The sequence below is a fragment of the Campylobacter sp. RM6914 genome, from assembly GCF_004803835.1.
GTDB lineage: Bacteria > Campylobacterota > Campylobacteria > Campylobacterales > Campylobacteraceae > Campylobacter_A > Campylobacter_A californiensis.
In genome coordinates, this window is record NZ_CP012545.1 from 1,721,402 (window position 1) to 1,779,072 (window position 57,671).

The window sequence follows — 57,671 nt, forward strand, 5'->3', positions numbered from 1 at the left end:
AGTTTTTTGCAAGATATTATCACTTATAAGTTTCACATCGCCGTAAATCGGGTCTGAGTACCCACAAATATCCTCAAACACATAAAGTGTGCCTTGAGTGCCAAAATTTCTGTTTATCCGTCCTGCGGTTTGCACGATAGAGCTTATCGGCGAGATCTCTCTAAACCCAACATCAAAGTCAAGATCAACACCAGCTTCTATCGACTGCGTAGAGATCAAAAGCACGGGTTTTTCGCCCGCGGTTTTATTTAAATTTATAGCCTCTTTGACGCTTTTTATCGTATCTTGTTTGTGCTTATCGTACATATATCCGTTGAGGCAAAAACAGCAAAAACCGTCTCTAAACCTTAAAAACAGCTCCTGAGCTTTACGTATAGTATTTACAACTACGAGCGTGTTTTTCTCACTTGCGCTTTGGCTGATTTGCTCTATCAAATTCTCTTCATTTTGCTCTATATCAAGCCACTTTAACACATATCTATTTTGGTTTTTAAAATACTTTAAATTTGAAATTTCTCTAAAATTTTCACTATGCATGATAGGCATAGTCGCCGACATAAATATAAAAACGGTGTCAAATTTCTTAGATATTATCTCGCAAAGCTTGATAAAATCAGCTCTAAATTTATAAGGTATCGCTTGAGCCTCATCTATGATAACGACGCTATTTTTTAGCTGGTTAAATTTGACATTATCCCTGTTTTTATTACCAAAAATGGCAAAAATCAGCTGGTAAAGTGTCGTTACATTGATATTTGCGCTAAAACTTTCCATTAGAAATTTTATCTTGGAGTATCTATCTTCAGGCGTGTTTTCATCTATGACAGTTTTATGGTGTGCTTTATAGATCAAAACATCGTCGTTATCTTTATAAATTTCGCTTATCACATCGTGAGTTTGGTCGATTATGGAGGTAAATGGCAAGGCGTATATAATGCGCTCTTTGTTAAATTTAAGAGCGAAATTTAACGCTGTCAAAGTCTTGCCGTAACCGGTTGGCGCGGTAAGCGTAAAAAGCTTGTGGTTTATATCAAAATTTGACATCACAAACTCTCTAAATTCGCTTCTTTTTTTGTTTGGCTTTGCACTTTCTAGCTGCGACATATATAGATCAAATTCTTGCGTCTTTATAGGAGCTAAACCGCTCTGTTTTTCACTAAAAATGGCTTCAAATTTATCAGCATAGATAAGAGATGAATAAAGTCTTTTAAACTCTATAAAGTTGTTATAGTCAAATTTGTTTTTCAACCTAAGCGTATGCATATATAGCTCTTTGGCTCGCTCTAAAAGCTTAGTTTTATCGGTTTTTATCTCGGAGTAAATCTCTAAATTTTTAGCATTTTTAGCAACTTCATCCCAAAATTTCAGCTCATTTGATAGCTCAAAATATCTGCCAAAGTTTTTGTTTGAGCTTATTAGCTCGTTAAAATTTTCGACGTCGCCGTGGTGAGATACGATGGATAAAAAGCCAAAAGCTGTCTCTAGCTCGCTTGCAACTGAGTTTAAGAGAAAAAAATACGCCGAGAGCAAGGAGTGATTTTTATAAAGTCCGTTTTCGCTCTCACCTCTGATATACTTTTGAAAGTCGTTTTTTAGCTTTGCAATATCGTGAAATAGCTTTATTTGCTTGCATATTTCATCGCTCTCGCAGCTTATCATATTTGCGATATGAGTTGTAAAAAGCTTATCAGGATGCGATAAAAACTCGCTAAACAAAATAGACTCGCTCCCCATTTATCTCATAGATATTGCCCCTATTTTTCGCTCGAACCCGACTTTCACCGCCGACTTTAATAACAAAGTTGTTAAAGTCCTTAAAAATTCTCCCCTCTTCACACGCGCAAGCCATCCTTGCGGTGGTGAGCTTGATGTTTTGATTTTGCGTGTCAAATATGAAGTCATCAAGCAAAACAATGGTATCTACATCGCTTTTGTCTTCTTGTGCCAGCGAGCAACTTTTTATATCTATCCAGCTAAAATCAGCTATGCAAAAATTTATCCCTAAATACGGCGTAAACACGCTTTTATGTTCTTTTAAATTTTTAATAATCGCGCTTTGATAACACTCTTCTAAATGCTCTAAATTTAAAAATATCGTATATGCGGGACTAATGATAAGCTCTCTATAAAACTGCTTTTTCTCACTTGCATCTTGATAGCCCTCTTTTATGTGCATACTTGATGAAAGAGCGAATTTTATACCGTTAAAAACAAAGCTTTTCTTAGAAATTTGCCTATCAATCTTGACGCTATACTTTATATCGTTTAGCTTGTAATACTCTCTTTCGCCGATGATCGCACCCAAAAGCCCCATTATGGAAGTTTTGGGTGGCACAGGATAGGTAAGGCTCGAGTATATCGTGGCTGGGTGTGAAAAGTGAGCGTAATCGCCCGTTAGCTTAAAGGCAACGATATTCATTTATAGCCCTATTTTTTGCCAGCTTTCGCCAAATCCTGCTTTATTGTTTTTCTCAAAGTCAAAGTCGCTTACATATTCGATTTTCTCGATATTTTGAGCGTATCTTTGAAGCTTTGCATTTAAATTTGAAAAGTCGATAGTGTAGTCGTTTATGTTTCTTATAGCCTCGTCACTCTTAGCGCTTTTTAACGATATGCTATTGTTTAGATCCCCGGCAAATGTATCGTCTTTATATGTTATTATCAGCATAAATCTAGGCGTTTGACCCATTTTTGAGCGTGTTATTAGATTTTTCGTTCCGTTCCAAAGTGCGGATAAAATTTCCCTTGCATCATCTTCGCTGAAATTTGTATTTTTAGCGTTATTGTTATCAAAAATTCCGTAAGTCGCAAACATCGCGTAGCTTAAAAAGTCCTCTTCTCTAAAAGTTTTTGCGCCCTTGTCGTTACCACTAGCAAAGGCTCCCGTGCCTTTGATGTGTTGTGTTTGCACCCTGTGAAGCGACCTGCTCATCCTAAACTGAACCGCACCGGTAAATTGCACTCCGGCAGTTTTTATATCCTTATCTTTTTTCATCTCATCTTTATCAGAGATTGGTAAAACTCCGCCAAATGCGCGAATATCAATAAATTTAGACAGTATATCCCTTTCTATTTGCGCCTTTTCTTGCTTTATGTTTATGACCTCTCTTACGGCGGATTTACAGTCTAGGATGTTTTCGCCGCTCCTATACTCTTTGACAAAGATAATGCTCTCGTCCTTTTTCATAATCTCATCGCGAATAGTCCGCTTTATACGCACGTCCGTAACCTCAGCGATATTTGTCTCGTCATCTATCCTAGGAGCATTTTCTCTTAACATATCGCCGTTTGGGTTAAAATTCTCTCCATCCCACAAAAACAGTATCTCTTTCTTTTTCATCTATTCTCCTTTTTTCTCATCTTTTATAAATTTATTATAGTCATTTCCGCCCATAGCAAATGCAAGCGTAATGTGCGAGCTTTTAACCACATCTTTTGATAAAAACACACCTGGCAATATCTCCTCGGCTAGCTCCATAGTCTGATTTATGCTTAAATTTGGATGCTTTGATATATTTTCTAGCTTGCCCTTTGTTGCATAGCATTTCGTCCAAATTCTCTCAAGCGAATCCTTTGTTATAGCGCCATTATTGTTTAACCATCTAGCAAAAGATGCACTTTCGCTAACGGCGTATTGCCACTTCATAAGAGCAGACGACAGCATACCTAGCAAATATGCCCCTTGCAAAACGCTATCGTTGTTTATAAATTCGCTACCTTGTATAAGTGAGCGGATAAGCTCCTTTTTGTCCTTTAAATTTTGCAAATCACACTCCTTTTGCAATGTAAGTTTTTTATTTAAAATATCTATCTCGTTAAATAGCTCTTGGTATTTAGAGATACTTTCTATGCTTCTTTGCGGATAGTAACCGTTAAAATACTTCCCCCAATCAATAGCAAAACGATACTTCTTATTGATATTTCCATAGTATATCAGCTCAGCATACCTTTGTATCATAGTGTCTAAATCAACCTTGTTTTGAGACAGCAAAAATTTCATAATTTCAAGACTATTTTCAAAAAGATTTTGCAGATATATAGCCTCGTCGTTATCCTTTATATCTTTGCGTTTAAAAGCCTTTATGTTACGACTTCCCATAGCGTTTGAAATTTTAGAGATATAAGACGGCAAGACATCATCTATCTGGAGCAAAACATCAATCGCCGCATTATTTTTAGCATAGAATAAAATCGTGTTTAAAACAGGCAGATCTTTCTCTCTTTTTGCCACATATTCTAGCGCGACATCTATGGCTATCTCCTCAGCTTGTGCGAGCTCCTCGACATCATTTTTCTTAGCCTCTTTTAATATCTGTATGATCTCTTTAAATAGGCTTTGATCATTTGAGAGCAGTGTCGGCAATATCGCCATTTTAACACCATAAAAATTATGCGAAAGCTCCTTGTCAGTGGCTAAAAATCCGATCCTAATTCTATTTGCACTTGACTCATTTAGCGGTAGAAACTTTGATTTTACGCTCTTTAAATTTTCAGGCAGTTCATTTACGGAGCAAAAGGCTAAATTTGCGTCCGCTCCTACGCCTTTTTTGTTGGTTAAGATGTCATATCCGTAAATTTTACTAACCTCTTTTTTATCTATATGCTTATCAAAAATCTCTTTAAAATACGATGATATTGGCTTTTCGTTATAGGACAAACAAAAGAATGTGGCTACTTTTTTATCCTTTGCCTTATGCTCGTCAAGTGCTTTAATATTGGTTATTATATCGTCAAAAAAGCCCTCGTTAAGCTCGCTTGATCTCTTTAAAATTTCATTGTTTTCTATATCGCTTGGAGAAAAATAAGACATTAAGTTTTTAACAGACTTTAAAACACCTTTTATAAATTTTGCTTCGTCTTTACTAACATCTTTTGAGATAAATTGATAGTTGGGGAAAAGATTGCCAGAGTTTGCCCCTATGCCAAATCTAGTGATGATTAACTCATCTTTGGGGATATTAGTGCTTGGAATTATATTTTTTGTATCTATATCACACAGGTAGCACTTTATTTCGTCATATTCATAGGCTCTATTTTTAATACGCTTCTCATCTTCCTCATAAACTGACCCGATATCAGAAAATATTTTGATAATGTCACCCAAGATACAATCCTTGACTTATGTGTTTTGAAATTATACCAAATATTTATGGATAAAATAATATAAAAATATTGCAGATGCAACAAAACCAAATGTTATACTAAACCTTGCAACACTCCGTTTGCTAATGCTGTCTTTATCAAGAACCTGCTTTTGATAAACCAACTCGACTTTAGCCATAAATTTATAGATATTTTTCATAATAATCCTTTTTTATGGCGTATTATATATTTTATCTGACATTTTGTCAAGTTACATTATCTTAGTATTAAAATATATTAAGTCATGCAATTACTTTGTTTTAATTTTTTTTTACTATAATACATTTAAAGAACAAGGCTATCCCTATGGGATTTTAAACCATTATCTTAGCATTTAATATGCCTTGTTCTAATCATCTTTTGCAACCTCTAAAAATCCGACACCAAAGCTCATACATCCGCTTCCCACGCCCGTATCAAGCATCAAATTTATCATCTCACTACTAGCTCTTACCTCCCAAACCGCCGGCCAAGCACGCACAGGCATCTTGTTATTACCATAATAAAAATAAAGCGGACTTTCTAAATTTTGCCACTTTAAATTTAACTCAAATTCTCCCTCGTATTCTCGTCCACAAAGCGTCTCAAACCGCTCTAGCGCATTTTTCTTCATCATCTCAAGGTGTCTGGAATCTTGCGGTTCAAGATAGACTTTATGCCCCAAAAGCCCCTTTAAAGCGCACACCACGTTTCCTTTTAGCAAAACCGTAGCTAAATCCGCCCCATCAACTCTGTGTCGCTGCAAGGACACTGTGCTACCAGTTAGATGAATTTCACCCAAATTTAGCCCGTTTTTTAATACAGCCATAGCGATAAGCTCTTCAAATTTTGGCTCAAAAGCAGTAAATCGCACGCGCAAATCTGCCCCTTTTAGTCTATAGTCAAAATTTGTTTTCTTAAAAATTTTCCCGGTTTTTTCATGCTTATATCCGACGTGCTGTGAAGCCGGCAAATGATGATATATAAAGCCTTGTATGAGTTCGGGCAAGATTTTGGATATTTTTAAATTTGTCGTAGGAAGCTTAGAGCCTATCACTACCATCATCGTCCTTTTTACTTAAATTTTCAAGTTTTGCGCTCTCTACTTCGATCTCTAGTTCGCCAACTTCTGGCATATTTTGCGTAGCTTTTTGAGAAAGCTGCCTAAAGCGCTGTGTTTTACCATAAAGTCCTTGTCTTCCGGCAAGTGATGTGACTACTTGGTTATACTGCCTAGTTGCGGTTGTAAGCGTTGCCCCAAGCTTGTTTAGATCCTGGGCTACGACGCAAATTTTATTATAAATTTCACCTGCACTAGCGGCTATTTGTATGGCTTCTTTGTTACCCTTTTCTATACGCCACAAATTTGCCACAGTGCGTAGTATCGGCATTAAAGTCGTATGAGATACAAGCACAACCTTTCGTTCGTAACCATATCCAAAAAGCTCTCTTTCGTATTTTAAAGCCTCGATATAAGCTGCCTCTATAGGCATAAACATCATGACAAAATCAGGACTCTCAAGCCCTTCTATCATGCTATAGTTTTTTTTACTAAGCTCGTCGATGTGTGACTTGACTGACTTTACATGCTCGCTAAGCGCGGTCTTCATCTCATTTTCATTTACCGCGCTCATAGCTACCTCGTAAGCCACAAGAGAGACCTTGCTATCAATGATGATATGTTTATTATCAGGTAGATACACAACAAAATCAGGCACCATCCTGGCCCCGCTTTCGCTTTTAAAGCTCTCTTGCGCGCGGTATTGTTCGTTTTTTACTAAACCGGCGGCTTGCAAGGTCGCTTCAAGCTGCATTTCGCCCCAGTTTCCCGCGATCTTATTGTTGCCCTTTAGTGCATTTGTAAGGTTACTAGCCTCACGGCTCATACCAAGTCCTATGTCAAGCACCTTTTTGAGTTCGTTTTCTAAATTTAGGCTATTTTGTTGAGTTTTATCGTGAATTTCATTTGTTCGTTTTTGAAAATTTTGTATCTGTTCTTTTAGGGGATTTAGAAGGAGTTCAAGTGATGTTTGGCTGTTTTTATTAAAATTTGCGCTCTTTTCTTCAAAAATTTTATTAGCTAGATTTTCAAATTCGGTGCTTAAATTTTTCTTTACTTGAACGAAATTCTCCTCTTTAGCGAGCTGAATTTTCTCACGCTCCTCAAGAGTGGTTTTTAGACTTGAAATTTGTGTTTTTAAATTTAAAATTTCATCTTCAAGCGCATCATTTTCTATGCTTTTTCGCTCTAACTTTTGGCTTAAATTCGCATTTATCTCTTTGCTTTCTTGCGCTCTTAAGGCTTCGTTTTCAAGCCTTACTTTTTGCTCGATACTTAAATTCTCAAACTCGTTTTTGCTAAATTTTAAACTCTCGATCGTCTTTTTATCGTTTAAAACTACACCGAGTAAAACAGCGCATATCACGCACAAAAAGAAGCTAACCGCATAAAAAATATAAATTTCGTTCATAAAATGCCTTTATTTAAATAAAAGCGATTTTATCAAAAGTATTGTAAATTTATCTCTGTGATGTCATCATGTATCCAAGCTCGGAAAGGTTTTTTATCTTTATGCCAAGCTCTTTTTTGATACGTAAAACGATATTTTGTATAGCGCTTTTGCTTACGTTTTCATCCTCGTAAACATACTCCGTGATCTTGTCGTAGGTTACGAGCGAATTTAGGTTATAAGCAAGTAACCAAAACAGCTTGTTTTGCAAAAATGTCAGATAAACTTCGTTGCCGCCTTTATAAATTTTCTCGCGTTCTAGATTTATGCTGATATCGTGACTTAGTTTGATCAGTTTATCTTGCGACTTTACGCTAAGACTCATTAACATCGAGCGTAAAATTTCAATATCTATGGGCTTTTTAAGAAACAGTGCGGCTCCCGCCTTTACGCTTTTAAGTAGGTTATTATCAGTGTCATACGAAGTAAAGATAATAAATTTTTGATGCGGTTTTGTCTTTAGTATCTCGTTCATCATCTCAAATCCATTCATCATAGGCATGTGAATGTCCGTTAAGATGACATCTGGGTTGTTTTTATTAAAAGACTCGAGCCCTTCATATCCGTCATTTGCGGTATAAACACTCATACAATACGGCTTTAAAGCGCTTTTTAAAAGCGTAAGCGCAACATTATCATCCTCAACGATTAGGATGGATATTTTTGATAGCGAGTCTAAAATTTCCTCTTTCATTTTTCACCTTTTAAATTTATATCAAAACTTAACTCAAACACGGTTGGATTTGCATCACTAACAAGTTTTAAGTCGCCGCCTATCTTTTCGTTTGCTAGCTTTTTACCAAAATAAAGCCCTATACCGTTACCGCTTTTTTTGGTTGTTTTTGGCATGGAAAATATCTTATCTCTCATCGCCTCACTAACACCCCAACCATGCTCGCTAACAGTTATAAAGCACTTAGTCTCATTACTTTTGATGTCTATTTCTATCTCTCTTTTGTTGATATTTTCAAATTTTTCAACCACGGCGTCTTTTGCGTTGTGAATGAGGATGAGTAAAATTTGCTGTATGATATTGTCTTTTTGTGTCACGATAACATCGCTTGAATTTACCAAAATCACCTTGACATTTACACGGCTAAGCTCCGTATGCATAAGCATGAGTAGGTTTTTCACGCTTTTGGCGACGCTAAATTTATTGATATTTTCGCTTGTTTTGTAAAAATTTCTAAAAATTTCGATCGTATCACTTAGAAGGCAGACTGAACTCTCGCCACCTTTTAGTATCTCATTAAGAGTTTGTTTGTCTAGATTTCTGTCTCTTTCAAGCATTTGAAGTGTCGTTATCATAAGCTTTAATGAATTTACAGGCTGGATGAATTGATGATTTATACCGCTTATAAGCTCCCCTGCTTCGCTCATTTTAGCCTTATGAGCAAGTAAAATTTCATACTCATCGTTTTTATCTTTTATCTTTTTATACATAAGGCTATGAAGTAAATTTGCTAAAAGTATAAGCACTAAAAATGAGATGAAAAACAACGCGGCGCTGTTTTGAAATATCGACAAAAGCTCGCTGACTTGGCGCTCATCGTAAGCACCCGCCCCTACAAACCAGTTTAGCGACGGAATTTCGGCAAGAGAGATGAAATTTGAGTTTATATTTATACCGGATAGATCCTCACCCGCTAAAAACATCTCTTTAAATCTACTTTGTATCTGCTCTTTTAAATTTATATCGCTCATTTGGGTTAAGACCTCGCCGCTGTGAGTTACGATAAAGTAGTAAGAATTTGGCGAAAGTTTTAAATTTCTTATGTTTTTAAAGATATTGCTTATCTTGACAACTCCACATAAAACGCCCACAAATTCGCCATTTTTATGGCTTGGTACACAGATATTTAAAACCTCGGTATTTAAAACAGTGTGGTTGGCGATGAAATTTATCGTGGGAGAATTTGTCTGCTTTGTTTCTACAAACCAAACCAGACTTGTTCTTTGTTTAAATTCAGTGTCATCGCCCGTGTATTTCTTACCGTTTACGAAAATATCGCCGTTATCTTTTAAAAACTGAACAGCGTCGAAGTTGTTGGAATTTTTATAGAAAGAATTTAGGATATTTGACAAGCGCTCGTTATCATCGGCAAGCTCTAAATTTTGCATAATAAGCGAGATAGTACTAAGGGCTTGTATCCTTTCGTGAAGCCATGTGTCAAAGCTTTTTACTATGTTTTGTGTAGTTGCGATCTTGTTTTTATCAGATAGGGATATCATCTGATCTTTTGTAGCTTGATATAAATTTACCCCCATAAACAAAACGGTAACGCTGGCAAATATGATAACAAGATAAATTTTAAAATCCGCACTCTTGCCAAATTTAAGAAACACGTTCATATTCGTCCTTTAGCAAGAGTATAGCAGATAAATTTAAAATTCTTTTTTAGCCTTAACGCGTGTTACGATAAAGCCTATGGCCATTAAAGCCAAAATGATCGCACAAAGTCCAAATCCCAAAAGCGTGCAGTCAGCCATACTTAGGAATTTTTTAGAAGGTATAAGATACCAACCATCGCTATAAAGCTCTACAAGATAGTTTTGTAGCGAACTTAAAATCACACCGTCAGGAACCATAGGGTTATCATAACCGCAATCACCAGTCGGTAAAAACCAGTCAGGCGCCCACTTCTCAAGTGGTAAGCCAAATAGATGGTTTGGCTCAGTCGAGCAACCTTGCACCCCAAAAGGATCGTCACTATGAACGGCGGCATGGATTTTTGCAAGCTTTACACTACATATAATGCCGTAAATAGAGCCTAAAAACGCAAACACATAGCCTAAAATTTTTAGGATCAAATTTTTAGGATCAATGGCGGCTAACACTCCGCCTATCGCCATACACAAAAACGCAACTCGTATATAAACGCACTGCTCGCAAGGGGGCATGTGTATATACTTTTGAAACAACGAGTGCGCCAACACAACCAAAAACACGCTCACAAACGCCATAAGAAGCCACGGAAAGCGACTATCTTGCCATTTGCCTATCTTTTCTATCAAATTCATTTTTTAGCCTTATTTAGCCATTAGCTCTTTTATAAGACCGGCCATGCCGTCTATAGATGTGATTTTGGCTGTGTAGATTAGGTATTTACCATCAACTACAAATGCAGGAACGCCTTGAATTTTAGCCACGTCATAACTCTCATCCCATTTACCAAGAAGCTCTACTACCTTTGGATCGTTTAAGCCGGCTTCAAATTCTGCCTGTGTTATGCCTGCCGCTTCAAGTCCCGTCTTTAAAAACGCTGCTTCATCTTTACCGTTACCCCATCTCTCTTTTTTATCATGATAAGCTTTGTAGTATGCCATCTTAGCCTTTTTAAACAAAGACTTCTCATCAAAGAAATCAACACTGTTTGTCATATCTTTTACAGCCAAAACCGCCAAAAGCTTGCTTGCAACTTCGCCGTATTCACCTTTAGTCTTTAGATGATAAGGAACGAATTTAAGCCCTTCGACCTTTTTTATAACAGCAGGTGTTACACTCTTGTCGTATTTGTAACAAAACGGGCAAGCATAGCTAAAAACCTTTGTAAGCGTGCCTTTTTCAACAGAAAGAGGCTTTTCAAGCTTGACATAATCAACACCCTCGGTAAAGGCATTTGCACTTAATGCACCCAGTATCGCAACCGCAGATAGAAGTTTTAGAAATTTCATTGTAATCTCCTTGATTTAAATTTAAAGCAATTATACAAGATGTTTTCGACAGAAAAATCACGCTAAGATTAAAATAAAATAAATTTTTTGATAATTTAAATATCCCATATAGGGAAATTTTAGATGCCAAGCGACATCTAAAATGTAAATTTACTTACTTTGAAGCTCCCTTATAAGCTTTTCAAGATCTTTTATAGAGGTTACGGCGGCAGCGTTTATAACGTATTTGCCATTTACTACAAACGCAGGAACGCCAAAAATTTTAGCAGCGTTATACCCCTCGTTCCAAAGTAAAAGCAAGGCCTGAGTTCTTGGCATGTTTAAGATCGCCTCATATTCGCTTAGGCTAACACCCGCGGCATCAAGTCCTGTTTTTATAAATGCAGCCTTGTCACGCCTACCGTCTTTACTCATCCACTGCTCGCCTTTTTCATGCACGGCTTTGTAGTATGCCATCTTAGCCTTTTTAAATGAAGAATTATCACTAAATATATCAACTCCATTCATTTGATCTTTGGTTAAAAGTGCAGCCAAAACACTACTTGCAGTCTCACCATAGCTACCTTTTGTGCCTAAATGAAACGGCATAAATTTCATATCTTCAAGCTCTTTAACTATCTTTGGCGTAACACTCTTATCAAATTTATAGCAATACTGACACGCATAACTAAAAACCTTTACTAGGGTATTTTCTCCAACATTTAACGGCTTTTCAAGCACGGCATAGTCTTTGCCTTCAGAAAATGCAGCTGCGTTTAATGCACCAAAAATCGCAACCACAGATAAAAGCTTGATAGCTTTAGATAATATTTTCATATTTTTACTCCTTAAATTTTCGCAAGATTATAGCAGGTAAATATAAACGGCTTGAGGGATTGATGCCATTCGTAAATCGGCGCAGGCGTATAAAGTCCTAAGACCAAACAACCTGCACCTATTAAAGTATGTTGTGTTTAAGCTAGCGCTTCTTACGCTTCCAAAATCGCTCCGCTACTTGCATTGGCTACTAGCTTTTGGTATTGTCTTAGCCATCTGCCACTTAGCTCTTTTTGATGTGGTTTAAACTCCGCCTTTCGCTTAGCGATTTCAGCCTCGTCAAGACGCACGTTTATCTCGTATTTATCGACATCTATTTCTATTATATCACCATCTTTTAAAAGACCTATCATACCGCCCTCGGCAGCTTCGGGACTCACGTGTCCGATACTAAGACCCCTTGTAGCACCGCTAAAGCGTCCGTCGGTGATAAGTGCCACGTCCGCACCAAGCCCGCGTCCCATTATAAGCGAAGTTGGGCTTAGCATCTCTTGCATACCAGGACCTCCGCGCGGACCTTCGTAGCGGATCACGACTACATCGCCTTTATCCACTTTGCCGCTTGAAATTCCCGCTATCGCCTCATCTTGACTGTTAAAGCAAACCGCCTTACCTCTAAATTTACGCTCGCCAACGATCCCAGCCGTCTTTATCACACAGCCTTGCTCGGCTAAATTTCCAAATAATACCGCAAGTCCACCAACCTGTGAATATGCGTTTTCAACCTTATGGATAACCGACTCGTCCTTTATCTCGCTTGCTCCGACACGCTCGCCTAGAGTCTCGCCGCTAACGGTCAAATTTTCTAAATGCAACATTCCGTTATCACGGCGTGAAATTTCTTTTATCACCGCGTTCATTCCGCCGGCTCGTCCGACGTCTTCCATATGCACACTTGGCAAGCTTGGGCTGATCTTTGCTATGTGAGCGATATTTCGGCTGATCTCGTTAAGCTCTGAAATTTGCAGATCAACTCCCGCTTCACGGGCGATAGCTAGCATATGAAGCACGGTGTTTGAGCTTCCTCCCATCGCCATATCGACAACAAGCGCGTTGCGAACCGCCTTTTTGTTTAAAATATTTCTGATCTTATAGCGTTCGTCAAGAGCGATCTCGCAGATCCTTCGTCCCGCACGGCGCACCAGCTCCTCACGCTCTGGAGTTAGGGCTAGTATCGTGCCGTTACCACTTAGCGCGATACCCATCGCCTCACACAGTGTATTCATCGAATTTGCCGTAAACATTCCAGAGCATGAGCCACCACTCGGACACGCGTTACACTCGATATCTTTTAGCTCGACTTCGTCTATCTCTTTTGTCTCAAATTTACCCACCGCCTCAAACGCGGTCGCAAGGTCGATCGGTCTTCCGTCCTTTGTGTGACCCTTTTTCATCGGTCCGCCGCTAACAAACACGGTCGGCACATTTACCCTAAGCGCGCCCATTACCATTCCTGGCACGATCTTGTCGCAGTTTGGCATACAAACAAGTGCGTCAAGTGCGTGAGCGTTCATCACGGTTTCAACCGAATTTGCGATGATCTCGCGGCTTGGGAGGCTATAAAGCATACCGCCGTGCCCCATCGCTATACCGTCATCTACGCCGATGCAGTTAAATTCAAACGGCACACAGCCACATTTGCGAATCTCATCTTTTAAAATTTCAGCATATTTATTTAGGAAAAAATGCCCCGGGATAATCTCTATAAAGCTATTTGCAATGCCGATAAACGGTTTAGCAAAATCCTCATCCTTTAGCCCCGTAGCACGCAAAAGTGAGCGGTGCGGTGCTCTTGTGTAGCCCTTTTTTATAATGTCGCTTTTCATAAATTTCCTTTATGTTAAATTTGACTTATTTTAGCTAACTTTTTTAAAATAGCGTGAAAAATTTGCCCAAAAATTTAACTTTAACGCTTTTTTTAGGTCATTTTAACCCAAATTTTTATATTCAAATGTATAATTAAACGAAAATACAACAAAAAGGACACAAATGCTTACTAATCCCGTGGTTCTTAGTATCGCAGTCATGACGATACTTTGTCTGCTTAGATTTAATATATTGCTTTCCATTTTAGTTTCGGCGCTTGTTGCAGGTATCATGTATCAAGACGGCTCATTTCTTGATGCGCTTACGGCTACAACTTCGACGTTAATCACCGGCATGAAAGGGAATTTAGAGACCTCTCTTAGTTATATATTGCTTGGAGCGCTTGCTGCAGCTATCGCTAATACAAATTTAACCGCGATACTAATAAATTCTATAAGTAAAATTTTAAGCGACACCAGGACGTATTTTGCATTAATTATCGCAGGCGTTGCGTGTTTTTCACAAAATTTAATCCCCGTGCATATCGCGTTTATACCTATCTTGATCCCGCCTCTTTTACCGCTCATGAACAAGCTAAAGATAGATCGTCGTGCGGTAGCTGCGGCTTTGACATTTGGTCTAAAAGCGCCTTATGTAAGCCTTAGCGTAGGTTTTGGACTTATTTTTCACGGCATAATCAAAAGGGAGCTTGAAAACAACGGTGTAAAAGTAGAGATGTCTGATATCTCGGGCGTTATGTGGATAGGTGGGGCTTCTATGCTTGTCGGCTTGCTTTTGGCGGTATTTGTTTTTTATAGAGGTAAAAGAGAGTATCAAAATACCGAAGCGACCACGATAGAGATGAAAGAAGCAGAATTTGCAAAAAGCCTAAAAATGACAAAAAAAGAGTGGGCGGTACTTGGCGGTGCGGTAGTTGCCTTTGGAATTCAAATTTTAACCTCAAGCATGCCTCTTGGTGCACTTTTAGGACTTTTGGTAATGATAGTTTTTGGTGGTATAGAGTATAAAAAGATAGATAATATCATGAATAGCGGACTTGCGATGATGGCTTTTATAGCTTTTATCATGCTTGTTGCCGCAGGATTTGGTGCGGTATTAAGAGAGAGCGGCGGTATAGAGCAACTTGTAAGCTTTGCTTCCTCTTTAGCCGGAGGTAAGCTTGGCGGAGCGATCTTAATGCTTGCGATCGGACTGCTTGTAACCATGGGTATAGGAACTAGCTTTGGCACGATACCGATCATTGCAGCTATTTATGTGCCACTTGCTTTAAATTTAGGCTTTTCGCCAACCGCCATAATCCTACTCGTTGGCATAGCGGCGGCTCTTGGAGATGCAGGAAGCCCTGCAAGCGACAGTACCCTGGGACCTACATCAGGACTTAATGCCGATGGGCAACACAACCACATATACGACACATGCGTGCCAACCTTTGTATTTTTTAACATTCCACTTATGATAGGCGGAGTGATCGGCGCTTTGGTATTATAAATTTAACCATTTCAAAAACAAGATCGTTGCAAATTTTTAGTGGCGATCTTGTTTTCTTTTTTATAATCAAATTTCTCATCTTTATTTTTGGAACATCTTTTGCTTATATGAGCAAAGAATTTAAAAATTTAAAGGATAAAGCCATGATGAGATCACTTTGGTCAGGCGTAACAGGTATGCAAGCTCACCAAATTGCTATGGACGTTGAAGGTAACAACATCGCAAACGTCAATACCGTAGGCTATAAATATAACAGAGCAAATTTTTCAGACATGATAAGCCAAACTCCACGTATCGCAACTGCTCCACAAGGGGAGATGGGTGGTCAAAATGCCATGCAAATAGGTCTTGGAACAACGGTTCAATCAACTACAAGAATTTTTAGCCAAGGCACACTTCAATCAACCGACAAAAATACCGACGTAGCACTTCAAGGAGACGGCTTTTTCATTATTAGCCCTGACGGTGGCAAAACAGACTTATATACAAGAAATGGTGACTTTGTAAGAGATAAAGCGGGAAATTTCGTAAACAACAGCGGCTATATCGCACAAGGCTGGACAAGAAATGAAGAAACCGGCTCTATCGATACAACCGGACCTATAAGCAACATCGTGATACGCGAAGGACTAACAACCCCTGCACGTGCTACAACAGTAGTTACGGTAAAAGGTAACCTAGACTCAGGTAACGACATAGGAACTAGAAGTATACCTATCTATTCGCTAGACTCGGTTACAGGATATAGAGACTATGATAACGACGGCATCGGCGATCTATCTGAAGTTCACGTAGAAAACGACGTAAACAGCAACTCTTTTTATACAAACTCAAACAACGAGCAGGTTTTAACTGAGCGCGGCGTCGATCTAGGAGTGCTTTTTGATGAGCTAGGAAACGGTATTGCTCTAAGAAATAACCAAGGCATTTGGGTAAGTTACGCAGACGCTAAAGCTACTCCATTTACAGTCGGAGACGGTCCTGGCACAGCCAATGTCGGAGGCATAGCCGCTTCAACGCTTGACATAACATTAAACGGCACAAGGATAACAAGCGCAACAGGCGCTATGACTTCTATCAGTGATGTTGCGGCTAAGATCAACGAGCAGTATAACCTAACTGGTGTTAGAGCTGAAATTTCAGGCGGCAATCAACTAACACTTATAAACAGAAACAACTCAAATACAACAGCAAGCACAAAAAATATACACCTAACCGTAAACGGCGGTAACACAGTAGCAGGACTTGGAGACATAGAGGTTATAACGGCATACCAATACATCTACAATAGCTCTCAAATTACGGCAAACCACCAAGCAGACGACTCTATACCAAGAAGAGTAACTACAACCGAAGACCTAAGAGCCGCTATGCAAAGAGATGCTAGAGAGTTTGTAGACTACAATGGCGACGGTCGCGTAATAGCCGATGCAACTGCCGTAGAACAATATACATTAGCAAACGAAGCTTATGAAAACGGTAACGGTGACTTAGCCGCAGCTTCAGCGATACTAGTAGGCAACTACAAAACCGCATACGACACAGCAGTAGCAAACACAACAGGAACAGACGCCCAAAAGCATGCGGCAGGCTTAGCGGCACTTGATGCGTTTAACAACCCACAAGAAGTCGCAACAGCAAATAATGCTTACGTAGCTGGCGGTGGCAGTCTAGCCGATGCCTCGGCCGCACTTACCGGTCGTTATAAAGTACTTTATGACAATGCCGTAGCTGCTACTTCAGGTACAAACGACGCAAAGCACGCGGCAGGCTTAGCGGCACTCAAAGACTTAAACAACGGAGTAAAGATCACGGTAAATGCAGAGGGTCAATTTCAGCTAGAAAACCCAAGCGACGGCCAGCACGATAAAGCCTTATATCTAACAGTAACAGCCCTTACAAAAGAGGCTAGCGCAAATGTTGCCGCAGTAAACGCAAACACAAGACTAACAACTATAATGAGCGCCCTTGAAGGAGCTATGAGCCCAGGACAAGCAGTAAGAACGAGCGGTAAACTTACTATGAGCGCGCATGGTTCTACCATAGAGATACACGACTCGCTAGGTTCTAAACACACCGTAAGTGTAAAATGGGCAAAAACAGGCACTACAAACGACGGTGGAACAGAGTGGAATATGGTTATCCAGGTCCCAGAACCGGCAGAGATAAATTTCTCCGGCACAGGTCCTGCAAACGTCATCACAGGCTCGTTAAGATTTAACCCGGACGGCTCACTAGCGAGCTTTAATCCTGCAAGCTTTACCTTCACGGCAAACAACGGCTCACAAGCAGGACAAAGCGTAAGGCTAAATTTTGGTCTTGGAACCGATTTTAACGGTCTAACAAGCTTTGATAAAGACTCAGGAACAGAGTCTATCTCTCAAGACGGATATGAGGGTGGAACGCTAAAAGATATCAAAATCGACGAATCAGGCACGATAATCGGCGCGTTCACAAACGGACAAAGCTTTGGCTTGGCTCAACTTGCCGTAGCCACGTTTACAAATAACGAAGGCTTACAAGCAGAGGGTGGAAACGTATTTTCAAGAACGGCAAACTCAGGTGAAGCGGTAGTAGGCGTAGCAGGTTCTGGCAACAGAGGTAGCATAGCGGCTGCTAAACTAGAACAAAGTAACGTCGATCTAAGTCGCGCACTAACACAGCTAATCGTAATCCAACGCGGCTTTCAAGCAAACTCAAAAACAATCACCACAAGCGATGAGATGTTAAATACGCTCTTACAGCTTAAAAATTAAAATTTAAAGCGGGTTTAACACCCGCTTTTTTGCTTTAAATTTCAAATACTTTCTACTATATTTGGCTTAGAAAATGCAGTGATCGGCTTTATCTCGCCTTTAAATTTTTCAACTTGTACTAAAGTCGTGTGAGAGGTGTTGCTCTGGGATAGTTTTGAACTACCTTTATCGCGGGTTAAGACATTTACACAACCATGTTTACAAAGACTTTCTTCGCCTAAAATTTCTGGATCATACCAAGCTCCCTCGCATATCACACAGACATTTTTAGGGACGGCTTCACTTATAAAAACCCCCGCCAAGATCTCCCCTCTGGCGCTAAAAACTCTTACTATATCGCCATTTTGCAGAGCTCTTAAATTTGCATCTTGCGGATTTATCAAGATAGGCTCACGGCATGCAACGCTTGCAAATTCCCCAATCACCGAGTTATTTAACTGCGAGTGAAGACGGTATCTTGAGTGGGCGCTTACTAGATGAAGCGGATATTTTTCCGTTAGCTCTTCATCTCCCAACCACTCAAAAGGCTCGAGCCAAGCAGGATGAGCCGGACAGTCTTCATACCCAAAACCAGCTATAACCTCCGAGTAAAGCTCGATCTTTCCCGACGGAGTGTTAAGGGCAAATTTTTTAGGGTCGGCTCTAAAGTCCGATAGTCTAGTATAAAGCTCGCTATCTTTGTTGTCTTTATCAAATTTAACAAAACCCTCTTGATAAAATTCGTCAAATTCTGGCATTTCTATATCAAGTTTTTTTGCATCCTCTTTTGCCTCATTATAAATTTCACGCATCCAGCCAAGCTCATCTTTACCCTCGCTAAAAGCCTCGCCAAGCCCCCAGCGTTTGCAAATTTGCTCGCATATCCAAAAGTCGCTTTTGCTCTCTCCTGCAGGTGTGGTTATCGGTTTATATGCTAGGATGTATTCGTTTGTATTTGAGCTTTGGTTTATGTCGTTTCTTTCTATCTCAAGGGCTACCGGAAAGACGATGTCGCTTAGTTTTGCAGTGCTAGTCCAGTAAGGTTCTGCGGTTATAACAGTATCAAGCTTATGCCAGTTTCTAATAATATTGTTTACATCCTGATGTCTGGTAAAAAGCGAACCGGAAGCAAAGTAGCCAACCTTTATATTGGGTAAATTTATCTTAATTCCATTATAATCAAGCTCTTTTATTTCGCCTGCAAGAGCCTCTATGAAGCGTGATGATGGTATGGTTATGAGTTTTGCATTTTTATTTGGATTAGAATTTATGCTTTTTAGCTTTGGCGCTATCTTATCCTGCGCCCCGCTTGCACTATATCCTAGGCTAAATTCAAAACCAAGTCCCTCCATGCCGATATACCCAAGCATGGAATTTAGTGCCACAAGTGCCCAAAACACCTGCTCGCCGTGATCAGCTCTTTGAAGAGAACGACCAATTAGGATCGTTGTTTTTTCACGAGAGATTTTTTTAGTAAAATCAATAATATCTTGCGCATCTACACCGCAAATTTTACTAGCCCAAGAGATATCTTTAACCACACCGTCGCTTTGACCTAGCAGATAGGCTTTAAATTTATCAAATCCCACAGTATAGGTTGTGATAAATTTATCATCATATAGGTTATTAACAAGTAAATAATGACACATCCCAAGCATTAACGCGACGTCGGTATTTGGGCGCACGATGATATTTTCCGAGTTAAAAAATTTAGCCGTCTCATTTGTCATGACATCGACGCTATAGCATTTGATATTTTTTGTATTTTTAAGTTCTTTCATGCACTCATATCCATCGTGAGTCGGCGGTGTGCCTGAAATTTGAGATGTTATGATAGGATTTGTTCCCCAAAATACAACATTTTTGGCATTTTTTATGACAGCTTTCCATTTTGTAGGCTTGTCATAAACCGCACTACTTCCAAGCACATGAGGCATGATAACAAGCCCCGCTCCGGTCGAGTAGTCGCCACTTTCTCTTACATATCCGCCAAGTAGACTTAACATCCTATGTGCGACACTTCTACCAAAGCCGATCTTACCGCTACCACCCCACCAGTAGCACTCGCCGTAGATACTTTGTGCGCCGTATTTTTCAAAACTATCTTTTAAGGCTTTTGCTGCAAGATCAAGAGCCTTGTCCCAGCTAACGCGGACAAATTCCTCTTTTCCTCTAAGCTCATTTTTTGACACACCGTTGTTTTGTAGATAGCTCTTTCTAACCATAGGATAAAGCACTCTTGTTTTACTTTGCAAGAGTTCGGGAAGTGCGTAGTTTAGTATATTTGGCGACTTATCACCCTCAAAATCGCTTATGTGCGTAAATTTACCGTCTTTAAAATTCGCCCAAAATATACCGAGTCTATTTGCACCTAAAATTCGTTCACTTTTATACTCTGTATTTAAATTTTGCATAGTGTAGTTTAGTCTTTAAATTTAACAACCCCATTTTTAGGGGTTGTTAAAGGGGTTAAATTTTTGATTTTCTTTTGCGTTCTGTTGGATCAAGATAGCGCTTACGAACGCGGATATTTATAGGAGTTACCTCAACCAACTCATCATCTTCTATCCACTCAAGCGCGCGTTCAAGGCTAAGTTTACGCGGTGGAACAAGCTTGATAGCATCATCACTTCCGCTAGCACGAACGTTTGTTAGGTTTTTGCCTTTTATAGGGTTTACATCAAGATCATTTGGACGGCTATGCTCGCCGATGATCATGCCTGTATAAACCTTTGTTTGCGGGTCGATAAAAAGAACGCCGCGATCTTGTAAGTTAAATAGCGAATAAGCAAGAGCCACGCCGTTTTCCATACTACAAAGTGCGCCGTTTGTGCGGTGTTCAACAGTTCCTGAAAGCGGGCGGAATTCTAAAAAGCTATGGTTCATCACACCCTCGCCCTTAGTATCTGTTAAAAACTGGCTTCTAAAACCGATAAGACCACGAGCCGGGATCTCAAACTCTATCCTAGTTTGTCCGTCTCCAGTTGGACTCATTGAGGTCATTTCAGCCTTTCTTTTACCTAGTTTTTCTATAACCGTTCCCGTGCAATCATCAGGCGCATCTATAACAAGCAACTCATAAGGCTCACATTTTACGCCATCAACCTCTTTTACGATAACTTCCGGACGACCAAGTAAGAACTCATATCCCTCGCGACGCATATTTTCGGCAAGGATTGTGATTTGAAGTTCGCCACGACCGCTAACTTTAAATTTGCCCTCGCCTACGTTTTCATACTTCATTGCGATGTTTGTTTTCATCTCGTTTTGCAGACGCTCATCTATCTTGTTTGAAGTTACATGCTTACCCTCCGTTCCGGCTAGCGGACCGTCATTTACACTAAATACAACGCTAAGGGTCGGCTCTTCGATATGCAAAGGATCAAGTGGCATTGGGTTAGCAGGGTCAACTACGCTATCGCCGACATCAAGTGCTTCAAAACCCGCTATCGCAACGATATCACCACTTCCTGCTTCATTTATGTCAGCACGATCAAGCCCCATAAAGCCGATTAGCTTTGAAATTCTACCAGTTGTTTTGCTTCCGTCGGCTTTTGCCAACATTACGTTTTGATTTTTCGAAATTTTACCGTTGAAAATTCTTGCGATGCCTATCTTGCCTACATAGTTATCATAATCAAGCGTGAAAACTTGAAGTTGAAGCGGGTTTGTATCGTTACCGCTTGGAGCAGGAACGTGAGATAAGATCGTTTCAAAAAGTGGTTCCATGTTTACATTTTCGTCGCTTAAGCTTAGTTTTGCATAGCCGTTTTTAGCAGCTGCATAAACTACGGGAAATTCAAGCTGTTCGTCGTTTGCTTCAAGTGCTACAAAAAGGTCGAAAATTTCATTTATAACACGATCAGGATCGCCTGCCGGTTTGTCTATCTTGTTTACTACAACGATAGGGCGAAGACCTAGTGAAAGAGCCTTTTTAACAACGAATTTTGTTTGAGGCATAACGCCCTCTTGCGCATCGACAAGCAATAAAACGCCATCAACCATCTTAAGCACGCGTTCGACCTCGCCGCCAAAGTCGGCGTGTCCCGGGGTGTCGATGATGTTTATCTTGGTGTCTTTGTATTTTATCGCCGTGTTTTTCGAAAGGATCGTGATACCGCGCTCACGCTCGATGTCGTTGCTATCCATAACGCGCTCACCAACGCTTTGGTGGTCGTTAAATGTGCCTGATTGTTTAAGTAGCTCATCTACCATCGTGGTTTTGCCGTGGTCGACGTGAGCGATAACGGCGATATTTCGTATATTTTCCAATGTTTTCTCCATTTCCTAAGCTTGTTAGGTTTGATTTCGCGGTTTTAAAAAGTATAATTCATATTTTAGCGAGGGTCGATTATATCTAAAAAAAGATAAATTTACGTTTTAAATTTTAAATTTCATATTATGATAGGCTAATATTTTTTGATTTTACATTAAGTTTATCTTGGTTATAATGATAAAAATTATTATTTGTATTTTAGGTTACTATCTATGCTAAATACCGAAAATCTCGGCTTTAAAATCAATAACAAGTCCATACTGACCAACTTAAATTTAAAATTTCAAAGTGGTAAAATTTATGGTCTTATCGGACATAATGGCTCTGGGAAAAGCTCACTTATAAAAATCCTAGCAAATCAGCAAAAAGGCTATGAGGGTAAAGTTTGGCTAGACGATAAGAACATAAATGAATATCACTCTAAAGAATTTGCAAAAAAAATCGCCTATCTTCCGCAAACTTTACCAAACACAGCACATCTTAACGGATATGAGCTTGTTAGCATGGGGCGATACGCTCATCAAAGCGGTTTTATAAGAGATAAAGAAAAAGACGACAAGATAGTCTTAGAGGCACTAAAAGATACAAACACTCTAAAATTTAAAGACCAAGAGGTTGCCACGCTTTCAGGAGGAGAGAAGTCGCGTCTTTTTTTAGCTATGTTGCTTGCTCAAGAGAGTAAATTTCTGCTACTTGACGAACCTCTAGCTCCGCTTGATATCTCCTATCAAATCGAAGTTATGCAACTCATACAAAAACTAAGTAAAGAGCGAAATTTAGGTATTATAATAGTCATTCACGATATAAATTTAGCCTCTGTTTACTGCGATGATCTAATAGCCTTAAAGGGCGGCACGCTAACTTATAATATAAATGCAAAAAATATAATGAACTGTGCGTATCTTCAAAACATTTATGGAATAAAGGCAAGCATCATAACTCATCCTGTCAGTAAACAAAACATAGCGGTTTTTTAATGAAATTTCTTGTTTTACTTGCTCTGCTTTTTGGTGTTTTACACGCACAAATAAAAGTCGTGTCCACCGACTGGACGGCAGCTGAAATTTTAAAATTTATCGGCTATGAGCCAAGTGCCGTTGGTGATAAGAACTCTTATAAAATTTGGGTCGGCGAGCCTGATTTGGGTGAAGATGTCGTTGATCTTGGTCTTAGGATGCAGCCAAATATCGAACGCCTTATAAAGTTAGATCCTGATATCGTCATTGTGCCTTCATTTTTTAGCTTTAACATAACCGCACTTGCCAAACATCTTTCAAATACCAAAATAATAGTGATCGACGCTTATAAAAGCGGAAATTTAGAAGAAAATTTAAAAGAAGCAACACTTGAAATTTCAAAACTCGTAAACAAAGAGAACGAAGCAAAAAATTTGTTAGATGGAAATGATAAATTTTTTAACTCCTTAAGTGCAAAAGTAACAAATTTAAAAGACGATACATTTGCAGTTATACAGTTTATAGATAGCAAAAGAGTTCGAATTTACGGCACTAACAGCATTTATGGTATCACGCTATCCAAGCTTGGTCTAAAAAATGCACTCTCAAATGAATTTGAAACAAATTTATGGGACATAGCAACTATCCCCGTAACCTCGCTGTTTAAACTGCCTAAAAATACAAAAGCCATCATCATAAAACCAAATCCTATAAATTTAAAAGAGCAGATAAAATTTAACTCACTATTTGCCTCTCTTGATATGTTTAAGGACTATGTTGAGCTTGAGCCTGTTTGGGGAGCCGGGGCGTATTTGAGTATGCAAAAATTTGCCAAAGCACTAATCTCTTTACTTGGAGATAAGCAGTGAAAAACCTTAGTATCACTCTTTTTGTCATATTTGCCCTACTTGCAGCCATTGCTGTATTTTTGGAATTTAACGCCCTAAGCGAATACGAAAACAGCATCAAAAATTTAGTCATCTTTAACTACACATTGCCACGTCTTGGCGTAGCCGTGCTAAGCGGTGCATTTTTGGCGCTTGCTAGTGCTTTAATGGCGCAAATAACTAACAACCCGCTTGCAAGCGACAGCACGCTTGGAGTTTCAAATGGCGCAGGCTTTATGCTTTTAGTCTTTAGCCTTCTTTTTCCAAATTTAGTATTTGGCGATATAGCAGCGGCATTTTTAGGCTCGGTTTTAGCCCTATCCATACTATTTTTACTCTCTTTAGGAAGAGGCTTTTCGGTTTTTACAACCACACTTTCAGGACTTATCATCGGGCTATTTTTTAGCTCTCTTAGCACAATTTTAATTATATTTTTTAACGAAGAGAGTGCAAAAGTAGCCATTTGGTTAAGCGGAGACTTAGCTCAAGAAGGGACTAAAAATTTCATTTTTATGCTCGGTTACTTCCTGCCGATTTTTATACTTATACTTATTTTTTCGCGCTCATTTGAGCTTTTTAGCCTAGGAGATAGCACATGCAAGGCTCTTGGCGTAAATGTTACAAAAATGAGAATTCTAGGACTTTTAATCGCCGCATATCTAAGCGCTATCGTCGTAGCTCATGTAGGCATCATAGGTTTTATAGGACTTGGAGCCTGTGCTATCGTGGGTAGATTTAAGATAAACTCCTTTTTGCTAAAACTTTTTTATAGCGGGATTTTAGGAGCTTTGCTTCTTGGTATCACGGACGCATTGCTGCTTATCATCTTAAACCTAACAAGCATAAATTTACCATCCGGTAGCGTTAGTGCGTTTTTGGGAGCGCCTTTGCTTTTATGGATGATATTTTACGGCATAAAAGAGCATGAGAGCATAGCTAAAAGCGGCGAAAGTGGATCTGGCACAAAAGAAGCTAAGTCATATTTTATCTACATTGTATTTGGTATTTTGATGTTTTGTTTTGGCTTTTCGTTATTTTTTAATTTTAGCGGATTTGAGATCTTGTCGGTTAGATTTAGTAGGGTTTTAGCCGCTCTTGCAAGCGGTATAGCTCTTGGAGTTGTTGGTGTTATCCTGCAACGCCTAAGCCAAAACGAGATGGCGTCCCCGGAGCTTCTTGGTATAAATTCAGGCGTTAGTCTTGGTGTGCTGGCGGCTATATTTTTCGCTCCGTTTTTAAGCGTGCCTCTTGGCATAGTAGGCGCTTGTGCAGTCTTGGGGATCATGGTGGCTATAAACTACAAAAACGGTATGCTTCCGCAAAAAGTGATCTTAACCGGGATCGCCATCATATCGTTTGTAAGTGCGACTTGGCAAATTTTATTAGCCGTTGGCGACAGCAGAGTTTATAACTTTATAGCGTATGCGAGCGGAAGCACCTACTCGGTTACGTTTTTTCACTCTTTGCTACTTTTTGGCTTTTGCGTGATCACGGTTATTTTTGGAATTTTCTTCTCGCGCGAGATAGAAATTTTAAACCTTGGCGAAGTAAACGCTAGAGCTGTTGGGGTTGATATTTTTAGATATAGGATTATTTTGTTTGGATTTTGTGCGATCATGTCAGCGATAATGGCTTTAAGTATCGGCCCTGTTAGTTTTGTAGGACTTTTGGCTCCACATTTGGCTAGTTTTTTAGGCTTTTTTAAAGTAAGAGCACAAATTTTAGCCGCCTCATTTTTAGGAGGCGTGATAATGCTGTTTGCCGACTTTATCGGTAGAAATTTGATAACGCCTTATGAAATTTCATCAGGCCTGATCGCAACGATCATCGGATCGTTTTATTTTGTAATTGTAATGAGAAAAATCAGATAATTTAAAAGGAGAAAAATGAAAAAATTTGTTTGGCTTTTAAGCCTACCAGCTATAAGCGCCCTAGCGGCGGAAAATGTCGTGCTTAATGAAGTATCCATAGTCGGCTCAGTGGCTAAAGGAAGCGGCAAAGTCGAGTATATGTCGCCTAGCTCAACATCTGTTATAAGCAAAGAACAGATGGAAGAAAAAGGCGCACAAGGACTTGATGAAGCCATAAAGTATGAAAGCGGTGCGGTAGGTCAGCTTTACGGCGCTGACATAGATACAAGTGCAGAGTGGCTTAAAATACGTGGCTTTGACGCGACAATGACGATTGACGGCTCAAGCCCGTATAAGGGCGGGTATTTTGGCTATCAACCGGATCTTTATGGCTATGAAAGCATAGAGATCCTTAAAGGTGCAAATTCTACCGTTTTTGGCTCGTCAAATGCCGGCGGTATTATAAATTTAATCAGCAAACGTCCTACAAATTCACCTTTTGCGGAAGTTGGATTTAAACTTGGTAGCAAAAACCAACGCGGTGTATTTTTTGACGCAAGCGACAACCTTTATACAGATAGAGTTAAATTTCGTTTAGTCGGCGACTATGAAAAGAAAGACGGCGAGATAGACTACGTAACAAACGAACACTACTATATAGCTCCTAGTTTGATGTTCTTGCTTGGTGATGAAACCGTTCTTACGCTACTTACATCATACACAAAAGATAAGGGCACCGGTTCACAACCGTTTTTTTCCGTTAAAGGCACACTCGTAAACGAGGGTTATGGCAAGATAAGCCCTAGCACAAGCTATGGTGCCACAAACGATAGCCTTGAGCGTCATTACTACACGGCAGGATATGAGCTAACTCATAACATTAACGACAGTCTAAATTTTACTTCAAGTTATAAATTTATAGAAGAAGATAAGGATTATTTTGGTGCGTATTACTTTTTTGATAGCGCGCCAGGCGTAGCACAACCATACGGAAGCGTAGCTGATGCGGTTATAAAAACACATACATTTGATAATCGCTTAGCGTATGACTATAAAAGCGACAATTTTGAAAACAAGGTAATTTTTGGCATAGACTATCGTAAAATGAAAGGTAGCGGTTTTTACGGCGACGGCATGTTAAGCCCATTAAACAAATACAATCCTGCTAGAATTTATCAAGCACGCCCTATAGTGCCGGGCTTTAATCTTAACCAAAGCCAAGTTGGCTTTTATCTACAAGATGAGGCTAAAATTTACAACAACTTGATCCTAACAAGTGCCATCCGTCACGATAAAACAAAGACAACCGTTAATATGAACAACACGGGCTTAAACGGCAAAAAGATCAACCAAACGACATTTTCACTAGGTGCGATGTATGTATTTGAGGAGCTAGGACTTATGCCGTTTGCAAACTATTCTGAGTCATTTACGCCACCAACGGCTACGGATAACTACGGCAACGCTAAGCCTCTTGAAGGTAAACAAGTTGAAGTCGGCGTAAAATATCTGCCAAATTTCATAGATGCGGAAATTACGGCTTCTTACTTTGATGCAAAGCTTGAAAATTCAAATATTGCAGATGGAAGCGCATTTGGTAGACAGGTTGGTAAGCAAATTTCAAGAGGTTTTGAGCTTAGTTCCAATGTAAATCTACTTGAAAATTTAAACTGGCTACTATCATACACTCACTATAACAGCACGAAAACCGACCTTAGCACAACACAAACCATAAGAACGAAAATGATGCCAAAAGACACACTTTCATCTTGGCTAACGTATAAATTTGAACTGGGTCAGCTAGGAACTATCAAGGCAGGAGCCGGTCTACGCTATGTGGGTAGCACGGTCGATAACCAATACTATCCTGACTACAGAGTTCCTTCATACACCTTGCTTGATGCCATGATCGGATACACGTATAAAAAATGGGACTTCGCACTTAACGCGACAAATTTAACGGATAAAGAGTATATTTCTGCGGTAAACTACTGGGCTTACTACGGAGAAGGACTAAGAGCTACTCTTACGGCTAAATACAAATTCTAATTTTGGAACAAATTTTGCATATCTGCTTTTAGAAATAAACAAAGGCAAGATATGCAAACCCTAAAATCAAGCAACCCCATAGACCTGCTTAACGTTGCACCGACTAAAAAGCAAACCTCTTCTAAAAGTAACAACAAAGAGGATAGTGAGTTCTTATCCATGATACTAAACGCCGCGTCAAACAAAGCTAACAAAGGCGAAAGTATAAACGAAAAAGATATCAAAGAGATCGTAAAAACGATAGATGACAAGATAAAAATTCAAGAAGAAACACAAGTCGGAGAGCAAAATAAAATTCTAACCGACCTAGCAAACTTAGACGAAACCACCAAAAATGAACTTTATGAAAATGCAAATTTCATGCAGCTCTTGCAAGTTTTAGAAATTTTAAACGGTGGCGAGCAGATAAGCAAATTCCCAAATTTTAGCGATAAAATAGCCGCATTTTTATCAAATAGCGCAAACGTAAAAGAGCTTAGCGAGGTAAAAAGTATCACGGATCTACTTGATCTTGCTAAGAAATTTGACCTTGGACTTGAAAATCTCACTATCACGAACGACGATGTAGAAACATTAAGCGAGATGTTTAAAGGACTAGCCAACAAGGAGTTTTTTAAGCCCGTGTTGCCGCAAGCACAAAACATTTATAGTGGCGAACTTAAAAATCAAGTCGAGCAAACCATCAGCATGAATGAAAGCACAGAGCCTGTTAAGCTAAACGCTCTTTTGCATGAAATTTCAAAAGAGGTAAAACCAAATTTAAAACAGCAAACCCAAACATCACAAACCAAAACGCCAACATTGCAAACATCAGAAAACATGATAGATGAGGCTATAGAAACGACAAATACCGAAGAAGTAGCCATAAAAACAGTTCAAAATTTAAGTGTAAAAAACGAAAAAAATATAAATTTACAGTCGCTTTTATACCCTGAAAGGGAGCAAAATTTAGCGCAAGAAAGCATGACGCAAGGCGAGGAAATTCAAATCCAAGATGAAAATCCCCTAAACTCCATGGTGCGCGACATATCAAGCGCAGCTAGGTCACAGATACAAGAAAAAGCTCTCGTAAAAGAGACTTTTAGCAACTTTAGCGAAAATTTAAAAGAGCAAATTCAAAACTATAAAGCACCGCTAACAAGGGTAAATATCACGTTAAATCCGATGAATTTAGGCGAAGTCGAGATAACAATGCTTAACCGCGGAAATAACCTGCACATAAATTTCAACTCAAACACGGCTACAATGAATTTGTTTTTACAAAATCAAGCCGAGTTTAAAAACAGCCTTGTAAATATGGGATTTACCGAACTTGAGATGAATTTTAACGACCAAAGCCAAAGACAAGAAAAGGGTCAACAAGCCTACAAAAACCAAAACAAACAAGCACAAGAGAGTGAAGAGATACAAGAAGCGGAACAAAATTTGCTTGAGCTTGTTATACCAAGATATGTTTAAAAATTTAAAAGGATAAAAAATGGCAAGCGTAGCCGACGTTCAAACACAATTTACAGCAGATAAGATACAAGCCAAAAAAGACGCAGCAAAACTTGCAAGCGCAGACGGGACAAATCCCGGTTCACAACTTGACAAAGACGCATTTTTAAAGCTTTTACTAACAGAACTTCAGTATCAAGACCCGACTTCACCTATGGATACGGAAAAAATGCTAACACAAACAAGCCAACTAGCCACGCTAGAAATGCAAGAAAACACAAACTCGACCATGAAAGAACTTGTATCGCAATTACAAGCTAACTCAAGTATGTATGCCCTATCCGCGCTTGGAAAAATGGCAAACATCGGCACCGATAGAGTAAGCGTAACGGAAGAAACGGTAAATTTAACGATCCCTATCTACTTCCCATCTAATGCCACAGGCGGAACGCTAAGCATAACAGACTCCAACGGCAACGTCGTAAGAACCGAAAGTATCGGGTCGCAAAATGCCGGAACAAATACCTTTAACTGGAATTTGATCACAAACAGCGGAACAAAAGCCGGCACAGGAACATATGCCGTTAAGGTTAATTACACAGATAGCGAAGGCAACGCTAAAACTGCAACATACGGCTCATATCCTGTTGAAGCCGTTAAATTTATAGATGGTAAAGCCCAGGTAAAAATAGCAGGCGAATACATATCCGCAGATGATGTTTCAGAATATTACGAAGAAGTAAATTTAAATAACAAACAAACTAATACATCATCAAGTTCAACAAACAACCAAACACCTAAACAAAGTGTCGCAGAAAGTGCACTAGCTACAGAAAATGCATTAGCCGATGAGGCAGAAGCAGAATACAATGCACTGCTAAACAGAGGATAAAATCATGATGAGAGGACTTTATAACGGTGTTTCCGGGATAAAAACCCAGAGCTTTGGCATGGATGTTTGGGCAAATAACATCTCAAACATCAATAACGTCGGTTTTAAAGCCTCTACTCCGGAATACAAAAGCATACTTTATCAAACAATGTATTCTGCCGGCAACAAGCCAACAACCGATCAAGTAGGACTAGGTGCCGTAAAACAAGCAACTGCACTTGACATGAGCAACGGATCTTATCAAAATACCGATAACAATTTCGATGTTGCCATACAAGGCGATGGATTTTTTGGAGTTTTAGATAGATACGGCAAAACATACTACACAAGAGCGGGAAATTTCGACATAGATGCGGCTGGAAATTTAGTCGATACTTTTGGAAATTTTGTCCTAGGCACGATAAATGAATTATCAGCCGTAACTCCAAGCCAAAGTGCGCTAAACACCTTTGGCGGATCCGGACAAAGTGCTCAAAATGCCTATACGATATCTAAGGTAGATAGCTTAAATTTAGGCTCTGAAAGTGCACAATCAGCCATAAAGCTACCAAGCTTTTTATACCTCGCTTCCGAGCCGACAACGCTTGTAAATTTTAGAGGCAACTTAGACTCCACAGTAAAAACACAGATAGAAAAAAGCGAACTTAGCAAAGACACATACACGCAAAGTGTAGACGAAGATGTAAAAACCATAAGCATAAGTGGCGCACTTGAGCTTAGCAACTCCCGCACCGGATATAAGAAAAACGATAGCGTCACGGTAAAAATTGCCGATGCGAGCGGTAAATTTAGTGAATTTACAACTCAACTTGACAAAAACGGCAAATGGAGCTTAGAAAATCAAGATATAAAATACCTAGACCTTGATACGATAAGCACCGAAGTTAGTATATTTTCGAGCAAAGAGGTTGCCAACACTCAACAATTTAGCACGCAAGCTTACGGTGAAAACGGAGCGATAAATTTAATAACCATAAATTTAGAAAAACAAGTCCCTCAAACAAGTAACCAAACCCTCTGGAACGCGACCGCAACGATGACTGATAAAAACGGCAATGTCTTAAATTCATCACAAGGCATAATGACCTTTGGTCCGCAAGGAACACTAGTTTCAAACACACTAACAAGTGTGGGCGGCGTTAAGTTAAATTTTCTAGGCTCTAGCGATTCTAGCGTCTATGACGGTCTTATAAGTACCGCAAACAGCGACAAAAACATAAGCATAACTAAAAACGGGTATGAAGAGGGCGTTTTAAAACGCTATCAGATGAATGACAACGGCGATATACTGGCTATCTTTGACAACACAAGGATGTTTCCTGTGGCAAAACTAGCGCTTTACCACTTCCAAAATGACCAAGGACTAGCCAAAATGGGAGATAACATCTACTCTGCAACAGCAAATTCCGGAGAGGCATTTTTTTACAAAGACAAAGCGGGAGATGTTATATACGGCTCAAGGATATCATCAAATATGCTTGAAATGAGCAACGTCGATCTTGGCTCTGCACTAACGGAAATAATCGTAACGCAAAAGGCTTACGACGCTAGCTCAAAAAGTATCACAACAAGCGATGAGATGCTTCAAACCGCTATCCAAATGAAAAGCTAAAATTTGATTGATTAAAATATCAATCAAATTTAACCTCATACCATAAACATAACTTTTGCGAGTATGACTATGACAAATCCAAAAACAAAAGCGATATTATGTAAATTTTCACGTAAAAATTTAGGCGGCTGCTTGCCAAGTGTGCGGTGAGTTAAATTTATCACGACTCCCGCACCTATAACAAATGCTAAAATAACCTTTATCATAAAAATTTGCTGAAGAGGCGTTTGAAAATACCCTCCGGCTTTTGAGCCAACCCATGTACTCATCATCATACCACCGGTTAAAAACAGTAGCAAAAGACACAATGGCATGATCTTGATAGCTTTTTTGGAAATAGCACTTTTAACTCTATCAAATTCATCACCCAAAATACCCTTTAAACGCGAAAATATAATAACATCAAAGAAGATGTAACCTAGAAAAATTATCGCACATATAACGTGCAAAAGCTGGACATACGGATATATGGCTTGCATTTAGTTCCTTATCGGTTTTTGATTATTGTAGAGTATTTTTATCTGATTTGCAATGATATTGCTCAAGTGTTGTTTTGGGAGTAAATTTTAACCTCGTTGATTAAAAATTCATAAACACGTTGTTGGATTAAAATTTCGTCCTCATGACCATTCATCAAGCGACGAAGATGAGCAAAATCAATCTTACTAGCATACCTTCGATGCTTTTTCATGTCTTTATCTATGCTAAGCAAGAGAGCATCAAGAGTTAAATGATCTTTTCTTTTTACCTTTGAGATGTATTCTTGTGTGGTTTGGAGCAAAAATGCCTTTCGACTCTCATCGTTTTCGTAAATTTCAGTTGCTATCTTACGTAAAATTTCAAAATCACTCTCATCTGGCTCAAATTTAGCTGACAATATCGCCGCAAAAACTTTCGCGCGAAACTCAAGCGACTTATGATGGTAGACTAAAAACTGCCTAAATGCTGATAAAAAGTGTAGTTTAAATTTAAAAGCCATTTTGTGAAATCTTTATTTTAATATCGTTTTATTATACTCAATAAAAATAAAATCTAGCTACTGTTTTTACTTTGACACTATTAAAAATGGAAATTTGAGTGGCGCAGCGGACGGGGCTCGAACCCGCGACCTCCGCCGTGACAGGGCGGCATTCTAACCAACTGAACTACCGCTGCACCTAAAGAATAATGGTGGTCGCTATAAGACTCGAACTTATGACATCCACCTTGTAAGGGTGGCGCTCTACCAACTGAGCTAAGCGACCAATGAATTTATAAATGGCGACCCTTAGAGGATTTGAACCTCTGTTTCTACATAGAGAAAGTAGAGTCCTGAGCCACTAGACGAAAGGGTCATGAACCCGAAAAAGTGGTGTCCTGTGTTGGATTCGAACCAACGACCCCCTCATTAAAAGTGAGATGCTCTACCGGCTGAGCTAACAAGACATTTTTGAAAAACGAAGTCTGATTATACTAAAAACGCTATCTTTTGTCAAGAGAAAATTTAAAAGAATGTGTAATTTAGAAAAAATTATTACAAATTTTTGGAAAAAATATATACTATTTTGCTAATAACATGCTATTATTAAGACTTAAAAAAAATTTAATATAAATTTTATACTCATTGTGTATTTTGAGTTAAATTTTAAAGGTAATTCTATGAGCAAAAAGAAAATTTCTACCCTAGGCTCAAAGCTTGGAGCTTTAGGTCCTGGCATACTTATGGCTTCGGCCGCGGTAGGCGGATCGCACATCATCGCATCCACACAAGCAGGTGCGATATATGGCTGGCAGCTAGCTATCATTATCATACTAGCAAACCTTTTTAAATACCCATTTTTTAGATTTGGCACACAATACACCCTTGATAACGGACACAGCCTACTTACGGGTTACTACGAAAAAGGACGCTTTTATATCGGTATATTTTTAGTGCTTAGCCTCTTTGCAGCTGTTGTGAATACCGCAGCCGTTAGCATGATAACAGCGGCGATTTTAAGCTTTATATTGCCGTTTAAAGCAAGCACGACAATGCTAAGCGTGGTTGTATTATCAGCTAGCATGGCCATCATTTTACTAGGTAGATATAGCGTGCTTGATACGGTTTCAAAACTTATCATGATAACGCTTACCGCAACTACGGTTTGGGCGGTTTTGATCGCATTTTCTAGGACGGGATTTGACGGAGTTATGACACCTGACTTTATAGAGCCTTCGCCTTGGCAGCTTGGAGCACTTGGATTTATCATCGCTCTTATGGGCTGGATGCCTGCGCCAATTGAGATCTCAGCACTTAATTCAATGTGGGTAATAGCAAAGAAAAAGATAAAAAGAGTATCTTACGAAGATGGCTTGCTTGACTTTAACGTAGGCTATGTGGGAACAGCTATCTTGGCACTTGTGTTTTTAGCTCTTGGTGCGCTTGTGCAGTATGGCTCAGGAGTAGAGGTCGAGACTAGAGGTGTGGCATATATAAATCAATTTATAAATATGTATGCTGCGACTATCGGCGAATGGGCTAGAGGGCTTATCGCATTTATAGCATTTATGTGTATGTTTGGCACTACCATCACGGTTGTAGATGGGTATTCTAGGGTAAACTGTGAAAGCATCAGGCTAGTTTTAGGTAAGGATCAAACAAAGCTTGTTTATTTTAACTTGTGCGTTATCATAACAAGCGTCATAGGCTTTTTTATCATTTCGATGTTTAACAACGCCCTTGGGCCGATGGTTAGATTTGCAATGATAGCTTCGTTTGTTACTACGCCGATATTTGCGTGGCTAAATTTAAGCCTTGTCTTAAGCAAAGGACAACATAAGGTAAAGGGCTTTTTATACTATCTATCAATCACAGGACTTGCATATCTTAGCATATTTGCATTATTCTTTATAACTTACGAGCTTGGACTGTTTAAATAATCTTGGACTTCAATAGTCCAAGATTGATAGATGTATTTTAAAAATTTTAAATATCTAACTTGAGTACGAATTAATGTGAATTTGCCGGCTTTTTGACATTTTTCTCCAAAAACTCCCTCTCTTGTTTGGTTGGCTCATATTCATCTTTAAAGAACTCTTGCTTTGATTTTATCTTTTGTTCTAGCATTTTGTTCTCGTAAATTTTATACGAAGGCTTCCAGTATTCAAGCTGGTTTCTCATATCGTGAGCATGTCCTACTCCTACGTGGCAACTTACACATTTAAGCTCTTTGTCGCTTCCTTGAAGTTTAACGTAGTGAGCGTGCATCTTTTGAGCTTGCTGTGATGAAGCTGTTGTGTCTAAGATGTTAGTATGACAGCTCATACAGCCGTTGTCAAACACATAGTGCTCTTTATTTTTTAGATTAGCCACCCAGTTTATACTATCAGGATCGCCAAAGAAGTGGATATAGCCCTCTACTATGCCATTAACTGCTTTTTGATATACGTATTTGGCTAGGTTGTCGTGAGGTAAATGGCAATCAACACATTTAGCCTTTACGCCTATTGCCCCACTGCCTGCATGGATATCTTTTTGATATGATATAACCATAGGATCCATCTCGTGGCAGACTCCACAAAATCTATCCGTGCTGGTCTCTTCAAGCACATAATGAACCGGTAAAACAACGAAAAATCCAACAATGCCACTTATCACCACAATAAGAGCTAATAATTTCTTTGAAATTTTCATGGTGTTACTCCCATCCATTGTGGAACCTCATGCTCGTGGCATTCGCTACACATATTTATAGACGGCTTGTGCTCGAAGTGGCACTCGTCACAGTATAATGTAGGACCGTCGTGAACCGAGTTGTGTGGATTAGCTTTTAGCGTATCCATAAATTTAAGTCTTTGCGCTAGTAGCTTTTTAGTGCCGTGGCAGCTTAGACAGCCTTCATCTTTTATGTTTTTAAATTTACTAGGATCGTCACCTTGATTTGCATGACAATCTATACAGTCAAACGCCAAATGTTCATGATGAGGCTTTAGCTTATACTTAGCTTTAAGCTCATCAGACATTACTATCTTTGTTGAGTTTGTTTCAGCAGACTTCGTATCACCAAAGACGAAACTAAAACAGGTAACCAAAGATAGCAATAATAATGCCAATCTTTTCATAAAAGAACCTTTTGCTTGTTTTAATTAAATTTGGCAGGGATTAGCCACCCCGCCTTTTAGAAGATAATGTTTAAATGTTTTCACCAGCAATCATACCAAACACCATGCAATCACTCATACTCATAGTTCCAAGTCTTCCGCCGCCTTGTATGCCACCAGTTACTTCTCCGGCAGCGTATAGTCCAGCAATTGGTTTTTGTGTTTTGCGTGATATGACTTGAGCCTTTTCATTTATCTGTATGCCGCCCATGCAGTATAGAATTTTAGGAGTGCTTAAACTAGCATAAAATGGTGGTTTTGATACATCAATGCCATGAACATCGGCTTGTTTTAAGGGCTTGCCAAATTCAGGGTCTTTTTCGGCTTTTACATAGCCATTAAAGTCACTTACCGTTTTTAAGAAAGGCTCTACTGGTATATTGTAAGCTTTTGCTAACTCTTCAAGAGTATTAAATTTCTTGATTGAGCCGCTCTCGACACCTTTTGAAGTATAAAGCGGATTGTTTAGATCTACTGCTGCTTGGTCGCAGATATTTACAGGATAGTTGTCATTATTTGCGCCCTCAGCCATAACTTTAAATATCGCATCGCATTTTATTTTTCTGCCTGCATGCTCGTTCATAAAGCGTTTGCCTGTTTTTGGATTAATGCTTAAACCATAGTCATTTGAGCAGTGGTTTGTAAATACTGCTGACGTTCCAAAGCCTTTTTCTGTTGGGTTTGTGTATGGATTTAATTGTATCCAGCTTAGAAGTAGTGGGTTTGCACCTACATCCATAGCAGCTAGCAATGCACCAGCAGTCGCACCCGGTTGTGAAACTGTTTCTATATTTGTTTTTAGATAAGGCACTTGTTGAGCGCGGAACCATTTGTCGCTACTAAATCCGCCAGCTGCTAGTATAACGCCATTTTTGGCTTTTATGTATTTTACGTCGCCACCTGTATTTTCAAGATCATCGCTTGCAAGACTTGAATCAAATTTGTAGTTTTCGCGGCATTTTATGCCTACAACCCTATCGCCCTCCATAACAAACTCATCAAATTTTGTTCGTTTTTTGATGATAGCATTTGGATTTGCTTCTATCATTTTATGCATAGGTTGGATGTAGCCTGAGCCGCTTGCTACTTTTACTTGAACTGCACGCTTGATAGAGTGACCGCTAGCTGATATACATTTAGGTACAAACTCAACGCCAACTGTTGATTTTAGGTATTCAAATGCTTCGTTTGCTCTATCGTAAATAACACTTAAAAGATCTACGTGATTTAAATTTACCCCATCTTTTAAGCAGTCAGCTATAAATAGCTCCTTGCTATCTTTTATACCTTCGGCTTTTTGAAATGCGTTATTTGGCACAGCCATATTTCCGACATTGATAACAGAGTTACCGCCTGCGCGACCCATTTTTTCTATTAAAGCGACTTTTAAGCCGCGTTTTAATGCTTGAAGTGCCGCCATAGAGCCAGCAAAGCCAGTTCCGATGATGACAACGTCGTATTCCTCGTCAAATTTAACTTCATTTGATTTAATTGTGTCAGCATTTGAATTTATGCTACCTAATGCAAGAGCACTAGCTCCTACCATACTCATTTTAAGCAAATCACGTCTTGACATTTTTTCCATTGTGTCTCCTTTTAAAAAGTTGACAAATCATAACGTAAAGAAAGTGTAAATATAGTAAATTTTTGGTAACAACATAAAAATATTAATTTAATATATATGTTTAAGTTTTTTTGAATTTAAAAATCTGATATAATTGCGACATGATAAGAATTTTACTCATAGAAGATGATGAAGCTCTTGCAAAACTCATAGCAAGAGTATTAGAAAAAGAAAATGTCCAAACTCAAATCGCACTAAATCCGCTAGATGGACTTGAGATATTAAAGAGCAATAATTACTTGCTTGACGCTATTGTGCTTGATCTATCCTTGCCCGACATGGACGGGCTTGAAGTTTGCGCACTAGTTCGCAAAACACATCCTAGTTTACCCATCATTATAAGTTCAGCACGCTCGCAAACACTTGATAAAATAAAGGGTTTTGAACTAGGAGCTGATGATTATATTGCAAAACCTTATGAGCCAATCGAGCTTGTTTTTAGACTGCGGGCGATTTTGAGACGAGGGATAACTGTTGTAACTGATGATAAAATTTTTACCATAGATGTTGACAAACATATACTTTATAAAAATGGTAAAATCTTAGAGCTTCCTCTTGCAGAATATGATATATTTGCCTTTTTGTTTGAAAAAGAGGGGTTTGCCGTATCAAGAGAGGATTTGCTTTTAAGCCTAAGCTCAATAAAATTTCAAAGCGGCCTAAAAAGCATAGATGTGCTTGTAGGCAGATTACGTTCTCGTATCGGTGATAGCCCTAAGAATCCACGGTTCATACACTCAGTGCGTGGCGTAGGGTATAAATTTATAAATGCTTAAAATTTCAATTATAAAACTCTTTTCACTACTATTTCTAATAACCCTGATAGTTATTAATTTGTCTTTTTTTGTAGAGTATGAACGTCGTCAAAAAGAACATATATACCAAACTTTTCAAAGGTTCATGCTTGGTACACGCATAAGAGAAAATGGTGGAATAGACATACCGGAAAGACTTGCAGAAATCGGTATAGTTTACAGTAATCTTGATAATGACGACATAAGGGCAAACGGTGATATTTTACTTTATGGGACATATTCTGACATGATTGACTATAATTCTACAATGTATTTTGTTCCACACGAAATAAATGCAACTCATATAAGTGTTCAAGATATAATGTATACAGCCGCATTTGAAACCGATGATTACAGCGAAGTATTATCAACAAAATATGTTTCTGCTTTAGAAAATACACACAAAATAGACATGTCTAGCTTTTGGACTTTGTTTTGGAGTATAAATGGTGCGAGTTTTGGTTTTTTTGTTTTACTTTTGGGTAAATTGCTTAATCTTAGAAATTTAAAAAGGCAAATTAAAGCCGCTGGTTATAAAAAACAATTTAACCCCATTGTCATGAATACCGGAGATGAACTAGAGCAGATAGCAGGTGCATTTAACTCAACAATGCAGAAAATTAATGACTTAAAGGAGGCTAGAGAGCTATTTTTGCGAAATATCTTACATGAGTTTCGCACACCAGTAATGAAAGGCAAAATCATAGCAGGAATAAATAAAGATGACGAGTTTAGAGATGATTTAAAACAAATTTTTTCTCGCCAAGAGATTATACTAAACGAGATTGTAAAAATAGAAAAATTTAGCTCTCATGATTGGGAGCTAGAATTTAACGAATACCGAGCGATAGATTTGCTAGATCATGCCATGGATTTACTATTACGAGATGATACATGGCGTATAAAAATTTTTACAAGCGAGCAGGCAGAGATTTTTAATGTGGACTATGAGTTATTTGCGACGGCTATTAAAAATTTGCTTGATAATGCTTTAAAATACTCAAAAAATAATGTCGAGGTACAAATTTTACAAGGGACTTTTAGTATAGTAAGTGAAGGTGAACCTTTAGAGGCATCAAGGCTGGACTTTAGCCGTATATTTAATCGCAAGAGCGAAGTAGCCGGTTCCGGACTTGGACTTGGCATATATATCGCTAATCAAATTTTTATAAAACACGGCCTGGAGCTAAAATATATCCATAAAAGCAGAAAAAACATCTTTGTAATCAGTAAAAACAATAACAAATAACGAGTGTTTAAATTAATTAACTTACACGACTTAGTTTAGATGATCATCATAAACACCGCAAATAAACCTTATATATCGCTCGTTTTATCCAATTTTCATATCTTTTTATAATCTCAATACGCATTGAATTTTCAATTTTAAATACGCATACGTGATTGTTTGTCATGGTATTTTCTTTATAAGTAGTTTGGGGAATTTAATGCACCACTTTAATGCCACAAGCCAAATCTTTGCTAAGCTCGCTTCTAATTTGTAAGCTCAAACCGTATAGTTTTAAAATATTTTTAATATAAACTGTAAGCATAACGGCTCATTTCTAAACAAAGAACAAATCAAAACCTTCCAACTGCCCTATATTAGATCATCCTTAGAATGCCCAGCTAAGCGTATTTATAAATTTCTTTAGCATAGAAAAATTTGGCGATATTTGATGAAATTATAACAGACATTATCACTCTAACTTGAGCTACAAAAGAGATCCAAACAGCGATCTTGGAGCATTATTTACAACATTTAACAACCATGCTTAATTGTAAGCTATATGGAATTTTCATCTTGGAGATTTGGTTTTGAAAACGGAGCAAATTTTTAACAAACTCGTTACCGGTTATTTTTAATATCAAAAATCATATAAAATAGCACTATATGTTTAAAATATATTAAATATTAATTTTTTATATTTTTTGCTTAAGTTTAATATAATCAATTGATTTTCAGAAAAAATTTACAAAAAGGAGAAAGAGATGGCATTTTCAAGACGAAGTTTCTTAAAAACATCTGCCGTTGGCGCACTAGCACTTAGTGCCAATTCCGCATTTGCTAAAGATGAAGCTGTAAAAACCATACCACACGCTTCAAATTTAGGTGCATTTTATGCAGACGTAAAAGATGGAAAAATAACAAAAATCCACTCACAACCATCAGATAAAGACCCAAAATTCCCAGGAAACGATGCCTGGATAGATAGAGTTTACTCTGATACTCGTATAAAATATCCATGCGTAAGAAAGAGCTTTTTAGAGGGCAAAAACGCACCAGAACTACGTGGCAAAGAGGAATTTGTACGCGTTAGCTGGGATGAGGCACTAAAGCTTATCCTTAAAAAACTAACAAGTGTAAAACCAGAGCAAATTTATAACGCAAGCTACAGTGGCTGGGGACACCCAGGACTTCTTCACAACTGCGGCGCAGTGGCTGGAAGATTTTTTAACACAGTTATAGGTGGCGCGGTAGGAACAGACGGCGAGTACAGCAACGGTGCTGCCGGTAAAGTAAACGCAACTATCATGGGAGATCTTGAAGTTTACTCACTTCAAACCAGCCACGAAGTAATACTTGAAAACACAAAAGTATACGTTATGTGGGGTGCGGATCTGTTTAAATGTAACCAGATAGACTACAAGATAGCAAACCGTGGCAACAACCCATATTTTGAAAAATATGAAAATCAGACATTAAATTTATAACCATCGATCCTCAATACACTCCTATCGCAAAACGCTTTGGTGCTGAGTGGATACAGATACGTCCAAACACTGACGTAGCGATGATGCTTGGTATGTGCCACCACCTATATACAAGTGGTCAGTATGACAAGAGCTTTATCGAAAAATACACTTATGGTTTTGATAAATTCCTACCTTGCCTACTTGGCAAGACTGAAGATATGGTAGAAAAAACTCCGGCTTGGGCAGCTAAGATAACTGGTGTTGATGAGAAGATCATCAAAGCACTAGCTGATACATTTGTTAAAAACCGCACATTCCTAGCTGGTAACTGGGCTATGCAAAGAGCTCACCATGGCGAGCAAGCTGACTGGATGCTTATGGTTCTAGCCTCTATGATAGGTCAAGTAGGTCTTCCTGGTGGTGGATTTGGCTTTTCTATGCATTATAGCGGTGGTGGTCAAGCATTTAGTGGCGCTAGACTTCCGGCTGGTTTACCACAAGGTAAAAATAAAGTAGATATAAATATACCAGCTTCACGTATCAGCGAAGCTATACTAAACCCTGGTAAAAAGATCAAATTTAAAGGTGGCGAGATAACATATCCAGACCTAAAAGTACTTTATATCACAGGCGCGACCCTACTAGGTCACCATCCAAATACAAACGAGCTAATCTCTGCACTTCGCACACTTGATACCGTAGTAGTTCACGAGCCATGGTGGACACCGATGGCTAAGATGGCAGATATCGTTATCCCAGCTACAACGCCACTTGAGCGTGATGACATAAGCTATGGCGGCTCATACTCACAAGACTATGTTTATGCTATGAGAAAGGTTATAGAACCACTTTGGGAAGCTAAAAATGACTACGATGTCTTTGATGCTATGGCTAAAATGGTTGGCGAAAAAGAGCATAGGAAATTTAGCATGGGTAAAAGCAACATGGAGATCATCCAAGGCTTTTATGACAAGAGCGACTGCGTAAACGTAATGAGCTTTGATGAATTCTGGGGAAAAGGCTATATCTACTTTGAGCCAAACAAAGATGCTTATAAATTTGTCCGCCACGCTGACTTTAGAGCTGATCCGGTAGCAAATAAACTAGTTACAGAGAGCGGAAAGATACAAATTTTCTCAGAGAAATTTGCAAGCTTTGGGCTTGATGACTTCAAAGGACATCCAACATGGTTTGAACCGGCTGAGTGGCTAGGAGATGCAGAGCTTACTAAGAAGCATCCACTTCATCTACTAAGCCCACATCCAAAGTACAGGATACACTCACAGCTTGATAACTCATTTGTTAGAAAAGCATATAAAGTAGCAAACCGCGAGCCAGTACTTATAAATGACGAAGATGCTAAAGCTTATGGCATAAAAGATGGCGATGTGGTTGAAATTTATAACGACAGAGGCGCGATACTTTGTGGTGCAGTAGTTAGCAAACACATCATGAAGGGCGTTATAAGCGTAGAAGAGGGTGCTTGGTATGATCCAGAAGATGCTAAGGCTAATAAACCAAGATGTAACGCAGGACATGTAAATATCCTAACAATATCGGTTCCGACCTCAAAAATGGCACAAGCAACATCGGTAAATACATGCTTAGCAGCCATCAAAAAAGTAGATGTAAAACCATACGCTGGCGTAAAAGCACCAGTGGTAAAAGGAGCGTAAATGAAAAAGATATTGACACTAATGGCCGTTTTATCAAGCTTTGCTTTCTCACAAACTATGTTTGTAAACGACATCAAAGCTGACCTAGTAGATCCAAAAACAAAAAAGTAGTAGGTGAAATTTACGAAGGAACGCCCGTAAAAGTTATCAAAAAAGATGGCGATATGGCTGTGGTTGAGATAGCTGGCGAAGTAGTAAATGACAAAGAAAACATGGTGGCTCTAAAAAAGAGCCATTTGTGACATTTTACAAGCTAAACGAAGGCAAGGCTACGCCTAAGGCTAAATTTCTAGTAAATGCTAAAAAGCTAAATAGCGACGCGATGATCGCATGGGAAGAGATAGAGTTAATGTATTATGACACATGCAGCTCATGCCACGCAGCTCACAAGCCAAAAGAGCACCTAATGGGCGAGTGGGAGGCATACATACTTGCTATGCAGACATTTGCTAAGATAAACGACGATGAAAAAGATAGAATTCTACGCTTTATGCAAGCTTTTGCTAAAGACGGCATCGTAAAAGAATAGTATAAATTTTACCCCATCTCTTAAGGCTTGAGAGATGGGTGTTAATATTTAATAACCAGTAAGCCTTATTAAATTTAATCAAATATATCCATGCCATATATAGATGACTTTTGATTAGTTGTAATAAATTTCCTTGTAGTTCATTTTGCAAAACACCGCCACATAAATTAAATCAAATTTAGAGCTAAATTTTTTATATTAATATTAAATATTAAGATTACTAGCAATATACTTTCAAGGCATATTTTATAATATATAAAAAATATTTGGAGGACAGCATGAAAAGCTCAAGACGAGATTTTCTAAAGGTAGCGGCATTAGGTGCAGGAGCAACCCTGCTAGGAACTACAAATTTACAAGCAGATGAGAAAGAGAGGACCTTTGTCCCAAGCAATCGCGACTACTCAAAGCAAAAAGCTCTTTTGCTATCTAGCTCAGGCTATAAAGACACGGGCTTTTTAACGCACGCAGTTGATTGGATAAATGACCTTATCATCAAACCTAATAATCTACAAAACAAAAAGATCGTATTTATCCCTTATGCAAATTTAAGAGCCGGATATGATAAATTTGAAGAAAAACTCAAAAAAGCTCTTGAGAGATTAAATTTAAATATAGTAAGCATTCATCACGCAAAAGATCCCGTTAAAGAGATAGAAAACGCTGATTGTATCTTTGTAGGTGGCGGTAACACATTTAAGCTTGTCCACGATCTTTATGAGAACAAATTAGTAGCTCTAATAAGCCAAAAGGTCGCAAACGGCACACCTTATATCGGCTGGAGTGCAGGCGCAAATGTCGCCGGTGCATCTATGATGACAACAAACGATATGCCTATCATCGAGCCTGAGTCATTTAATACATTTAGCATCTTCCCTCATCAAATAAATCCACACTTTATCTCAGGTAAACCGGTAGGACACAACGGAGAGAGTAGAGAAGAAAGACTTGAAGAATTTCTAATAGCAAATCAAAACTCAACCGTCTATGCCTTACCTGAAGGAAGCGCCTTTTTAATAGACGGCAAAAAGGCTAAATTTATCAGTATGCAACCAGCTCCTGTAGGCTCAGCTCTTATCTTTAAATACAAAAAAGACATAGAGAAAATGGCTCCTAATACAGTATTTGAATATTAACGGGGTTAAAATTTGGCGGGGAAATCCCTGCCAAATGTCACTTTTACTTAGCAATAAATACAAATGCTATAAATTTACTAAACCATAGTCTTATTTACTATATTGCGATATAATGGTCGCAATTTCAGCACACATCGGTCTGTGCCTGACTTCGTTTTTGTATTCACTACAACTCAACTTCAATATCAACCTAGATCGTAGCTTTATTTTAAAAGATTTGTAGGTTTATAAAATTAAGGCACTTATGTCATTTTCAAATTTAGGTCTAAGCACAGAACTTCTACGTGCTATCAAAGAGGCGGGCTATACAGCTCCAACAACCATCCAAGCAAAGGCGATACCGGCCGTATTAGCCAAAAAAGATGTCATGGCTAGCGCTCAAACAGGCACTGGTAAAACCGCTAGTTTTACACTCCCTATACTCGAGCACCTGCAAAATTCTCACAAAAAAGGCAAGAAAGACATAAAGGCTCTCGTCCTAGTTCCCACAAGAGAGCTTGCACTTCAAGTCGCAGCTAGTGTTGAGACTTATGGTAAATTTCTTTATTTTAAGTCAGCCGTTATCTTTGGCGGAGTTGATACATACACTCAAAAAAGAATTTTAAAAAAGGGTGTTGATATCGTGATAGCAACACCGGGAAGACTGCTAGATCTCGCATCACAAGAGTGTGTGGATCTATCAAAAGTCGAGCATTTTGTGCTGGATGAAGCCGATAGGATGCTTGATATGGGATTTGTCCATAGTATCAAAAAAATCATCTCTTTTTTACCAAAAGATAGACAAAGTTTGATGTTTTCAGCTACTTTTTCAGCGCAGATAAAGAGCCTAGCCGATGGGCTTCTAAACTCACCGGTGCTTATAGAAGCAGAAGCTAGAAACACAACTTCACATAACGTAACGCAAAGCGTCCATCACGTAGATAAACAGAGAAAAAAAGAGCTTTTACTTCATATGCTTAACACAAATGACTGGAGGCAAATTTTAGTCTTTACACGCACAAAACACGGCGCAAACAAGCTTAACGAATCTCTTGTAGCAAACAATATCTCTTCAACTGCCATACATGGAAACAAGTCGCAAAGCGCAAGACTAAAAGCTCTAAAAGACTTTAAAAATGGGAACGCAAAGGTTCTTGTGGCAACAGACATATTTGCAAGAGGTATTGACATACAAGACCTTCCTTACGTCGTAAACTACGAGCTACCGGATGTTGCTGAGGACTACGTGCACAGAATAGGCAGGACCGGACGTGCGGGCAACAAGGGTGAGGCGATATCGCTGGTTTGTGTCGATGAGCACTACTATCTATCGCAGATAGAAAAGCTAATAAATCAAAAAATAAACGTGATAGAAACGGCTGGTTTTGAGGTCGATAAAAGCATAAAGCCTGAACCTATAAGGGCTAGAAGAGTCAAAACATCGGGTCAAAACAGAGGCGACGAGGCAAAATTTAAAAGCCGTAATAACCGCACAAAAACATCTAAAAAAAGAAGCTCCAATGATGCCTTATCTTATACAAACAGCACGTCAAGAGATAGCAAATTTAGATCAAACAGCTCGCACACTAGAACCAACAAACCTAGAAGCTCTAAATTTGGAAGCAGCGCTATAAACTAGATACTTAGACATACAAATCTTACAAGAAGCTTGCAAGGCAGGTATCTTAGTAAGATTTGCTATGATTTTAATTTTAAATTTTATAACAGAGCCATAAACAAGTTTAAAAATACGATCTTAAATGCCAAGATTAAAAGTCACAAATAAAATTTAGACCGTTCGAGCTACCAGCAAGATATCACTGGCATAAGGTAGTTTTGAAAAATATTTGAAATTCTGTATCTTCTGAAGTTTATGGTGTCAAGAGAGAGACTTGAACTCTCGACCTCCGGCTTATGAGACCAGCGCTCTAACCAGCTGAGCTACCTTGACAAATGATTAAAGACGTGTATTATACAACCACGAAGCTTATTTTTAAATAAATTCTATGAAGACCGCCGAAGCGGTCATACATTTAGAATTTTTTCTTTTTAACATCCTCAACTATCTTCTTAGCCATCTCATCTACTTCAGAAGTTACTTGATTGGTTTTATTAGCTACTTGAACATTTTGCTGTGTTAAAGTATCTATTTGAGCAACAGATTGGTTTATCATATTTATACCTTCACTTTGCTCTCTTATGCTTTCACTCATCTCATTGATTGATTGGGCTAATACATTTGTATTTGCTTCTATCTCACCTAGAGATTTTTGAGTTCTCTCTGCTAGCTTTCTTACTTCATCAGCAACAACAGCAAATCCACGTCCATGCTCTCCTGCACGTGCAGCTTCTATAGCGGCATTAAGTGCAAGTAAATTTGTTTGATCTGCTATATCTCTAATAATAACTATAATGTTTTTGATCTCATCGCTTTGTCTCATTACATCTCTTGACTTTTGTGAGATAGCATTCATAGATGAACTCATCTCCTCGATAGCTGCAGCACTTTCTTGAAGTGAGTTTGACTGCTCGTTAGCACCGCTAGTTAGTTGCTCCATGTATGTGGCTAAATTTTTAGCTTTTTCTTCTAAAAGTTGAGCCTGAGCAAAGCTATTTTTTAGCATATTTGAAATTTCTTCGCCAAGAGCGTTTATACCAATCGCCATTTTGCCGTTATCGTCTATTCTTGTAGTAAAATTTTGTGCTTTGAAATTTTCGAGAAGTTTGATGATATCCGTGCTATTTGCCGCGATATTTTCTTTTAGAGTTTCTTGAAGCTCTTTAAATGTATTTTTTAGTTGATTTAGCGCAGGATTTAGAGTATTTGCCTCAAGACTTGCTTTAAAATCGCCCTCTTTTATACGATGAACAAATTTTTCAGCATCTTGGATAAATTCATTTTCCGCTACCTTAGCTTCTTTGATAAGCTTCATGTTTTCATTTATCATGTCAGCCATTTCGCCAAGCTCGTTTTTAGCGTTTATATCGATACTTTTATTTGAAAAGCTTTTGTTGTTAAGATAGTCGAAAAATCCACTCAATCCATCTTTTATCGCTTCAAGCGGTCTAAGTTTTAGTTTTAAGATGTATGACATAACACCACCAACAATTATCATAAAGATAAGAGATAAAACGATTTGCTCGATTAAAAGCTTGTTTGCATTATCACTATAAACAGAAGATGGAACTACCGAGCAAACATGCCAGTCAAGCATATCCTCTTTTAGACAAACAGCGACTTTATCTTCGCCATTTTCACTAAATTTATATGTCTTTAACCCACTAAGTAAAGCCTCGTTGCTCTCGTTGAAAAAGTCTTGAAAAGCTTTGTTAAGCTCTGATTTTTTCATTAGCTCTTCTTGGTTTGGAGTGATAACAGACTGTGAATGCTTATCGATACCTAGTATATACTCGCCTTCATGTTTTTTCATACCCAAGATATCGGCACTAAGCTCATTTAGGCTGATGTTTCCAGACACAACTCCAACTATCTTACCGCCTATAACTACAGGTGAAGTTAGAGATGATACCATCGTTCCACCCGTAGCAGCTATCCTGGCATCGGTTATAACACCCTTGCCTTCTTTTAGAGTGTCTTCATACCAGTTACGTTTTCTTGGATCAAAACCGTCGCTTGGCCATTGATGAACACCGTTTGAACGTATCATCCTGCCGTTGTCATAGCCAACGTAAAGCAAAGATAAGTCGGCAACTTTTGCACTCGTTTTTAGTGCGTCTATTATGCTCTCCTCACTTGGAGACTCTTGCTCAATGTATCTTTTTATCTCATTTGGCGCTTTATATTTAGCCTCCACATAGTTTTTCATGAATTTTACGGCGCTTTGAAGCGTAGCATACTGTGAAGCCGATATAAGCGTATAAGCCTCCTTCTTGACGACGCTAAAATTCGTAAAGGAAAAGGCACTTAAACATATAGCCAAACAAACCGAAAGTAACACCACAACACTGCTTACTAGTTTAAAACGCATGTTATAACCTTAAAAAATAAAATTGAAATTTTAGTATTCTACTATTATTGTTATTAATTTATAGTTAAGAAATATTTGTTTTTTGTTAAAATTATTTTACAAAAAACACTTGCGCCAAGCTCTTATCTTCAAACGGCATAACATTTAAAATTTCATCGCCTATTTTTACTTCATACAGCTTATCTTTAGGCGCTTTTGTATATGCAAGAGCCAGTCTAGCGGCAAATTCTTTATCGTCGTTATCGGCATTTATGCTTAAAAAGCTCCTTGCTCCTACGATGTCATCTTTCTCGTTAAATTCTATAGCGTTAAATTTATCGTTCGGGTTTTCTTCAAGAGCGTTATTATCTGCCTCATCTCGCCCGATTATAAGTTTTGCTCCGTTTTTAAGACGTAGATGTCGTCCTAATTTTAGCCAAGTAACATCTATCTTACGCATATCTTTATCAAATTTTAGATAGTCTCTTATCTTCACGGCAAAACTATCTATCGTAAGTAAACATCCACCTCCCGGCGTAGCGTAGTCTTCTATGCCCCATTGCCTGGCAAGAGCAAGCTGCGGTTTTCTATCTCGTCCACTTATGTCAAGCAGTTTCTCACGGTCTATCCAGCCTTCGCGCTCCGGTTTTGTTGGCGCTAAAAGCTTTGCACACATTGGACGCACAACCAGATCGTCGGCATCATTTGCAAGTTTTCTAACCTGCGATAAAGCCTCTCTTCTTTGACTCATAGGACGCTGTCCTAAAACCTCACCCGAGATGATAAAATCCGCATTTTCGCTTTTAAGCATATTTAAGGCTACGTAAAACATATATCCATGACAGTCTATACAGGGGTTAAATTGCTTTCCGTAGCCGTATTTTGGACTAAAAAGCACATCACGTAGGTATTCGTTTCTAATATCAACCACCTTAAAATCCGCCCCGACAAGTCTTGCTCTACGCTCTAAGACGCTAAATTTATCAGAGTCTGGTCCAAAGCCCGTATCAAAATGAAGCGCCGTTACTTTTACGCCTTGATCTGTTATAAGTTTTATAGCAAGCATGCTGTCAAGTCCGCCGCTAAATAATGCTAATGCTTTCATATTTTCCTTTTTAAATTTTGTATTATTAAAGCTATTTTTTGTAAATTTTCAAATTTGTTTTCATCTGCGGAATTTTTTATCTCGCGCTGTAAATTTTCATAAAATTTGATCTTTAGTTTATTGATCGCATCTATTAGTCCGATCTGATTTGTTATAGGCATGGCACTTTCGTCAAGCTCTATCTCGCGGATTAAGACCTCATCATCTCTTTTAAGTACCGCTTCAAACGCCTCTTTGTGATGCATGAAAAATTTAGCATCTATCGCGTCAAGCACTATCTGCTCGAAATTTGCATTTTCAAGCATGCTTTTTAATATAGAAATTTCTAAAATATCCTTATGTTTTCTTTGCGTTTGTGCTACATTTTGACGCGAAATTTGCTTATTTTGCGGCAAGATAGGCATTGTGCGTATGCCTCCTAAATTTAATGCCGTAACATCGATATTTAGCAAACTTGCAACAAGAGGTGCATAGCTTTGAGCGATGATAGCTTTTAAATTTTTAGTAAAGGATAAGATCTCGTCTAGGCACTTTTGTTTTTGCACGGGACGACTTAGGTCATAGCCTTTTACGATGTGTCTTATGTAAAATTCGCCAAGTTCCACACCGGAGTTAAAAAGCTCTTTAAGATACTCTATCTTTCCTGCTGCAACCATATCGGCAGGATCGGCTCCGCCTGCAATGATAACTACACTTCCGTCTATCTCGTTAAGACTTAAAAGATGGGCTGATCTAACAGCGGCATTTATACCTGCGTCATCCCCGTCAAAGCAAAGCAAAACATTAAGCTCGTCATCTCGCTTTAAAAGTGGCAGATGTTTTTCTGTTAGTGCCGTGCCAAGCACCGCTACCGAGTTATCAAAACCCGCATAATGAAGCATTATAACATCTAAATAACCTTCCGTTATGATGATCTGATGTTTTTTAGCGATATTTGCACGTGCTAGATGATAGCCGTAAAAAAGACGGGATTTATCAAAAACTTCAGACTGAGGACTGTTTATATACTTAGCCGGATGGTTTGATATGGTTCGTCCACCAAAGCCGACAAGTTTTGAGGTATGGGTATATATAGGAAAGGTGATACGCTGTGAAAAACTAGCGTAAATTCCCCTTTCGTTTTGTTTGACTATGCCGATATTTAGAGCTTCTTTTGGCTCTATTTGTTCGTTTTGAAGCAGTCTTATAGTCTTTAAGCTCTCTCCTGCCCAACCAAGCTCAAATTTCTCTATCATCGCGTCATTTATCCCGCGTGAGTAAAGATATCTAATCGCATCTTCATTTTTATATAAATCCGCTCTATACATAGCGTTTATACTCTCTAAAATGTGCTTTTCATCTTTTAGCTTGGGCGTATCTTGAGTATAAGTAAGAGTAAAATTTGCCATACTTGCTAATTTCTCTATAGCTTCCGGATATGTTAGCTTTTCGTATTCCATAACAAATTTTATAGCGTTTCCACCGGCTTTACAAGCAAAACAATGATAAATTTGCTTAGATGGACTTATGCTCATGCTTGGATTTTTATCATCATGAAACGGACATACGCATTTAAAATTCGCACCCATTTTTTTAACAGGCACATAGTGACTTACGACATCGACGATATCGGTTACATCCAGTAATTTTTGTATGCTACTTTGCTCTATCATAAGCGAGATTATACGATAGCTTTGCTATAATGCACTTAAATTTAACTAAAAGCAAGAGCGTGGATATTTTTTTTATTGAGCATCGCGACCCGATATTTAGCCTTATCGTCCTTTTTATCATCATTTTTATGATAGCTTCTTTAAGTTATTTTTGGGGAGTTTTTTCAAGCAAAGATGAAAAGAAGCGTATAGAAAAATTTATAAGAAAATTTGAAAACCGCAGTCTAAGCGAAGAACACAAACAAATGCTTTTAAATCCCGAGATCGACGCCAGAAGTCTTAGCATTTTGGGTGGAACATTCTCTAAAAGCGGGGACTTTGAAAAAGCTATAAGCGTCTTTCTTATCGCACTTGCAAAGACAAAAAACAAAGCAGAGAAAGAATTTATCTTAAATGAGCTTGGCGAGGTATATTTTAAAGCCGGGTTCTTAAAACGCTCAACCGACGTGTTTTTGCAGTCTTTAGAGCTAAGCCCGAGAAATCCAAACGCACTAAGATATCTAACCATGATAGATGAAAAGCTTAAAAATTATAAAGAGGCTCTTTATGCTCTAAATTCACTTGAGGAGCTTGGGGTTGAGATAAGAGCGCAAAAGGCATATATCCAAGCTACTGTTGTTTTAAACGACAAAGAACTAAGCATAGAAGAAAAAAGCGAGAAAATTTTAGCTTTGAGTAGGGATTTTGAGCTATTAAAACGTATGTGTATGCAGCTTTGGCTAAAAAACGGCAAAAGCTTAGAAAATTTCCCTGAATTTGCTAAACTTGACGATGTTATAGATATCATGTATAACCAAAATTTAGCCGTAAATTTAAACGACGAAGAGTATCGAGGACTATTTTATGCTAAGGGTGTTATAAACGAGCCAAGCGATATAAAAGGCTTTGAACTAAATGTTATAAAACACCTAAATGACGCTGAATTTAATAAAGCCACACTTAACTTTAACTACGTTTGCAAAAGCTGCAAGAACTCATTTCCTATGCACTTTTATCGTTGCCCGATGTGCCATGAGTTAGGAAGTGTTAAAATTTTACCTCATATCACGGAAAAGCCTGATGAAAACAGTATGCCTTTTTAGCGACGGCTCGTGTTTAAATAACCCGGGAGCCGGCGGCTGGGCGTATATACTTGAGTATGGAAGCGCAGTTAAAAAATCAAGTGGAGCGCAAGCCGATACGACAAATAACCAAATGGAGCTAAGAGCCGTTATAGAAGGTCTAAAAGCACTCAAAGAACCTTGCAATGTCAATCTCTACACCGACAGCTCATATGTCGCAAATTCCATAAACAACTGGCTTAAAGGCTGGGTAAAGAAAAATTTTAAAAATGTCAAAAACGTTCCTCTTTGGCAAGAATACATCCTTGTTTCAAAACCGCATGTGGTTAAAGCCGTGTGGGTAAAAGCACACAACGGACATCCGCAAAACGAAGAATGCGATACAATGGCAAGGGATGAAGCCATAAAAATTCAAAACAAGAGTTAATTAATGAAAAAACTTGAAAATTTACAAAAACAACTCGGATACGAGTTTAAAAATATCAAAATTCTAAATGAAGCTTTAACTCACAAAAGCACAAAAATGCCTTATAATAACGAACGCCTTGAATTCTTAGGTGATGCGGTGATGGATCTGATAGTCGGTGAGTATTTGTTTAAAAAATTTAACAAGATCGCAGAGGGTGATATGAGTAAACTCAGAGCGGCTCTCGTTAATGAAAAAAGCTTTGCAATGATGGCAAAAGAGCTTAAAATAGGCGAATACATCAACCTCTCTTTGGCCGAAGAAAACAATGGCGGGCGCGAGAAAATCAGTCTTTTAAGCGACGCATACGAGGCAATAATGGGAGCGGTATATCTTGAAGCAGGACTTGAAAAAGTTCGCGAAATAGCCATTAACCTACTTGAAATTTGCTACCCTAAAATCGACCTTACAAATTTAGTCAAAGACTATAAAACCGCTCTTCAAGAGATCACTCAGGCAGATTTTGGAGTAACTCCCGTTTACGAACTAACAGGAAGTTCCGGTCCTGATCATAAAAAAGAATTTGAGATCGCACTTTTGTTAAACGGTAAAGAAATTTCACGTGCAACAGGCGGCTCAAAAAAAGAAGCCCAACAAACCGCAGCCAAGATCGCACTTGAAAAACTAAAAAAATAGGATAAATTTTGAATACATTCGGACAAAAACTAACGCTTACAACCTTTGGTGAAAGTCACGGAGTGGCGATCGGCGGTGTATTAGACGGTTTTCCATCTGGAGTAAAGATAGATACTGATTTCTTACAAAACGAGCTTGATAAACGTCGCCCCGGACGTAATAAATTTGCAACCGCTAGAAACGAAGCCGATAAAGTTGAAATTTTTAGCGGAGTTTTTGAGGGAGTTAGCACGGGAACTCCGATAGGTTTTGCTATATTTAATCAAAATCAAAAATCAAACGACTATGAAAATTTGCGTGAAATTTTTCGTCCCGGACATGCGGATTATACTTACTTTAAAAAATACGCCGTTCGCGACCACAGAGGTGGCGGGCGCTCAAGTGCCAGAGAAACTGCGGTGCGTGTTGTAGGTGGGGCATTTGCACAAATGATGCTTGATGAGTTTAATATAACTGTAAAAAGCGGACTTTTAAGCGTGGGCGATGTTAAAACAAATGAATTTAACTGGGAGTTAGCAAAAAATTCGGAGATTTTTTCACTTGGCAATGAAGATGCGATGAAAGAGCTTATAATGAAAGTTCGAGAAGAACACGATAGTATAGGAGCTTGCGTGCTAAGTGTAGTTAGCGGTGCTCCCACAGGACTTGGAGAGGGTTTATATGATAAGCTTGACGCAAGGCTAGCAGCAGCGATGATGGGTGTAAACGGCGTAAAAGCTATCGAGATCGGCGAGGGGATAAATGCTGCTTATCTAAAAGGCTCTCAAAACAACGACCAAATGGGCATAAACGGCTTTTATACAAACCACTCAGGCGGGATCTTGGGCGGGATGAGTAACGGCGAAGATATCATCGTTAAAAGCTATTTTAAACCGACACCGTCTATATTTAAAGCCCAAAAAACCTTAAATTTAAACGCCAAAGAGACCGAATTTGAGCTACGAGGTCGTCATGACCCTTGCATAGGAGTGCGAGGAAGTGTCGTCGCAACCGCTATGATAAGACTTGTGATAGCTGATTTTATGCTTTTAAATTTAAGCTCAAACATACAAAATATAAAGCAAATTTATAGGTAGTTTTGTCTATCTATAAATTTAAAATGTTCTTTTTATCAAACACAAAGTGCTTAAAAGCTACAATATCTCAAAAAAATTTAAAGGCACAAAATGCAAGTAACACTTCTAAATTTCACTCCGCTAAACATCTGCTCACATGCAATACGCACGTGTTGGCAAAGCTTTGAAAAGAGCGATAACGGTGGTGAAAAAGATATCGAGCTGATCGACCGCGTGGGAAATAAATTTAAACACGCAAGCACGTTAGAACATTTATACTATAACTTTTACATACAAGGCATTTCACGTGCGCTTTTGCAAGAGCTTGCACGCCATCGTATCGCAAGTCTAAGCGTCAAGTCAACTCGTTACACGCTAAAAGAGCTTAAAAAAGAGAATGAATTTAAGACCGGTGACTTTGAAAACGCAAGCCGGTATATCGTGCTAACAGGTAATGAGTTAATCGACAACGCAAGCATAAAGGCGCTTGAAAATTTGCGCGAAATTCTAGCTACGACTACAACAAGTATCGATATTGTGAAATACTGCTTGCCGGAATGCTATAAAACCGAGCTAACTTGGAGCGTGAACGCCAGAAGCTTGCAAAATTTCATCTCTTTGCGAAGCTCTAAATCCGCCCTTTGGGAGATAAGAGATTTAGCAAATGCGATTTACAACGCCCTACCGCAAGAGCATAAATTTATTTATGAGAATTGTATAAATAAAGAGTAGTGTTTAAAAAGCTGCTAAAATCAGCTTAGCAGCTTTTCTTGCACTTTATTTTTCGCTCCGACCGCTTACCTATTATCCCCTTTTACCGTTTTTAGTATCGCTGACATATCCTCTTTACCAAGTCCCTCATTTTTAGCTTGTAGATACGCCTTGTTTGAAATTTCACTTAGTGGTAAATTTAAGCCTTGTTCGTCCATCATCTGTTTTAGTAGTCCAAGGTCTTTTGACATAAGCTCTAGCGCAAAGGCACTTGGAAAATTTTCTGTCGCAAATAGCTCTCTTTTAAAGCCAAAAAGAGGGGTATTCATAGCAGACATCCCTATCATATCAAGTACTTTTTCTTTTTCGAGCCCTAGTTTTGCAGCAAAAGTTATCGATTCCGCCATCGCCTGCGTAAAGACTCCAAGTAGCATATTTATAGATAACTTTGCCACCGCTGCTTTTGGACTATCTCCAAAGTCGATGCTAGCCTTTGATAAAGCCTTGAAATATGGCGCGCAAAGCTCTTTTGCCCTGCTTTCGCCACTAACCAAAACAAGTAGAGTCTTAGACACGGCAGCACCCACCGAGCCTGAAACGGGAGCGTCTATATACTCACACCCCTTTTGCTTTACTAATGAGTGAAATTCCTGTGCTTCTAGCGGTGAGATAGTGCTCATATTTACGATGATTTGCCCACTACTAAGAGCGTCTAGCACTCCATCTTTTGAGGTTAAAATTTCTCTTATAGCATTACCATCTGATAGCATGATAAATATAAATTTTGAGTTTTGGATTAGCTCTTTTATACTTTTATATGCTTTCGCACCTAAATTTTCTAGTTCCTGTGTTTTTGAGGCGGTTCTGTTATACACACAAAGTTCAAAGCCCGCGTTTATAAGGTTACTAGCCATCGGCTTACCCATCGCACCTAAGCCTATCCAGCCTATTTTCATCATTTTCTCCTTTATTTAAAAGAATTATTTTAACGATAAATTTTAAATTTTTTATCTTTATATATTGACAAATCGCTAATTATCGATATATAATACGTAAAATAAATTACAAAAGGATAAGAATGCAAAGTTTATTTCAAGCATATACACTAAACAACGGCGTGGAGGTCAAAAACCGCCTAGTGGTAGCTCCCATGACACATTGGGGCTCGGACGCGAACGGACATATCACACACGAGGAGCGTGAATTTATAAAAGGCAGAGCAGAGGACTTTGGTATGTTTATATCAGCGGCTACTCTTGTAGCACACGGTGGCAAGAGCTTTGATGGTGAGCCCCACGCCATAGATGAAGGCGACTTAGAAAGCCTAAGCGAACTAGCAAATACTATAAAATCACAAGGCGCGAAGGCTATCTTACAACTTCACCACGGAGGATACACGGCTATACCTGAGCTAACAAACGGACTTGATGTGATAGCACCAAGCGCTATAAACAGTGCAAGAGAGATGAGTGCTGATGAGGTAGAGGCACTTGTGGTTGCCTTTGGTAACGCTACAAAACTAGCGATAAAAGCGGGTTTTGACGGTGTTGAGATACACGGTGCTAACGGATATCTTATCCAGCAGTTTTACTCAGCACAAAGCAACCTAAGAGAGGATAAGTGGGGTGGAAATTTACAAAAGCGTATGAAATTTCCACTTGCTGTGACTGATGCGGTTATCGAGGCTAAAAAGAGTCTAAACAAGCCTGAGTTTATCATCGGATATCGCTTCTCGCCTGAAGAGCCGGGAGATAACGGCATCACGATGAGTGAGACCTTTGCCCTTGTTGATGAGCTTTGCAAAAAAGAGCTTCAGTATCTACACATCTCGCTTCATGACTTTTTCGTTCATGCTAGACGCGGGGCGGATACAAACCGCACAAGGATAGAGCAAATCCACGAGCGCATAGGTGGCAAACTACCGCTAATAGGCGTTGGAAATTTACTAAGCAGTGAGGACATACAAAAAGCCGTGAGCCTAAAAAGCACTGAATTTATCGCACTTGGCAAATCAGTGATGATAAATCCAAACATGGCGACCCTACTAAAAAACGATGAATTTGATAAGATAGAAACCACGCTTGATGCAGATAAAAAAGATAGCTACCGCTTCCCTAAAAAACTGTGGGAGCTAATAGAAATGAAGCTTGACTTCCTACCAAAGATCAAAGAGTAATGATGACGCAAACCGAACTAATCGAAATTTTCAAAGCCCTTTCAAATGAGACTAGACTAAATATCCTAGCGTGGCTTAAAAACCCTAGCGAAAATTTCCCGCCGCAAGGGTGTCATTTGGAGGGCGAAGTGGATCTAAAAGGCGGCGTGTGCGTGG

The 57,671-nt window shown here is 38.8% G+C and carries 44 protein-coding genes, 5 tRNA genes and 2 pseudogenes (2 of these 51 running past the window's edge); 23 read left to right on the top strand and 28 right to left on the bottom strand.

Translation table 11 applies throughout. The features are described 5' to 3' along the window. The 12 genes from cas3 to ilvD form a co-directional block, all read right to left on the bottom strand. Positions 1–1,734: the 5' portion of a CRISPR-associated helicase Cas3' gene (cas3, locus tag CCAL_RS08960; protein WP_228026738.1), read on the bottom strand. It extends 471 nt beyond the left edge of the window; 1,734 of the gene's 2,205 nt are visible here — the first part of the coding sequence; it begins with the start codon at positions 1,732–1,734; its stop codon lies beyond the left edge, outside the window. Continuing rightward, a complete protein-coding gene (gene cas5, locus CCAL_RS08965; protein WP_170000363.1) occupies positions 1,709–2,419 on the bottom strand; it encodes a CRISPR-associated protein Cas5 in 711 nt (236 codons plus the stop codon). Before cas5 ends, cas3 begins: the two co-directional genes overlap by 26 nt. Then, on the bottom strand, positions 2,420–3,340 hold the full coding sequence (cas7b, locus tag CCAL_RS08970; RefSeq protein WP_170016344.1) for a type I-B CRISPR-associated protein Cas7/Csh2: 921 nt from the start codon (positions 3,338–3,340) through the stop codon (positions 2,420–2,422). Continuing rightward, positions 3,341–5,104 carry a TM1802 family CRISPR-associated protein gene (locus tag CCAL_RS08975; RefSeq protein ID WP_170016342.1) on the bottom strand — a complete coding sequence of 588 codons (1,764 nt, stop codon included), beginning with the start codon at positions 5,102–5,104 and terminating at the stop codon, positions 3,341–3,343. 387 nt (positions 5,105–5,491) lie between these two features. Next, positions 5,492–6,184 (bottom strand): CRISPR-associated endoribonuclease Cas6, encoded by a 693-nt coding sequence (locus tag CCAL_RS08980; protein WP_170016341.1) that lies wholly within the window; start codon positions 6,182–6,184, stop codon positions 5,492–5,494. After that, positions 6,165–7,592 carry a DNA recombination protein RmuC gene (gene rmuC / locus CCAL_RS08985; RefSeq protein ID WP_170016339.1) on the bottom strand — a complete coding sequence of 476 codons (1,428 nt, stop codon included), beginning with the start codon at positions 7,590–7,592 and terminating at the stop codon, positions 6,165–6,167. Before rmuC ends, CCAL_RS08980 begins: the two co-directional genes overlap by 20 nt. A gap of 49 nt (positions 7,593–7,641) precedes the next feature. Next, positions 7,642–8,325, bottom strand: a complete 684-nt coding sequence (locus CCAL_RS08990) for a response regulator transcription factor (RefSeq protein WP_170016337.1) — start codon at positions 8,323–8,325, stop codon at positions 7,642–7,644. Next, the gene (locus tag CCAL_RS08995) at positions 8,322–9,983 is read right to left on the bottom strand and encodes a sensor histidine kinase (protein WP_170016335.1); all 1,662 of its coding nucleotides are present in this window, start codon (positions 9,981–9,983) and stop codon (positions 8,322–8,324) included. The genes CCAL_RS08990 and CCAL_RS08995 overlap by 4 nt, the downstream gene beginning before the upstream one ends. A 33-nt stretch (positions 9,984–10,016) precedes the next feature. Next, entirely contained in the window at positions 10,017–10,652 is a 636-nt protein-coding gene (gene dsbI, locus CCAL_RS09000) for a protein-disulfide oxidoreductase DsbI (protein ID WP_170016333.1), read from the bottom strand. A gap of 9 nt (positions 10,653–10,661) precedes the next feature. After that, positions 10,662–11,306 carry a thiol:disulfide interchange protein DsbA/DsbL gene (locus CCAL_RS09005; protein WP_170016331.1) on the bottom strand — a complete coding sequence of 215 codons (645 nt, stop codon included), beginning with the start codon at positions 11,304–11,306 and terminating at the stop codon, positions 10,662–10,664. A gap of 150 nt (positions 11,307–11,456) precedes the next feature. Further along, positions 11,457–12,122, bottom strand: coding sequence for a thiol:disulfide interchange protein DsbA/DsbL (locus tag CCAL_RS09010; protein WP_170016329.1), 666 nt, complete (start codon positions 12,120–12,122; stop codon positions 11,457–11,459). A gap of 152 nt (positions 12,123–12,274) precedes the next feature. Beyond that, positions 12,275–13,948, bottom strand: coding sequence for a dihydroxy-acid dehydratase (gene ilvD / locus CCAL_RS09015; protein ID WP_170016327.1), 1,674 nt, complete (start codon positions 13,946–13,948; stop codon positions 12,275–12,277). A 163-nt stretch (positions 13,949–14,111) separates the two neighbouring features. Between ilvD and CCAL_RS09020 the strand changes: the two genes are divergently transcribed. Beyond that, positions 14,112–15,437 (top strand): Na+/H+ antiporter NhaC family protein, encoded by a 1,326-nt coding sequence (locus CCAL_RS09020; RefSeq protein WP_170016325.1) that lies wholly within the window; start codon positions 14,112–14,114, stop codon positions 15,435–15,437. A 143-nt stretch (positions 15,438–15,580) separates the two neighbouring features. Then, the gene (gene flgE, locus CCAL_RS09025; protein ID WP_170016323.1) at positions 15,581–18,193 is read left to right on the top strand and encodes a flagellar hook protein FlgE; all 2,613 of its coding nucleotides are present in this window, start codon (positions 15,581–15,583) and stop codon (positions 18,191–18,193) included. 41 nt (positions 18,194–18,234) lie between these two features. On the opposite strand, the gene CCAL_RS09030 is transcribed toward flgE, so the two are convergent. Together CCAL_RS09030 and typA are read right to left on the bottom strand one after the other, a co-directional pair. Beyond that, positions 18,235–20,586: a molybdopterin-dependent oxidoreductase gene (locus CCAL_RS09030; protein ID WP_172285152.1), complete on the bottom strand. Its 2,352-nt coding sequence runs from the start codon at positions 20,584–20,586 to the stop codon at positions 18,235–18,237. Between the two features lie 55 nt (positions 20,587–20,641). After that, positions 20,642–22,444, bottom strand: a complete 1,803-nt coding sequence (gene typA / locus CCAL_RS09035) for a translational GTPase TypA (protein WP_169938555.1) — start codon at positions 22,442–22,444, stop codon at positions 20,642–20,644. 216 nt (positions 22,445–22,660) lie between these two features. Here typA and CCAL_RS09040 point away from each other — a divergent pair. The 7 genes and pseudogenes from CCAL_RS09040 to CCAL_RS09070 form a co-directional block, all read left to right on the top strand. Next, positions 22,661–23,167, top strand: a pseudogene (locus tag CCAL_RS09040) (ABC transporter ATP-binding protein); the annotation flags it as partial. Between the two features lie 257 nt (positions 23,168–23,424). Continuing rightward, positions 23,425–24,273 carry an ABC transporter substrate-binding protein gene (locus CCAL_RS09045; protein WP_170016317.1) on the top strand — a complete coding sequence of 283 codons (849 nt, stop codon included), beginning with the start codon at positions 23,425–23,427 and terminating at the stop codon, positions 24,271–24,273. Next, positions 24,270–26,162 carry an iron ABC transporter permease gene (locus CCAL_RS09050; protein ID WP_170016315.1) on the top strand — a complete coding sequence of 631 codons (1,893 nt, stop codon included), beginning with the start codon at positions 24,270–24,272 and terminating at the stop codon, positions 26,160–26,162. Before CCAL_RS09045 ends, CCAL_RS09050 begins: the two co-directional genes overlap by 4 nt. 15 nt (positions 26,163–26,177) lie before the next feature. Continuing rightward, positions 26,178–28,190 carry a TonB-dependent siderophore receptor gene (locus CCAL_RS09055; RefSeq protein WP_170016313.1) on the top strand — a complete coding sequence of 671 codons (2,013 nt, stop codon included), beginning with the start codon at positions 26,178–26,180 and terminating at the stop codon, positions 28,188–28,190. 51 nt (positions 28,191–28,241) lie between these two features. Next, positions 28,242–29,648: a flagellar hook-length control protein FliK gene (fliK, locus tag CCAL_RS09060; protein WP_170016311.1), complete on the top strand. Its 1,407-nt coding sequence runs from the start codon at positions 28,242–28,244 to the stop codon at positions 29,646–29,648. Positions 29,649–29,667: 19 nt separating this feature from the next. Further along, complete coding sequence (locus CCAL_RS09065; RefSeq protein WP_169938544.1) at positions 29,668–30,519, top strand: flagellar basal body rod modification protein; 852 nt, start codon at positions 29,668–29,670, stop codon at positions 30,517–30,519. Positions 30,520–30,523: 4 nt separating this feature from the next. Further along, entirely contained in the window at positions 30,524–32,131 is a 1,608-nt protein-coding gene (locus tag CCAL_RS09070) for a flagellar hook protein FlgE (protein WP_169938542.1), read from the top strand. A gap of 35 nt (positions 32,132–32,166) precedes the next feature. Here CCAL_RS09070 and CCAL_RS09075 read toward each other — a convergent pair whose 3' ends face one another. The 6 genes from CCAL_RS09075 to CCAL_RS09100 form a co-directional block, all read right to left on the bottom strand. Beyond that, complete coding sequence (locus CCAL_RS09075) at positions 32,167–32,610, bottom strand: copper resistance protein CopD (protein WP_169938540.1); 444 nt, start codon at positions 32,608–32,610, stop codon at positions 32,167–32,169. A 62-nt stretch (positions 32,611–32,672) separates the two neighbouring features. Then, positions 32,673–33,110, bottom strand: coding sequence for a hypothetical protein (locus CCAL_RS09080; protein WP_169938538.1), 438 nt, complete (start codon positions 33,108–33,110; stop codon positions 32,673–32,675). 99 nt (positions 33,111–33,209) lie between these two features. Then, a tRNA-Asp gene (locus CCAL_RS09085) sits at positions 33,210–33,286 on the bottom strand. Positions 33,287–33,299: 13 nt separating this feature from the next. Further along, positions 33,300–33,375 (bottom strand) — tRNA-Val (locus CCAL_RS09090). A 14-nt stretch (positions 33,376–33,389) separates the two neighbouring features. Beyond that, positions 33,390–33,465 (bottom strand) — tRNA-Glu (locus CCAL_RS09095). Positions 33,466–33,480: 15 nt separating this feature from the next. After that, positions 33,481–33,556 (bottom strand) — tRNA-Lys (locus tag CCAL_RS09100). Positions 33,557–33,769: 213 nt separating this feature from the next. Here CCAL_RS09100 and CCAL_RS09105 point away from each other — a divergent pair. Next, positions 33,770–35,029 carry an NRAMP family divalent metal transporter gene (locus CCAL_RS09105; RefSeq protein WP_169938536.1) on the top strand — a complete coding sequence of 420 codons (1,260 nt, stop codon included), beginning with the start codon at positions 33,770–33,772 and terminating at the stop codon, positions 35,027–35,029. Positions 35,030–35,099: 70 nt separating this feature from the next. On the opposite strand, the gene CCAL_RS09110 is transcribed toward CCAL_RS09105, so the two are convergent. The 3 genes from CCAL_RS09110 to CCAL_RS09120 form a co-directional block, all read right to left on the bottom strand. Then, on the bottom strand, positions 35,100–35,783 hold the full coding sequence (locus tag CCAL_RS09110) for a cytochrome c3 family protein (RefSeq protein ID WP_172285164.1): 684 nt from the start codon (positions 35,781–35,783) through the stop codon (positions 35,100–35,102). Then, positions 35,780–36,211 (bottom strand): cytochrome c3 family protein, encoded by a 432-nt coding sequence (locus CCAL_RS09115; protein WP_172285153.1) that lies wholly within the window; start codon positions 36,209–36,211, stop codon positions 35,780–35,782. The genes CCAL_RS09110 and CCAL_RS09115 overlap by 4 nt, the downstream gene beginning before the upstream one ends. A 70-nt stretch (positions 36,212–36,281) precedes the next feature. Further along, entirely contained in the window at positions 36,282–37,835 is a 1,554-nt protein-coding gene (locus CCAL_RS09120; protein WP_170017264.1) for a flavocytochrome c, read from the bottom strand. A gap of 140 nt (positions 37,836–37,975) precedes the next feature. Between CCAL_RS09120 and CCAL_RS09125 the strand changes: the two genes are divergently transcribed. The 6 genes and pseudogenes from CCAL_RS09125 (at position 37,976) to CCAL_RS09150 (ending at position 46,324) form a co-directional block, all read left to right on the top strand. Then, positions 37,976–38,650, top strand: a complete 675-nt coding sequence (locus CCAL_RS09125) for a response regulator transcription factor (protein WP_169938189.1) — start codon at positions 37,976–37,978, stop codon at positions 38,648–38,650. Next, positions 38,643–39,917, top strand: coding sequence for an ArsS family sensor histidine kinase (locus CCAL_RS09130; protein ID WP_216656463.1), 1,275 nt, complete (start codon positions 38,643–38,645; stop codon positions 39,915–39,917). The genes CCAL_RS09125 and CCAL_RS09130 overlap by 8 nt, the downstream gene beginning before the upstream one ends. Positions 39,918–40,660: 743 nt before the next feature. Beyond that, positions 40,661–43,041 (top strand): annotated as a pseudogene (locus tag CCAL_RS09135) (molybdopterin-dependent oxidoreductase). Between the two features lie 238 nt (positions 43,042–43,279). Beyond that, positions 43,280–43,570, top strand: coding sequence for a hypothetical protein (locus CCAL_RS09410; protein ID WP_228026768.1), 291 nt, complete (start codon positions 43,280–43,282; stop codon positions 43,568–43,570). Between the two features lie 278 nt (positions 43,571–43,848). Further along, positions 43,849–44,706, top strand: coding sequence for a dipeptidase PepE (pepE, locus tag CCAL_RS09145; RefSeq protein ID WP_170017248.1), 858 nt, complete (start codon positions 43,849–43,851; stop codon positions 44,704–44,706). A 244-nt stretch (positions 44,707–44,950) separates the two neighbouring features. Next, positions 44,951–46,324, top strand: a complete 1,374-nt coding sequence (locus CCAL_RS09150) for a DEAD/DEAH box helicase (RefSeq protein WP_172285155.1) — start codon at positions 44,951–44,953, stop codon at positions 46,322–46,324. A 235-nt stretch (positions 46,325–46,559) separates the two neighbouring features. On the opposite strand, the gene CCAL_RS09155 is transcribed toward CCAL_RS09150, so the two are convergent. The 4 genes from CCAL_RS09155 to dnaG form a co-directional block, all read right to left on the bottom strand. Then, positions 46,560–46,636, bottom strand: a tRNA-Met gene (locus tag CCAL_RS09155). Between the two features lie 82 nt (positions 46,637–46,718). Continuing rightward, entirely contained in the window at positions 46,719–48,674 is a 1,956-nt protein-coding gene (locus CCAL_RS09160; RefSeq protein ID WP_172285156.1) for a methyl-accepting chemotaxis protein, read from the bottom strand. Between the two features lie 91 nt (positions 48,675–48,765). Continuing rightward, positions 48,766–49,758 carry an argininosuccinate synthase domain-containing protein gene (locus tag CCAL_RS09165; protein ID WP_170016809.1) on the bottom strand — a complete coding sequence of 331 codons (993 nt, stop codon included), beginning with the start codon at positions 49,756–49,758 and terminating at the stop codon, positions 48,766–48,768. Next, positions 49,755–51,410, bottom strand: coding sequence for a DNA primase (dnaG, locus tag CCAL_RS09170; RefSeq protein WP_170016811.1), 1,656 nt, complete (start codon positions 51,408–51,410; stop codon positions 49,755–49,757). Before dnaG ends, CCAL_RS09165 begins: the two co-directional genes overlap by 4 nt. Positions 51,411–51,469: 59 nt before the next feature. On the opposite strand from dnaG, the gene CCAL_RS09175 reads away from it, so the two are divergent. The 5 genes from CCAL_RS09175 (at position 51,470) to thyX (ending at position 55,360) form a co-directional block, all read left to right on the top strand. Further along, positions 51,470–52,492, top strand: a complete 1,023-nt coding sequence (locus CCAL_RS09175; protein ID WP_170016813.1) for a tetratricopeptide repeat protein — start codon at positions 51,470–51,472, stop codon at positions 52,490–52,492. Beyond that, complete coding sequence (rnhA, locus tag CCAL_RS09180) at positions 52,470–52,898, top strand: ribonuclease HI (RefSeq protein ID WP_169938146.1); 429 nt, start codon at positions 52,470–52,472, stop codon at positions 52,896–52,898. Before CCAL_RS09175 ends, rnhA begins: the two co-directional genes overlap by 23 nt. Positions 52,899–52,901: 3 nt before the next feature. Beyond that, positions 52,902–53,573 carry a ribonuclease III gene (gene rnc, locus CCAL_RS09185; protein ID WP_170016815.1) on the top strand — a complete coding sequence of 224 codons (672 nt, stop codon included), beginning with the start codon at positions 52,902–52,904 and terminating at the stop codon, positions 53,571–53,573. An 8-nt stretch (positions 53,574–53,581) separates the two neighbouring features. Further along, positions 53,582–54,649, top strand: a complete 1,068-nt coding sequence (gene aroC / locus CCAL_RS09190) for a chorismate synthase (protein ID WP_169938142.1) — start codon at positions 53,582–53,584, stop codon at positions 54,647–54,649. Positions 54,650–54,739: 90 nt separating this feature from the next. After that, on the top strand, positions 54,740–55,360 hold the full coding sequence (gene thyX, locus CCAL_RS09195; RefSeq protein ID WP_170016817.1) for an FAD-dependent thymidylate synthase: 621 nt from the start codon (positions 54,740–54,742) through the stop codon (positions 55,358–55,360). Positions 55,361–55,425: 65 nt separating this feature from the next. On the opposite strand, the gene CCAL_RS09200 is transcribed toward thyX, so the two are convergent. Next, the gene (locus CCAL_RS09200) at positions 55,426–56,295 is read right to left on the bottom strand and encodes an NAD(P)-dependent oxidoreductase (protein WP_170016819.1); all 870 of its coding nucleotides are present in this window, start codon (positions 56,293–56,295) and stop codon (positions 55,426–55,428) included. A 122-nt stretch (positions 56,296–56,417) separates the two neighbouring features. Between CCAL_RS09200 and CCAL_RS09205 the strand changes: the two genes are divergently transcribed. Both CCAL_RS09205 and CCAL_RS09210 read left to right on the top strand, forming a co-directional pair. Continuing rightward, positions 56,418–57,515, top strand: a complete 1,098-nt coding sequence (locus tag CCAL_RS09205; protein ID WP_170016821.1) for an NADH-dependent flavin oxidoreductase — start codon at positions 56,418–56,420, stop codon at positions 57,513–57,515. Between the two features lie 2 nt (positions 57,516–57,517). Further along, positions 57,518–57,671, top strand: partial view of an ArsR/SmtB family transcription factor gene (locus CCAL_RS09210; RefSeq protein ID WP_170016823.1) — the start only. 170 nt of this gene lie beyond the right edge of the window; only the first 154 of its 324 coding nucleotides appear in the window; the start codon lies at positions 57,518–57,520; its stop codon lies beyond the right edge, outside the window.

What these genes read in the sequence shown, in the direction of transcription:
- CCAL_RS09110 (WP_172285164.1), bottom strand. Translation starts at nt 35,783, where the DNA reads ATGAAAATTTCAAAGAAATTATTAGCTCTTATTGTGGTGATAAGTGGC.
- rnhA (WP_169938146.1), top strand. Translation starts at nt 52,470, where the DNA reads ATGAAAACAGTATGCCTTTTTAGCGACGGCTCGTGTTTAAATAACCCG.
- CCAL_RS08990 (WP_170016337.1), bottom strand. Translation starts at nt 8,325, where the DNA reads ATGAAAGAGGAAATTTTAGACTCGCTATCAAAAATATCCATCCTAATC.
- CCAL_RS09075 (WP_169938540.1), bottom strand. Translation starts at nt 32,610, where the DNA reads ATGCAAGCCATATATCCGTATGTCCAGCTTTTGCACGTTATATGTGCG.
- CCAL_RS09150 (WP_172285155.1), top strand. Translation starts at nt 44,951, where the DNA reads ATGTCATTTTCAAATTTAGGTCTAAGCACAGAACTTCTACGTGCTATC.
- CCAL_RS09165 (WP_170016809.1), bottom strand. Translation starts at nt 49,758, where the DNA reads ATGAAAGCATTAGCATTATTTAGCGGCGGACTTGACAGCATGCTTGCT.
- CCAL_RS09055 (WP_170016313.1), top strand. Translation starts at nt 26,178, where the DNA reads ATGAAAAAATTTGTTTGGCTTTTAAGCCTACCAGCTATAAGCGCCCTA.
- dnaG (WP_170016811.1), bottom strand. Translation starts at nt 51,410, where the DNA reads ATGATAGAGCAAAGTAGCATACAAAAATTACTGGATGTAACCGATATC.
- CCAL_RS09045 (WP_170016317.1), top strand. Translation starts at nt 23,425, where the DNA reads ATGAAATTTCTTGTTTTACTTGCTCTGCTTTTTGGTGTTTTACACGCA.
- CCAL_RS09160 (WP_172285156.1), bottom strand. Translation starts at nt 48,674, where the DNA reads ATGCGTTTTAAACTAGTAAGCAGTGTTGTGGTGTTACTTTCGGTTTGT.
- CCAL_RS09200 (WP_170016819.1), bottom strand. Translation starts at nt 56,295, where the DNA reads ATGAAAATAGGCTGGATAGGCTTAGGTGCGATGGGTAAGCCGATGGCT.
- cas5 (WP_170000363.1), bottom strand. Translation starts at nt 2,419, where the DNA reads ATGAATATCGTTGCCTTTAAGCTAACGGGCGATTACGCTCACTTTTCA.
- rnc (WP_170016815.1), top strand. Translation starts at nt 52,902, where the DNA reads ATGAAAAAACTTGAAAATTTACAAAAACAACTCGGATACGAGTTTAAA.
- cas7b (WP_170016344.1), bottom strand. Translation starts at nt 3,340, where the DNA reads ATGAAAAAGAAAGAGATACTGTTTTTGTGGGATGGAGAGAATTTTAAC.
- pepE (WP_170017248.1), top strand. Translation starts at nt 43,849, where the DNA reads ATGAAAAGCTCAAGACGAGATTTTCTAAAGGTAGCGGCATTAGGTGCA.
- fliK (WP_170016311.1), top strand. Translation starts at nt 28,242, where the DNA reads ATGCAAACCCTAAAATCAAGCAACCCCATAGACCTGCTTAACGTTGCA.
- CCAL_RS09205 (WP_170016821.1), top strand. Translation starts at nt 56,418, where the DNA reads ATGCAAAGTTTATTTCAAGCATATACACTAAACAACGGCGTGGAGGTC.
- thyX (WP_170016817.1), top strand. Translation starts at nt 54,740, where the DNA reads ATGCAAGTAACACTTCTAAATTTCACTCCGCTAAACATCTGCTCACAT.
- CCAL_RS08995 (WP_170016335.1), bottom strand. Translation starts at nt 9,983, where the DNA reads ATGAACGTGTTTCTTAAATTTGGCAAGAGTGCGGATTTTAAAATTTAT.
- CCAL_RS09130 (WP_216656463.1), top strand. Translation starts at nt 38,643, where the DNA reads ATGCTTAAAATTTCAATTATAAAACTCTTTTCACTACTATTTCTAATA.
- CCAL_RS09005 (WP_170016331.1), bottom strand. Translation starts at nt 11,306, where the DNA reads ATGAAATTTCTAAAACTTCTATCTGCGGTTGCGATACTGGGTGCATTA.
- CCAL_RS09080 (WP_169938538.1), bottom strand. Translation starts at nt 33,110, where the DNA reads ATGGCTTTTAAATTTAAACTACACTTTTTATCAGCATTTAGGCAGTTT.
- CCAL_RS08980 (WP_170016341.1), bottom strand. Translation starts at nt 6,184, where the DNA reads ATGGTAGTGATAGGCTCTAAGCTTCCTACGACAAATTTAAAAATATCC.
- CCAL_RS09105 (WP_169938536.1), top strand. Translation starts at nt 33,770, where the DNA reads ATGAGCAAAAAGAAAATTTCTACCCTAGGCTCAAAGCTTGGAGCTTTA.
- CCAL_RS09120 (WP_170017264.1), bottom strand. Translation starts at nt 37,835, where the DNA reads ATGGAAAAAATGTCAAGACGTGATTTGCTTAAAATGAGTATGGTAGGA.
- CCAL_RS09020 (WP_170016325.1), top strand. Translation starts at nt 14,112, where the DNA reads ATGCTTACTAATCCCGTGGTTCTTAGTATCGCAGTCATGACGATACTT.
- CCAL_RS09125 (WP_169938189.1), top strand. Translation starts at nt 37,976, where the DNA reads ATGATAAGAATTTTACTCATAGAAGATGATGAAGCTCTTGCAAAACTC.
- CCAL_RS09070 (WP_169938542.1), top strand. Translation starts at nt 30,524, where the DNA reads ATGATGAGAGGACTTTATAACGGTGTTTCCGGGATAAAAACCCAGAGC.
- CCAL_RS09030 (WP_172285152.1), bottom strand. Translation starts at nt 20,586, where the DNA reads ATGCAAAATTTAAATACAGAGTATAAAAGTGAACGAATTTTAGGTGCA.
- rmuC (WP_170016339.1), bottom strand. Translation starts at nt 7,592, where the DNA reads ATGAACGAAATTTATATTTTTTATGCGGTTAGCTTCTTTTTGTGCGTG.
- CCAL_RS09065 (WP_169938544.1), top strand. Translation starts at nt 29,668, where the DNA reads ATGGCAAGCGTAGCCGACGTTCAAACACAATTTACAGCAGATAAGATA.
- flgE (WP_170016323.1), top strand. Translation starts at nt 15,581, where the DNA reads ATGATGAGATCACTTTGGTCAGGCGTAACAGGTATGCAAGCTCACCAA.
- CCAL_RS09010 (WP_170016329.1), bottom strand. Translation starts at nt 12,122, where the DNA reads ATGAAAATATTATCTAAAGCTATCAAGCTTTTATCTGTGGTTGCGATT.
- ilvD (WP_170016327.1), bottom strand. Translation starts at nt 13,948, where the DNA reads ATGAAAAGCGACATTATAAAAAAGGGCTACACAAGAGCACCGCACCGC.
- CCAL_RS09115 (WP_172285153.1), bottom strand. Translation starts at nt 36,211, where the DNA reads ATGAAAAGATTGGCATTATTATTGCTATCTTTGGTTACCTGTTTTAGT.
- dsbI (WP_170016333.1), bottom strand. Translation starts at nt 10,652, where the DNA reads ATGAATTTGATAGAAAAGATAGGCAAATGGCAAGATAGTCGCTTTCCG.